This window comes from Streptomyces sp. NPDC038280 (assembly GCF_055600045.1).
On sequence record NZ_JBVJYZ010000001.1, the window covers coordinates 56,074 to 112,516 of the forward strand.

The 56,443-nt window shown below is 71.6% G+C and carries 50 protein-coding genes (1 of these 50 cut by a window edge); 20 read left to right on the top strand and 30 right to left on the bottom strand.

Going from position 1 to position 56,443, the window contains the following annotated elements:
• Together ACZ7J0_RS00270 and ACZ7J0_RS00275 are read right to left on the bottom strand one after the other, a co-directional pair.
• A protein-coding gene (locus tag ACZ7J0_RS00270) for an AMP-binding protein (RefSeq protein WP_470882725.1) crosses the window boundary here: on the bottom strand, positions 1-98 show its 5' portion. 1,528 nt of this gene lie to the left of the window's left edge; the window shows 98 of its 1,626 coding nt (coding positions 1-98); the start codon lies at positions 96-98; its stop codon lies beyond the left edge, outside the window.
• A 250-nt stretch (positions 99-348) separates the two neighbouring features.
• Positions 349-816 carry an ATP-binding protein gene (locus ACZ7J0_RS00275; protein ID WP_470882726.1) on the bottom strand — a complete coding sequence of 156 codons (468 nt, stop codon included), beginning with the start codon at positions 814-816 and terminating at the stop codon, positions 349-351.
• A 266-nt stretch (positions 817-1,082) separates the two neighbouring features.
• On the opposite strand from ACZ7J0_RS00275, the gene ACZ7J0_RS00280 reads away from it, so the two are divergent.
• Both ACZ7J0_RS00280 and ACZ7J0_RS00285 read left to right on the top strand, forming a co-directional pair.
• Positions 1,083-2,093: an alpha/beta hydrolase fold domain-containing protein gene (locus ACZ7J0_RS00280; protein ID WP_470882727.1), complete on the top strand. Its 1,011-nt coding sequence runs from the start codon at positions 1,083-1,085 to the stop codon at positions 2,091-2,093.
• 335 nt (positions 2,094-2,428) lie between these two features.
• Complete coding sequence (locus ACZ7J0_RS00285; RefSeq protein ID WP_470882728.1) at positions 2,429-3,133, top strand: phosphatase PAP2 family protein; 705 nt, start codon at positions 2,429-2,431, stop codon at positions 3,131-3,133.
• On the opposite strand, the gene ACZ7J0_RS00290 is transcribed toward ACZ7J0_RS00285, so the two are convergent.
• The 3 genes from ACZ7J0_RS00290 to ACZ7J0_RS00300 all read right to left on the bottom strand — a co-directional run bounded on the left by ACZ7J0_RS00290 (position 3,121) and on the right by ACZ7J0_RS00300 (position 6,847).
• On the bottom strand, positions 3,121-4,128 hold the full coding sequence (locus ACZ7J0_RS00290; protein WP_470882729.1) for a LacI family DNA-binding transcriptional regulator: 1,008 nt from the start codon (positions 4,126-4,128) through the stop codon (positions 3,121-3,123). The genes ACZ7J0_RS00285 and ACZ7J0_RS00290 overlap by 13 nt on opposite strands.
• 319 nt (positions 4,129-4,447) lie before the next feature.
• Positions 4,448-6,004, bottom strand: a complete 1,557-nt coding sequence (locus tag ACZ7J0_RS00295; protein WP_470882730.1) for a carboxylesterase/lipase family protein — start codon at positions 6,002-6,004, stop codon at positions 4,448-4,450.
• 123 nt (positions 6,005-6,127) lie between these two features.
• Positions 6,128-6,847 carry a phosphatase PAP2 family protein gene (locus ACZ7J0_RS00300; RefSeq protein WP_470882731.1) on the bottom strand — a complete coding sequence of 240 codons (720 nt, stop codon included), beginning with the start codon at positions 6,845-6,847 and terminating at the stop codon, positions 6,128-6,130.
• 469 nt (positions 6,848-7,316) lie between these two features.
• Between ACZ7J0_RS00300 and ACZ7J0_RS00305 the strand changes: the two genes are divergently transcribed.
• The 3 genes from ACZ7J0_RS00305 (at position 7,317) to ACZ7J0_RS00315 (ending at position 11,391) form a co-directional block, all read left to right on the top strand.
• Complete coding sequence (locus tag ACZ7J0_RS00305; protein WP_470882732.1) at positions 7,317-8,648, top strand: MFS transporter; 1,332 nt, start codon at positions 7,317-7,319, stop codon at positions 8,646-8,648.
• A 63-nt stretch (positions 8,649-8,711) separates the two neighbouring features.
• Positions 8,712-9,632: a 5'/3'-nucleotidase SurE gene (gene surE / locus ACZ7J0_RS00310; RefSeq protein ID WP_470882733.1), complete on the top strand. Its 921-nt coding sequence runs from the start codon at positions 8,712-8,714 to the stop codon at positions 9,630-9,632.
• Between the two features lie 148 nt (positions 9,633-9,780).
• A complete protein-coding gene (locus ACZ7J0_RS00315) occupies positions 9,781-11,391 on the top strand; it encodes a carboxylesterase/lipase family protein (protein WP_470882734.1) in 1,611 nt (536 codons plus the stop codon).
• 108 nt (positions 11,392-11,499) lie between these two features.
• On the opposite strand, the gene ACZ7J0_RS00320 is transcribed toward ACZ7J0_RS00315, so the two are convergent.
• Both ACZ7J0_RS00320 and ACZ7J0_RS00325 read right to left on the bottom strand, forming a co-directional pair.
• Positions 11,500-11,892: an STAS domain-containing protein gene (locus ACZ7J0_RS00320; protein ID WP_470882735.1), complete on the bottom strand. Its 393-nt coding sequence runs from the start codon at positions 11,890-11,892 to the stop codon at positions 11,500-11,502.
• 5 nt (positions 11,893-11,897) lie between these two features.
• Positions 11,898-13,388: a PP2C family protein-serine/threonine phosphatase gene (locus tag ACZ7J0_RS00325; protein WP_470882736.1), complete on the bottom strand. Its 1,491-nt coding sequence runs from the start codon at positions 13,386-13,388 to the stop codon at positions 11,898-11,900.
• Positions 13,389-13,585: 197 nt separating this feature from the next.
• Here ACZ7J0_RS00325 and ACZ7J0_RS00330 point away from each other — a divergent pair, with 197 nt between their 5' ends.
• Positions 13,586-13,927 (top strand): plasmid stabilization protein, encoded by a 342-nt coding sequence (locus ACZ7J0_RS00330; protein WP_470882737.1) that lies wholly within the window; start codon positions 13,586-13,588, stop codon positions 13,925-13,927.
• Between the two features lie 99 nt (positions 13,928-14,026).
• The gene (locus tag ACZ7J0_RS00335) at positions 14,027-14,272 is read left to right on the top strand and encodes a hypothetical protein (RefSeq protein ID WP_470882738.1); all 246 of its coding nucleotides are present in this window, start codon (positions 14,027-14,029) and stop codon (positions 14,270-14,272) included.
• 173 nt (positions 14,273-14,445) lie between these two features.
• Here the strand turns inward: ACZ7J0_RS00335 and ACZ7J0_RS00340 are convergent, their stop codons facing one another.
• The 3 genes from ACZ7J0_RS00340 to ACZ7J0_RS00350 all read right to left on the bottom strand — a co-directional run bounded on the left by ACZ7J0_RS00340 (position 14,446) and on the right by ACZ7J0_RS00350 (position 15,812).
• Positions 14,446-15,192 (bottom strand): ZIP family metal transporter, encoded by a 747-nt coding sequence (locus tag ACZ7J0_RS00340; protein WP_470882739.1) that lies wholly within the window; start codon positions 15,190-15,192, stop codon positions 14,446-14,448.
• 96 nt (positions 15,193-15,288) lie between these two features.
• Entirely contained in the window at positions 15,289-15,498 is a 210-nt protein-coding gene (locus tag ACZ7J0_RS00345; protein ID WP_470882740.1) for a hypothetical protein, read from the bottom strand.
• Positions 15,499-15,590: 92 nt separating this feature from the next.
• Positions 15,591-15,812: a hypothetical protein gene (locus tag ACZ7J0_RS00350; RefSeq protein WP_470882741.1), complete on the bottom strand. Its 222-nt coding sequence runs from the start codon at positions 15,810-15,812 to the stop codon at positions 15,591-15,593.
• A 237-nt stretch (positions 15,813-16,049) separates the two neighbouring features.
• On the opposite strand from ACZ7J0_RS00350, the gene ACZ7J0_RS00355 reads away from it, so the two are divergent.
• The 3 genes from ACZ7J0_RS00355 to ACZ7J0_RS00365 are packed head-to-tail and all read left to right on the top strand — an operon-like array spanning position 16,050 to position 18,943.
• Complete coding sequence (locus tag ACZ7J0_RS00355) at positions 16,050-17,090, top strand: YihY/virulence factor BrkB family protein (protein ID WP_470882742.1); 1,041 nt, start codon at positions 16,050-16,052, stop codon at positions 17,088-17,090.
• On the top strand, positions 17,080-17,754 hold the full coding sequence (locus ACZ7J0_RS00360; protein ID WP_470882743.1) for a phosphatase PAP2 family protein: 675 nt from the start codon (positions 17,080-17,082) through the stop codon (positions 17,752-17,754). Before ACZ7J0_RS00355 ends, ACZ7J0_RS00360 begins: the two co-directional genes overlap by 11 nt.
• A gap of 28 nt (positions 17,755-17,782) precedes the next feature.
• Positions 17,783-18,943: an aromatic acid exporter family protein gene (locus ACZ7J0_RS00365; protein WP_470882744.1), complete on the top strand. Its 1,161-nt coding sequence runs from the start codon at positions 17,783-17,785 to the stop codon at positions 18,941-18,943.
• A gap of 50 nt (positions 18,944-18,993) precedes the next feature.
• Here the strand turns inward: ACZ7J0_RS00365 and ACZ7J0_RS00370 are convergent, their stop codons facing one another.
• Complete coding sequence (locus ACZ7J0_RS00370; protein WP_470882745.1) at positions 18,994-19,578, bottom strand: TetR/AcrR family transcriptional regulator; 585 nt, start codon at positions 19,576-19,578, stop codon at positions 18,994-18,996.
• A gap of 404 nt (positions 19,579-19,982) precedes the next feature.
• Between ACZ7J0_RS00370 and ACZ7J0_RS00375 the strand changes: the two genes are divergently transcribed.
• Positions 19,983-22,046, top strand: a complete 2,064-nt coding sequence (locus ACZ7J0_RS00375; RefSeq protein ID WP_470882746.1) for a galactose-binding domain-containing protein — start codon at positions 19,983-19,985, stop codon at positions 22,044-22,046.
• Between the two features lie 170 nt (positions 22,047-22,216).
• Positions 22,217-22,858, top strand: coding sequence for a TetR/AcrR family transcriptional regulator (locus ACZ7J0_RS00380; protein WP_470882747.1), 642 nt, complete (start codon positions 22,217-22,219; stop codon positions 22,856-22,858).
• On the opposite strand, the gene ACZ7J0_RS00385 is transcribed toward ACZ7J0_RS00380, so the two are convergent.
• Entirely contained in the window at positions 22,845-23,699 is an 855-nt protein-coding gene (locus tag ACZ7J0_RS00385) for a DMT family transporter (RefSeq protein ID WP_470882748.1), read from the bottom strand. The genes ACZ7J0_RS00380 and ACZ7J0_RS00385 overlap by 14 nt on opposite strands.
• Positions 23,700-23,847: 148 nt before the next feature.
• Between ACZ7J0_RS00385 and ACZ7J0_RS00390 the strand changes: the two genes are divergently transcribed.
• Positions 23,848-24,909, top strand: coding sequence for an AI-2E family transporter (locus tag ACZ7J0_RS00390; RefSeq protein WP_470884059.1), 1,062 nt, complete (start codon positions 23,848-23,850; stop codon positions 24,907-24,909).
• Between the two features lie 156 nt (positions 24,910-25,065).
• Positions 25,066-27,894 (top strand): SpoIIE family protein phosphatase, encoded by a 2,829-nt coding sequence (locus tag ACZ7J0_RS00395; RefSeq protein ID WP_470882749.1) that lies wholly within the window; start codon positions 25,066-25,068, stop codon positions 27,892-27,894.
• Between the two features lie 101 nt (positions 27,895-27,995).
• Here ACZ7J0_RS00395 and glpK read toward each other — a convergent pair whose 3' ends face one another.
• The 4 genes from glpK to ACZ7J0_RS00415 all read right to left on the bottom strand — a co-directional run bounded on the left by glpK (position 27,996) and on the right by ACZ7J0_RS00415 (position 35,663).
• Positions 27,996-29,513, bottom strand: a complete 1,518-nt coding sequence (gene glpK / locus ACZ7J0_RS00400; RefSeq protein WP_470882750.1) for a glycerol kinase GlpK — start codon at positions 29,511-29,513, stop codon at positions 27,996-27,998.
• A 54-nt stretch (positions 29,514-29,567) separates the two neighbouring features.
• Positions 29,568-30,413, bottom strand: a complete 846-nt coding sequence (locus ACZ7J0_RS00405) for an MIP/aquaporin family protein (RefSeq protein WP_470882751.1) — start codon at positions 30,411-30,413, stop codon at positions 29,568-29,570.
• Between the two features lie 163 nt (positions 30,414-30,576).
• On the bottom strand, positions 30,577-31,845 hold the full coding sequence (locus ACZ7J0_RS00410; RefSeq protein ID WP_470882752.1) for a SpoIIE family protein phosphatase: 1,269 nt from the start codon (positions 31,843-31,845) through the stop codon (positions 30,577-30,579).
• 248 nt (positions 31,846-32,093) lie between these two features.
• Positions 32,094-35,663 carry an nSTAND1 domain-containing NTPase gene (locus ACZ7J0_RS00415; protein ID WP_470882753.1) on the bottom strand — a complete coding sequence of 1,190 codons (3,570 nt, stop codon included), beginning with the start codon at positions 35,661-35,663 and terminating at the stop codon, positions 32,094-32,096.
• Positions 35,664-35,956: 293 nt separating this feature from the next.
• Here ACZ7J0_RS00415 and ACZ7J0_RS00420 point away from each other — a divergent pair, with 293 nt between their 5' ends.
• Together ACZ7J0_RS00420 and ACZ7J0_RS00425 are read left to right on the top strand one after the other, a co-directional pair.
• The gene (locus ACZ7J0_RS00420) at positions 35,957-36,367 is read left to right on the top strand and encodes a CU044_2847 family protein (protein WP_470882754.1); all 411 of its coding nucleotides are present in this window, start codon (positions 35,957-35,959) and stop codon (positions 36,365-36,367) included.
• A gap of 70 nt (positions 36,368-36,437) precedes the next feature.
• Complete coding sequence (locus ACZ7J0_RS00425) at positions 36,438-37,100, top strand: hypothetical protein (protein WP_470882755.1); 663 nt, start codon at positions 36,438-36,440, stop codon at positions 37,098-37,100.
• A 211-nt stretch (positions 37,101-37,311) separates the two neighbouring features.
• On the opposite strand, the gene ACZ7J0_RS00430 is transcribed toward ACZ7J0_RS00425, so the two are convergent.
• Complete coding sequence (locus tag ACZ7J0_RS00430) at positions 37,312-38,277, bottom strand: pirin family protein (RefSeq protein WP_470882756.1); 966 nt, start codon at positions 38,275-38,277, stop codon at positions 37,312-37,314.
• Between the two features lie 123 nt (positions 38,278-38,400).
• Here ACZ7J0_RS00430 and ACZ7J0_RS00435 point away from each other — a divergent pair, with 123 nt between their 5' ends.
• Entirely contained in the window at positions 38,401-38,787 is a 387-nt protein-coding gene (locus tag ACZ7J0_RS00435; RefSeq protein WP_470882757.1) for a VOC family protein, read from the top strand.
• 36 nt (positions 38,788-38,823) lie between these two features.
• Here the strand turns inward: ACZ7J0_RS00435 and ACZ7J0_RS00440 are convergent, their stop codons facing one another.
• The 4 genes from ACZ7J0_RS00440 to ACZ7J0_RS00455 form a co-directional block, all read right to left on the bottom strand.
• Positions 38,824-40,932: a hypothetical protein gene (locus ACZ7J0_RS00440; protein WP_470882758.1), complete on the bottom strand. Its 2,109-nt coding sequence runs from the start codon at positions 40,930-40,932 to the stop codon at positions 38,824-38,826.
• 6 nt (positions 40,933-40,938) lie between these two features.
• Entirely contained in the window at positions 40,939-43,665 is a 2,727-nt protein-coding gene (locus ACZ7J0_RS00445; protein ID WP_470882759.1) for a hypothetical protein, read from the bottom strand.
• Between the two features lie 163 nt (positions 43,666-43,828).
• The gene (locus ACZ7J0_RS00450) at positions 43,829-44,491 is read right to left on the bottom strand and encodes an IclR family transcriptional regulator (RefSeq protein WP_470884063.1); all 663 of its coding nucleotides are present in this window, start codon (positions 44,489-44,491) and stop codon (positions 43,829-43,831) included.
• 351 nt (positions 44,492-44,842) lie between these two features.
• Entirely contained in the window at positions 44,843-45,676 is an 834-nt protein-coding gene (locus ACZ7J0_RS00455; RefSeq protein WP_470882760.1) for an HAD-IIA family hydrolase, read from the bottom strand.
• A 115-nt stretch (positions 45,677-45,791) separates the two neighbouring features.
• Between ACZ7J0_RS00455 and ACZ7J0_RS00460 the strand changes: the two genes are divergently transcribed.
• Positions 45,792-47,150, top strand: a complete 1,359-nt coding sequence (locus ACZ7J0_RS00460; protein ID WP_470882761.1) for a phosphoribosyltransferase family protein — start codon at positions 45,792-45,794, stop codon at positions 47,148-47,150.
• Between the two features lie 146 nt (positions 47,151-47,296).
• Here the strand turns inward: ACZ7J0_RS00460 and ACZ7J0_RS00465 are convergent, their stop codons facing one another.
• The 6 genes from ACZ7J0_RS00465 to ACZ7J0_RS00490 all read right to left on the bottom strand — a co-directional run bounded on the left by ACZ7J0_RS00465 (position 47,297) and on the right by ACZ7J0_RS00490 (position 51,708).
• Positions 47,297-47,980, bottom strand: a complete 684-nt coding sequence (locus ACZ7J0_RS00465; protein ID WP_470882762.1) for a hypothetical protein — start codon at positions 47,978-47,980, stop codon at positions 47,297-47,299.
• On the bottom strand, positions 47,977-48,870 hold the full coding sequence (locus tag ACZ7J0_RS00470) for a hypothetical protein (protein WP_470882763.1): 894 nt from the start codon (positions 48,868-48,870) through the stop codon (positions 47,977-47,979). Before ACZ7J0_RS00470 ends, ACZ7J0_RS00465 begins: the two co-directional genes overlap by 4 nt.
• A gap of 352 nt (positions 48,871-49,222) precedes the next feature.
• Complete coding sequence (locus tag ACZ7J0_RS00475) at positions 49,223-49,612, bottom strand: hypothetical protein (protein ID WP_470882764.1); 390 nt, start codon at positions 49,610-49,612, stop codon at positions 49,223-49,225.
• On the bottom strand, positions 49,599-50,024 hold the full coding sequence (locus tag ACZ7J0_RS00480; RefSeq protein WP_470882765.1) for a hypothetical protein: 426 nt from the start codon (positions 50,022-50,024) through the stop codon (positions 49,599-49,601). The genes ACZ7J0_RS00475 and ACZ7J0_RS00480 overlap by 14 nt, the downstream gene beginning before the upstream one ends.
• Entirely contained in the window at positions 50,024-51,253 is a 1,230-nt protein-coding gene (locus ACZ7J0_RS00485) for an NRAMP family divalent metal transporter (protein ID WP_470882766.1), read from the bottom strand. Before ACZ7J0_RS00485 ends, ACZ7J0_RS00480 begins: the two co-directional genes overlap by 1 nt.
• Positions 51,250-51,708: a hypothetical protein gene (locus tag ACZ7J0_RS00490; RefSeq protein ID WP_470882767.1), complete on the bottom strand. Its 459-nt coding sequence runs from the start codon at positions 51,706-51,708 to the stop codon at positions 51,250-51,252. The genes ACZ7J0_RS00485 and ACZ7J0_RS00490 overlap by 4 nt, the downstream gene beginning before the upstream one ends.
• Positions 51,709-52,058: 350 nt before the next feature.
• Here ACZ7J0_RS00490 and ACZ7J0_RS00495 point away from each other — a divergent pair, with 350 nt between their 5' ends.
• Positions 52,059-52,376: a hypothetical protein gene (locus ACZ7J0_RS00495; protein WP_470882768.1), complete on the top strand. Its 318-nt coding sequence runs from the start codon at positions 52,059-52,061 to the stop codon at positions 52,374-52,376.
• Positions 52,377-52,743: 367 nt separating this feature from the next.
• Here the strand turns inward: ACZ7J0_RS00495 and ACZ7J0_RS00500 are convergent, their stop codons facing one another.
• The gene (locus ACZ7J0_RS00500; protein WP_470882769.1) at positions 52,744-54,174 is read right to left on the bottom strand and encodes a dihydrolipoyl dehydrogenase family protein; all 1,431 of its coding nucleotides are present in this window, start codon (positions 54,172-54,174) and stop codon (positions 52,744-52,746) included.
• 114 nt (positions 54,175-54,288) lie between these two features.
• Here ACZ7J0_RS00500 and trxA point away from each other — a divergent pair, with 114 nt between their 5' ends.
• On the top strand, positions 54,289-54,657 hold the full coding sequence (gene trxA, locus ACZ7J0_RS00505; RefSeq protein WP_470882770.1) for a thioredoxin: 369 nt from the start codon (positions 54,289-54,291) through the stop codon (positions 54,655-54,657).
• Between the two features lie 131 nt (positions 54,658-54,788).
• Here trxA and ACZ7J0_RS00510 read toward each other — a convergent pair whose 3' ends face one another.
• Together ACZ7J0_RS00510 and ACZ7J0_RS00515 are read right to left on the bottom strand one after the other, a co-directional pair.
• Positions 54,789-55,973: a thiolase family protein gene (locus ACZ7J0_RS00510; protein ID WP_470882771.1), complete on the bottom strand. Its 1,185-nt coding sequence runs from the start codon at positions 55,971-55,973 to the stop codon at positions 54,789-54,791.
• Between the two features lie 177 nt (positions 55,974-56,150).
• Positions 56,151-56,423 carry a hypothetical protein gene (locus ACZ7J0_RS00515; RefSeq protein WP_470882772.1) on the bottom strand — a complete coding sequence of 91 codons (273 nt, stop codon included), beginning with the start codon at positions 56,421-56,423 and terminating at the stop codon, positions 56,151-56,153.
• Positions 56,424-56,443 lie beyond the last annotated feature (20 nt).

A 56,443-nucleotide genomic window follows, 5' to 3' on the forward strand; every position in this document is an offset into this window, starting at 1 on the left:
AACTCGGGGAGGTCGTAGTGCAGTTCGGGCCAGAGGCGGAGGGCGGGGAGCCGATCACGGCAGAACGTGTCCACATGGGCGGACGGGGAGAGCTCCATGGGGCGCACCAATCTCGGGGCAGCAGAGGGAGTGCCGCAAGTATTGCGCTTAATTGACGGGCGTCAAGATTTCTCGATGAAAATCTCTGTCGGCGGTACGTTGCCCGGAGACCGACCCATGGGGACCGTGAGGCGGGAGCAGGCTCGGCAGAGACGGATGTCGCCCAGGGGGAGTGAGCGGCGCGGAGGCGGGTTCACGAGGCGCGGGCGGGGGCGGGTTCACGAGGCGCGAGCAAGCTCGGGCGGAGCGTCAGGCTGCGGGAATGCGGACCCGGACGACCTTGCCGACGCCGTCACGGAACGCCGCGACCTCGCCCTGGACCTCGGCCACCAGAAGGCCGACGATCATGAGACCCCGGCCGCCTTCCGCCTCCATGTCGATCAGCGGCTCGCACCGCGGGAGGCTCGGCAGAAACGGATCACCATCGGCGACATCGAGCCGGAGCCACCCGCCGCCGAGCGTGAGCGTGGCGCGCAGCCGGTCGGTCACGGCTCCCGCGTGCCGCACGGCGTTGGAGACGAGTTCGCTCACGGCGAGGAGCAGGAGCTCCGACCGGTCGGGAGCGATGCGCCACGTTTCGAGGGCTGCACGGGCGGCCGCGCGCACCTTGGGAACCGTGGCGAGGGTCGGCTTCACCGCCCACTGGACCGAGCAACAGCCACGAGGCGGAGCGGGCGCGATCACGGGGGGACGCGAGGAGGAAACGGCGGTGAGCATGACGGGCTCCCGGCAGGAAGGGCGGCGACGCCGACACCACTCGTGTAACCGACTACAGATCAGCTGAGCTGTGAGCCTTGCGGTGACGTGTAGGGTGTCGCAAGATTTCGGTGTTACACGTGTAACAGCCTAAGCAGGCCTCTCGTCGAGCGCAAGGCATTTCGGACATAAGTTGCGACGGCCGGCACGCTCGCCGACATCCCGGCCTCAGGCCACCCACCCACGCCGATCAGCGATCAGACATCAGAGATCAGAAAGAGGCGGACATGACGCAATCACCACCCAAGGGCGCGGCCGACCAGGCGGCGGGGCCGGCCACCCGGCTCGACGCGGCCGGCCCGGAGACCGGGCTCGACGCGGCCGGGCTCGACGCCGGGTGGCCGCCGCCGCCGTTCCGCGCCCCCGTCCCGCCCGTGGTCGGCGAGGACGGCGTGCGCCGCTTCGACGCGCTGACCTACGCCAACACGCCCGGATACCGGCCGCGTCTTCTCGATGTGCACGTACCGGCGTCGACCGCCCCCGTACCGGCCGTCGTATGGATCCACGGCGGCGGATGGCTGGAGGGCGACCGGCGCTATCCCCCGCCGACCGTCCCGGTGGAGCTGCTTCACGGCACGGTCCTGCGCGCCGGTCTTGCCCTGGTGTGCATCGACTACCGCCACAGCCTGGAGGCGCCGTTCCCGGCGCAGCTGCACGACGTGAAGGCCGCCCTTCGGTACGTGCGGCGGTTCGCCGACGCCCTCGGCATCGACAAGGACCGGATCGGCGTCTGGGGCGAGTCGGCCGGCGGCCATCTCGCGGCCCTCGCGGGGCTCGTCCACGACGGCTCCGGCGGTACGGCGCTGGAAGGCGCCGAAGGAGTACGCGACGAGGACTCCGCCGTCCGGGCGGTCGTCGACTGGTACGGGGTCTCCGACCTCGGCCCGCTGCTCACGCAGACCCTGCCGCCCTCTCCGACGGGCGTCGAATACCCCGATCCGTTCACCGCCCTCCTCGGCGGCACGGACGAGCAGCTGCCCGAGCTGGCTCGCGTCGCCAGCCCCGTCACGTACGTGGGTCCCGCGACGCCCCCGCCGTTCCTCCTGATCCACGGAACGGCGGACGGCCTTGTGCCGTACAGCCAGAGCGAGACCCTGACCGAGGCACTCGAACGCGTCGGTGGCGAGGTCACCCTGCGCCCCGTGGACGGCGCGGACCACATCTTCCTCGGCGCCCCGGACGTGACGCCGATCGTCACCGAAAGCGTCGCCTTCCTGGCCCGCCACCTGGGCGTCTAGGCCCGGGCCCGGGGGCCCGGGGGGGGCGGCGCCGGGCCGGTTCGCGGCACCGGGTCCGGGGTGCCCGTGGGGGGCGGCGCCGGGCCGGGTTCGGTCCCGAGCCCGGCGCCGGACCCCGGCTCCAGCCCCCCGGCCGGGTCTCGGGACCCGGCTTCGCCGCGAGCCCGCGCCTCGGGCACCGGGCGCCGGCCCCGCGCCCGCCCCAGCCCGCTCACGCCCCGCCCCCGGCCCCCGCCCCGGCGTCCGGCGCCATGCCCGTCCCGCCCGTCCGTTCCTCCCCTCCCTGACATCCCACCCGCACCCACACCGCCTGCGCGAGAGGTAGCTGTTGCCCCATGACCGGCATTCCCGCCGCTGATCTCGACCTCCCGGCGGCGGCCCCGCGCCGCCGCTTCTCCCCCGTTCCCCCGCCGTCCGGCGTCCTCGCGCTCGGTACGGTCTTCCTCCTGGTCACCGCATCGGCGGCCGCCGTCGTGCTCGCCCGGCCCGAGCGACCCGTCGTCCAGGGTCCTGACGACGCGTGGCTCCGGTGGATGGGGGGACCGCACGACGGCCTCTACGGCGCCTTGGCCGCCGTGCTCGACTGGTTCGGCGGACCCCTCGGTGTGATCGTCCCCGTGGGACTGCTGGTCCACCTCGCCGTACGGAAGCGCTGGCCGTCGCTGCTCTACCTGCTCACCGCGTACCTCGTGGGCAACATGCTCGTCGTCCAGGGCCTCAAGTACCTGGTGGACCGGCCGCGCCCCGACAACCCTCTGGTCAGGGTGGACCACGGCTCGTTCCCCTCCGGCCACGCGGCCGGGACCGCCCTCCTCGTCGTGGTCGTCGGCGCGCTGCTGGTCCCGGCGGCCCGCAGACGGACGTGGTGGTGGGCCGGTGCGGTGTTCACCGCGGCGATGATGTGGAGCCGCACATGGCTCCACGCGCACTGGCTCAGCGACACGCTCGCCGGCGCGACCGTCGGCGCCGGTGCCGCGCTCGTCCTGTGGTGGGCCTTCGCCCCCCTACTGGCCCGGGAGCCCGGACCTCACGAGGACTGACGCTGGACCAGAACCGCCCCCATGCGCGGCACATCGGGGGGTGTGCCGTGCTCGACCAGCTCGTGCAGGGCGTCCGCGATGAACGCGGGGGTGGGCAGATCCAGTCGTACGGTCGTGAGCGGCGGCCGCTGCAGGGCCGAGAGCACGAGGTCGTCGGATCCGACGACCGCCACGTCCTCCGGTACGGACATGCCCCCGTTCTGAAGGGCGTGCAGCAGCAGCGCCGCGTACTCGTCGTTGTACGCGAACACCGCGTCAAGGCCCAGCTCCCGGGTCCGCCGGGCGACCTCGTCGGCCGATTCCTGGGTGTACGCCATGTCCAGCGGGGCGACGGTCGCGGTGCTCCGCGCCGCGACGCCCTGGGCCCCCGCGAGACGGGGACGCGCGAAGGTGTCCAGACCACGCTCCCTCGGCATGATCACGCCGAGGGTGTGCCGCCCGCGCGAGACGAGGTGTTCGGCGGCCAGGGCGCCGATGAGCGTCTGGTCGAAGGGCATGGTGTGGACGCCCTCCACCGGCTTGGAGCCGAAGGCGAGCACGCCCCGCACACCTGCCCGGCGCAGGACCTCGGCGGCCTGGGGCGTCAGGCTGTCACCGTCCAGGGCGACGACCGCGGCGGGGCGCAGTTCCGCCCAGGCGCGGGCCGCGCTGACCGCGTCGGGGAAGCGTCCGGCGTGCAAGACCGTGGTGTAGCCGCGCTGTTCGAGCTCGCCGTGCAGTCCGTCGACCCAGGCACTGACCAGACTGCCGACCGCCGAGACGGACGCCGGCATCAGCACGAGGTTGCTCCGGCCGGCGCGCAGGGAACGGGCGGCGGCGTGCGGGACGTAACCCAACTGGTCCGCCGCGGCGAGGACGCGCGCGCGTGTGGTGTCGCTGACCCGGTGCGCCTGGGTGTTGTTCAGGACGAAGGAGACGGTGGCTCGTGACACGCCCGCCAGGCGCGCCACATCCGCGCTGGTGACGGCTGCGGGCGTGGTCGGCTCCTTGGCCATGGCGTCCTTCCCGGGTCGGTACCGGTCGTCCGACCGGCCCTTCCCAGGTTACACGCGTCAGAAGGCGCGGCCCCGGGCACCAGGCTGCCCGGGGCCGATGGACGTCCGCTGCCGCGCGACAGCCCATCCCGTGAACTACACGTGTAACGCAGCCCTCCCACCGCCTGCGTCGAGGCCGGACAACGGGGCGGCCTCCGGCGCGTGCATTCCGCCCGTCCCGGACGCCACCGGCGGGTGGGCGGCGCTGGCGGGTGGGCGGCGCCGGCGGGACGGGGTCGGGCCCGCCCGGCGCCGGCACAGGTCCCGACACGACGCCGGCCTACTTCCCAGCCGCGGCCCCGGCATGCAGCCGTCGCGCGCACCCGGCGAGATCGTCCACGGGCCCGGTGACCGAGTCGAAGCGCATGGTGGTCCGGGTGTCCGCGCCGTACCGCTCCCACCTGGGCATGCCGGAGTGGTTGGGGTCCCCGGTCCGGACGAAGGAGATCCACGCCTGGTGCATCGCCCTCGCCAGCCCGTCCCGCGCGGCCGGGCCGAGCCCCTGGACGAGAGGGGCGTGCGTCCACTGGTCGAAGTTGTCGAAGACAAAGGGGAGCTCCAGGCAGTGGGCCGCGCCCAGCCTGCCCTCGTACGCGGCGGCCGGGAAGTCGAACTGGTACGCCCAGACGGGCCGGCCCAGCGCGGCCCTGGCCTCGGCCAGTTCCACGGCGGGCACCCGGAACAGCTCGTCCGTGATCAGATCCATGAGGACGTCCGCGGGCCGGGCTCCGGGGCGGGCGCGTTCGTACGCCGCGTACACGTCTCCGGCGTCGCCTCCGAAGGTGTCGGCGATCCTGTCGGTCACCTGCTGCTTCGTCGCAGCCATGGACCCCTCGTCCAGCGCGAAGCCGAAGGTGGCCTCCTCGCGCGTCCAGCCGATCAGGACGTCGATCTCGGCCCCGGCGCCCTGGAGGAGCGCCTCCGCGGGGTGACGGAACAGGGTGACATCGTCCCGCACGGGCAGGAAGGGGGTGGGCCAGTACCCCCATCGCATGATCCGGGCGAACAGCCCTCCCGCTGCCTCGATCAGCCGGGACCAGGGCAGCGCGCGCAGCTCGTCGACGCTCCGCACACCCGCGATCTCCAGGTACGCGTCCACCCTTTGCCGGTACTCGTCACGGGTCGGGATGTGCAGGCCGAGCGGTGGACTCTGGAGGATGGCACGCCGGAACAGGCCCTGGGCGTCGGGATGACCTGCCAGAGCAGCCGTAGACATGGCGCCTCCCGACTGACCGGCGACCGTGATGGCGTCCGGGTCGCCCCCGAAGTGCGCGATGTTGTCCCGTACCCAGCGCAGCGCGGCCAGTTGGTCGGTCAGCCAGAGGTTGGCGGTCTCTTCCCCGGCACTTCCCGCAGCGTCGGACTTCTCATCGAAGGACAGGTAACCGAGCGGCCCCGTGCGGTAGTTGAGGGTGACGACCACCATGTCGCCGTCCCGGGCGAACGTTTCGCCCGAGTAGATCGGCAGTGAGCCGGAGCCCGAGACGAAGCCGCCGCCGTGGATCCAGACCAGCACGGGCCGCCCCGCCCCGTCGGCAGCCGGCGTCCACACGTTGAGCGTCAGGCAGTCGTCGTCGAAGGGTGGGGATCCATGGCCGCCCAGGACGGGGTCGCCGCCCTCCAGGAACATCTGGGGGGAGCTGGGGCCGTACGCGGTCGCGTCCCGGGTGCCGCTCCAGTCGACGGGGGGCTGTGCGGGCCGCCATCGCAGCTCGCCCACCGGCGGCGCGGCGTAGGGCACGCCCTTGAACACGGCGACTCCGCCTTCGACGGCACCGCTCAGCCTGCCGGCCCGCAGCTCTACGACGGGTGGCGTCCGAACTTCCGCGTCAGCCATGAATGCCCTCCTGGGTCAACGGTCGGCGCTTGGGCGCACCGGCGCATGACGAGTAAGAATATTGCGTTGTTTTTTTGACCGTCAATAAAAAGCGAGACCTGGCCCGGCGGGGCGGCTGTCGGCTCATTCCCACAGGCGGTCGGCCGCCGCACGCACCGCCTCGTCCTCCAGCAAGCGGGAGAACGCCCACCAGAGCACCAGCACGACACCCGCACCGGCGGCGGCGCCGGCCACGGTGTCGCTCAGCCACTGCGCGTGGAGCCAGGTGCGGCTCCACGCCATCGCGACCTGCAGCGCGAGGGCGAACAACCACCACCAACGGCGCGCGACGGGGGGAAAGAGCACCACGCCGGCCGCGAGGACCAGGGTCGTCACCATGAAGACCTGGCCCGACGGGAAGGATCCGTCGTTCACCAGCACCCACGGCCGAGGGGGGCGCGGGCGGTCGACGAACTGCTTCACGGGGAGGACGACGACGATGTTCGTGACGACCGTCGCGGTGAACACGAACAGCGCCGATCTCCATCGCCCGTAGATGCCGAGGCACCCGGTCAGGGCGAGGGGAAGGATCAGCCCCAGCGGTCCGCCGAGAGTGTCGAGAACGCGAGCGAACCCGGTCGCCGCACCCGAGGGCGATCCGCTCATCAAGATCATCCAGCGATCGTCGACACTCTGGAAGAACGGCCGCCCGCCGCCGGTGGCGGCCAGGCCGATGGCCAGGAAGGCGGTCAGCAGCGCCGATCCGGCGATCAGCGCTCCGCGCGGCGGGGCGGCCGGGACGGGGTGACGGGGAGGGCGACCGGTCGGTGATGGCCGGTCGGTGACGGAAGACGATCTGGGCATGGAGCCCTTTCCAGTGACGTCAGGGAGTCCGACGCGCCTTACTCCGGGGCTCACCACGCAAACGTCCGCCGCGCGGCCGTGCGGGACGGGGCGGGGAGTACGTCGGCGAGCGAACGACGGCGGCGCGTCGTGGCGCGAGCCGTGAGGCGGCGAGCGTGGCGCATGCACCACCCCCGGCACAAGTGGTGACCGGCTGGTAGCAACACGTGTAACAAACGGATCGTCTCCCGGTGTCACGATTGCCGCGAAATTAGGGGCTACCCCTACCCAAGGCTGGACCGCGAGTGCTACACAGTGCCTGTTGCCGCCGCATGACACGTGTAACTCTCACGTGTGGCTCCACGGTCAGGTACGGAACGTCCGCGGCCACCCCTCCCCCACGCGGCTCACCCGACGTTCCCCCTGCTCCCCTTCCCCTTCGCCCCTTTCCGGCCTCGCCCCGCCTCCCGCCCGTCCCCGAGGAGTCGCCATGACCACCGATGAACTGATCCAGCCCAGCGCACCCGACGACGCGACGGATCCCCCGCGCCGCCACGGCCTGATGCTTCTGCTCCTGATCGCCAACTCGGCGATGCTCGCCGTGTACATGGGCGTGGGCGCTGTTCTGCTGCCCACCCAGATCGCCGCGATCGACCCCGCCAACAAGGTCGCCATCCTCGGCATCGTGGGCGGTGTGAGCTCGGTCTTCGCCACCGCGTTCAACCCGATCGCCGGCGCCCTGTCGGACCGTACCGGCCGCCGCAACCCGTGGATCCTCGGCGGCGCGTTCGCTTCGCTCGCCGGACTGGCGTTCCTGGGGAGCGTGCGGACCGCGCTGCTCGTGGGCATCGGCTGGTGCCTCGTGCAGGCGACCATGAACGTGTACCAGGCCGCGGTCACCGCCGTCGTGCCCGACCGGATACCGATGGCCCACCGCGGCCGCGCGTCCGCCGTGGTCGGTCTGGGGCTGCCGATCGGCGGCACGGCCGGCGTGATGATCGCGTCGAAGACGGCGGCCCACTTGACGACCGGCTATCTCGTGTTCGGAGCCGTGGTGGCGGGAGCGGCCGTTCTGCTCAGTGTCTTCTGCCGCGACACACCCGGTAGTTCGCTGCCCGACGACCTGACCGATGGTGACGCGTCCGGTCGTAAGGCGGACCCTTCGTCCGAGGCCGGGTCCCCGACGACGCCCGCGGCCGCTTCCCCGCCTGCCCGGCGCGCGCGGCTCGCCGCCTTCGTGTCCGCCCTCGCGGACCACGACTTCCGGTGGGCGTTCATCGGACGGGCCCTCATGGTGCTCGGCTACTTCTCCGTCGTCGGCTACCAGCTGTACATCCTCGACGATCACATCGCGCTGCCCGCGGGTCTCGCCCCGACCGAGGCCATGGCGATCCTCACGCCGGTGTCGATGGCCGCCATGGCCCTGTCCACCGTCGCCGGTGGCGTGCTGTCCGATCGCTGGAACCGGCGCAAGATCTTCGTCGCCATGTCGGCCGCACTCGCCGGCCTCGTGATGGCGGTCCCCGTGATCAGCCCCACCTGGACCGGCATGCTCGTCTTCAGCGCCCTCAACGGTCTCGCGTTCGGCTGCTTCATGGCCGTCGACACCGCGGTGGTCACTCTCGTCCTGCCCCGGGCGGAGGACGCCGCACGCGACATGGGCGTACTGAACATCGCCAACGCCGGACCGCAGATCGTCGCGCCGTTCGTCGCCTCCGCCATCGTGACCGCGCTGGGTGGATACACCCCGCTGTTCCTCCTGGGCGGCGCCCTGTCGCTCCTGGGGGCGCTCGCGATCCTCCCGATCCGCGGCGTCCGCTGACCACCCCTCCCCGGCCGTCCGGCCGACCGGATCATCCCGCCTCCCCCTTCGAAGGAGCACTCCGTGAGACGCAAGTACGTCCTGCCGCTGGTCGGCACGCCCGTGGCCGCACTGCTGCTGTGCACGCCCGCCCTTGCCGGTACGAGCACCGCGGCGGCGGATCCGCAGGACGCGCCGGCGGGTCCGCTGCGGATCCTGCTGACCAATGACGACGGCTACAACGCCCCGGGCATCCGGCTGATGTACCAGCGGCTCACCGCCGCGGGTCATGACGTCACCATCGTCGCCCCGCTCACCAATCAGAGCGGTAGCGGGACGAAGATGATGAGCGCGACCAGCGTCAAGGTCAGCCACCCCGAGCCGCGCGTCTGGGCGGTCGACGGCACCCCCGGCGACTCGGTCTCCTTCGGCCTCTCCGAGGTCTTCGCCGACAAGGCGCCCGACCTCGTCGTCTCGGGTACCAACTTCGGCCCCAACGTGGCCGCGCTGGCCACCCACTCGGGCACGGTCGGCGGCGCCGTGGCAGCCCTGGAGCACGGCGTTCCCGCGATCGCCGTGAGCACCGGCGGACTCACGGCCCCTGTGCTCGAACCCGTACTCAACGCCATGCGGCCGACCAATGACTTCACCGTCAAGCTCATCGACCGTCTCCGGTCGCGGGCGATGAACGGGCGGCTGTTGCCGCCGGGCGTGGGACTGAACCTCAACCATCCCGTGGTCGGTGCGGACGGTACGGGGCTCGCCCGCGGCGCCGCCGTCACGACGCAGGACCCGCAGCCGGTGCTCGCGGCGGACTACACGGACGCGGGCGACGGCACCTGGAAGGTGAACGTCACCGTGGTCTCCGAACCCGCCGTGAAGGGCGGAGACGTGGAGGCGGTCAGCGCCGACAAGGTGTCGGTCACGCCCATCACCCCGAACTGGAACACCGGCCCCGCCGATTTCGCCAGGACGGCGACGCTCCTCGCCGGACTCCGACCCTGAGTCATGTCCCTTGCCGCGCCTGCTCGTTCGGGCCGGTCTTCCTCGCCTCTCCTCAGGGGCTCGGAGGCCCGGGCGGGCGGCGCGGCCCTCCCCCGGCTCGCTCACCCTCATCAACGCCTGTCATGACTATGACCATGCTGGAGGACACGTGAAGAGATCGCGCACGGCCCGGCTCCTGGGGGCTCCGCTCCTGATGCTGGTGCTCGCCGCACTGGTCGCTCAGTTGTCGGCGGCCCCGCCGGCCCCGGCGGCTCCCCGGTCTCCACGTCCGGTGGCCGCCACGGACCAGGGCCTGCTCGCCGGGCAGATCCACGACGACGCCGAGGAGTTCCTGGGCATCCCCTACGCGCAGCCGCCGGTGGGCGACCTCCGCTTCCGCCCGCCGAGGCAGCCCGCACGGTGGAGCGGAACGCGGGACGCGACCCGACTGGCGCCCGCCTGCACGCAGTTCTCCCCGTTCGGCCTCCGGGACCCGGGGAACGCGAGCGAGGACTGCCTCTACCTCGATGTCCACCGCCCGCGCGGTGTCCGGCCGGGTGCCCGCCTGCCCGTACTCTTCTGGATGCACGGCGGCGCCTACAGCCAGGGCACGGGAACCCAGTTCGGCGGCCGTACGATGGCCGATCTGACCGACAGCGTGGTCGTGTCCGTCAACTACCGGCTCGGACAGCTGGGTTACCTCGCGATACCGGAGCTGACCAGGGAGAACGCGCTCGTCTCAGGTTCGTACGGCCTGATGGACCAGATCGCCGCGCTGCGCTGGACGCACGACAACATCGCGTCCTTCGGCGGTGACCCGGCCGCGCTCACCATCTGGGGCCAGTCCGCCGGCGGCGGCTCGGTCTGCGCGATGCTCGCGTCGCCGCGGGCGGCCCACCTCTTCTCGCGCGCCATCGTGCAGAGCGGGCCCTGCACCCCTCTGCTCGGCGCCCCCGCCCCCGACCGGGCCGCCGCAGAGGGCCGCGCCTTCGCGGCCGCGGCCGGCTGCCCGGATCCCGTCACGAGCGCCGACTGCCTTCGCAAGGCGCCGGCCGCCGACCTGATCACCGCCGCCCGTACGCATCCGACGTTGGGACCCGCCTTCGGCGACCGCCTCCTGCCCGTGCAACCGTCCGAGGCCATCGCCTCCGGGGCGTGGAACAAGGTGCCGATCCTGATCGGCAGCACACGCGCGGAGAGCAGGCTCTTCGTCGCGTTCACCCAGCCGTACCTCACGGCGGAGCAGTACGCCGACCAGGTCACCGCGACGTACGGGCAGGCGGCCTCACAGGTGCTGGACCGCTACCCCGTCTCGGGCCACCCCTCTCCCTTCCACGCGCTGTCCGCCGTCCTCACGGACTCCACCTTCGCCTGCCACACCCTCCGCTCCGCGAAGTCCTTCGCCTCGCAAGTGCCGACCTATGCCTACGAGTTCGACGACCCGGACTCTCCGACGCTGTACGGGGCGCAGGTCCCGGGAGTGGACATGACCAACGCCCACAGCGCCGAACTCTCCTATGTCCACGACTTCACCATGGCCGACCGACCCCTCTCCGCCGACCAGGTCGCGCTCGCCACGGAGATGAAGCGGCGCTGGGGAGTGTTCGCCCGTACCGGAGACCCGAACATCCCCGGCGAGACCCGCTGGCCGGGCACCACTCCCCGGCAGCACACCATCCTCACTCTGAAGCCCCACGGAACCCGGACCTCGACCTCGTTCGCGGCCGACCACCAGTGCGCCTTCTGGTCCGGCCTGGACTCCTCCGGCGACCGAGGGTGAACCCCCCGCCCTCACCGCATCGGGCTCACGGAAGTCCTCAGCCCTCATCTCCTGCCTGAGGCGGCGCTGAGTGAGGGCGGTCGGGCGGCCCGGCGTCTCCCCCCGCGCTCAGCTCCGCCGCAGCGGGTCCTCGCCCGTCGGTGCATCCTGATGCGCTGCCAGCGCGGCGGCCGCCGTGGGGTGGACGGGCAGGAAGGTGTCGACGCCGGTCATGGTGAGGACCCGGGCGAGCCGTTCGGGGATGGCGGCCAGGGTCAGCGATCCACCCGCCTCCCTGGCCGCGTGCCAGATGCCGATGAGGGCGCTGAGGCCGGCGGAGTCGCAGAAGGTGACGCCCGCCATGTCGAGGATCAGGTGGGTGTGCGGGCGTCGTTGCTCGATGAGCTCCAGGCTCTTGTCGCGCAGGGTCGGCGCGGTGTGCAGATCCAGCTGCCCCCTGACGGTGGCAAGGGTGAACGGTTCGTCGGTGGGCTGGGCGGTGAGATGGAGTTGCTCGGTCACGTCGCTCATCGTTCCTGGACGGGGCACTCGGATGCGGCGGTGGTGTGGGTCGTGGCGGCGACGACGGGGTCGGCCGCGGAGTCGGAGGTCGGTACGGACAGGGCCAGCAGGGCCACGTCGTCGCTCGCGCCGTCGGGCATGGAGGACAGCAGTTCGGCCGTCTCGTCCACCAGGGAGGTGGCGCTCAGGGGCGCGGTTCGCTCGTGGAGGAAGCCGACCAGGCCTTCGTCTCCGAGCATGGCCCCTTGGGCGGTACGGGCCTCCGTCAGGCCGTCGGTGTAGAGCAGGAGTCCGTCGCCTGGCGCCAGGCGGAAGGTCGTACTCGTGAAGTGCGCGTCGGGGAAGGCGCCGACGAGCATGCCGCCCTTGGGCCGTACCGACTTCACCCACAGCTCGTCGGTGTCCTGCTCGGGGTGCAGGTGGTAGGCCGGTGGGTGGCCGCCGGTGGCCAGCGTCACGGTGAAGCCGCCCGCCTCGCTCGGGGTGAGCAGGCCGAAGACGGCGGTGCAGAACCGGCTTCCGGCCATGACGTCGTTGAGCAGGACGGTGTTGAGCGCGCTCAGTACCGTGACCGGTTCGGGGTCGATCTGGGCGGCGGCGCGCAGGGTGTGACGGGTCAGCGCGGTGACGGTCGCGGCCTCGGCGCCCTTGCCGCACACGTCGCCCAGGAAGAACGCCCACCGGCCCTGTTCGACGGGGAAGACGTCGTAGAAGTCACCGCCCACGTCGTGCACGGACGCGGTGCGGTAGTGGCAGGCCAGCTCCAGGCCCGGCACCACCGGCAGCGCGGGCGGCAGCAGGGTGCGCTGGAGGGTCGAGGCGAAGGACGCGATGGCGGCCTTGTCCTTCTCGGCCTGCTCCCGCGCCGCGCGCTCGAGCTCGGCCCGCTCGTGTTCGATGAGGGCGTGGCGGCGCTCCGCGTGCCGCCGCTCCTGCTCGTGGCGCAGCGCGCGCAGCGCGGACAGTCGCAGCTCCAGCTCGTCCATCACGATCGCCGCGAGGTCGGACAGCGTGGCCGTGTCCTCCGCGGTGATGGATCGCGGCCTGGTGTCGAGGATGTTGACCGTGCCCAGGCGGTGGCCGTCCCGGGTGGTGATCGGCGCGGCCGCGTAGAAGCGCACCCCCATCGGACCGGTGACCAGAGGGTTCCCGCACGCGACCTCGTCGAGGAGAGTGTCGGGGATCACCAGCGCGTCGTCCCTGAGGACGGCCGAGCCGCACAGGCCCGGATCCCGGCCGATCTCGGCCACACCCTCCAGACCGTGAGCGGCCTTGAACCAGATCCGGTCGCTGTCCACGATCGTGACCGTCGCCACGGGGACGTCGAAGAGACGAGCGGCCAGCGAGGCGACCCGGTCGAAGGCGCCGTCGGGCGGGGTGTCGAGTACGTCATAGCGGCGCACGGCCGCGATGCGGTCGGCCTCCGCAGCCGCGTCCCCCACCAACTGCGGACGGGGCCTGGACTTCTGGTCCGGTACCGAAGCCTGCTGGGTCACCAGTCGCCACCTCCGTCGCGCCCCGGGCCGACGAAGACGGCACGAGACCGGCTCAGCCTAAACGGAACGCGCCCGTCCCGACCAATGTGATCGTCATGACGCGCACGACCGGGTGGCCGGACGTTTTGCCACCCGCTCCGAGGTAACCCGAATGGTGACGATCTGCCGAAAAGACAGCGAATCGAAGGAGATCGATCATGCCTGCAGGGTCCAGCTCCAAGCGGGAGCGGCAGTACGAGCACATCAAGGAGAGCGCTGAGGAACGCGGCGCGTCGACCGGCCGCGCCAAGGAGATGGCGGCCCGGACGGTCAACAAGCAGCGCGCGCAATCGGGCGAGGCCAAGTCCTCCAACAGCGGTTCCAGCAAGGGAAGGTCCTCCTCGCAGGGCGGCGGCGAGAAGTCCCGGAGCTCCGGCGGCGGAAAGTCCTCGGGTTCCGGACCGACGCGGGACCAGCTGTACGAGGAGGCGAAGAAGAAGGGCGTCGAGGGCCGGTCGACGATGAACAAGGACGAGCTCGCCAAGGCACTCGGCCACTGAGGCATTCCGGCGGACGGGCCGGCGCCGCGTTCGGCGGCGCCGGCCCGTCCCTGCTCGGCAGGCTCGCTTGGCAGGCGTCGCTCCGGGTAGAGGCGCTCCATGATCAAGCATCGCCGGGTCCGCGTTCTCCTCGTCCTCGTCATCTCCTGGGCCGTCCTGACGGGCGTGGAGCGCTGGGGCGGAAACGGAGCGGCATGGACAACCGCCGTCAGGAGCGGGCTGATATGGGCCTGTGTGGTCGCCGGCGCGTGGTGGTTCGCGGAATGGACGCAGTTCCCCCGGCGACGCGCGAGGACGAACAGGGGCAGCGACAGCGCGGTCGAGAGGGAAGCGACGCGGCGCTGACCCACGCGGCGGCCGCGGCGGCCCTTCCCGCCAGTCGACGCGGGCCGTGGACCCCCGGACCGTGCGCTCGGGCCCGGTGGACTCGGGCGCCCGTGGACTCAATGTCCCGGGACTCCGTGTCCTGGGATTCCGTGTCCTGGGATTCCGTGTCCTGGGATTCCGTGTCCTGGGGTTCAGTGGGAGAGGACGAACGCGGTCAGGAAGCCCAGCACGGTGGTGAGACCGGTCAACAGATGTGCCTTCTCGAAGGCTTCGGGAATCATCGTGTCGGCGATCATCGCCAGGATCGCACCGGCGGCCACCGCCGTGATCGCGGCCATCACCGTCCCGGACGCGTCCCCGAGCAGGGTGTAGCCGGCCAGCGCCGCCAGACCGCTCACCACCGCGATCGCGGCCCACAGGCCGAAGACGTACAGGCGGCCGCGGCCCGCCCGCTGCATCCCGGCGGCGCTCGCGAGCCCCTCGGGGACATTGCTGATGAAGACCGCCGCGACGGTGGCGACGCCCACATGGCCACCGCCGAGCAGGCTCGTCCCGATGACGACCGACTCGGGGACGCCGTCCAGGAGCGCGCCGAGGGCGATGGCGTTGCCCGAGCCGGGCTGCTCCTCCTCGGAGGGCTGATGCGCCCCGGACCGCTTGCGGTGCCGGGCACCGCGCCGCGCGAGCCAGGCGTTGGCGAGCGAGTACGCGCCCGCCCCGGCCACCGCGCCCGCGACCGCCGGTACGGCTCCGCCCTGCTCGTACGCCTCGGCCATCAGGTCGAAGGACACGGCCGAGATCAGTACTCCGCTGCCGAACGCCATGACGAGTGCGATCCATCGCGGGGGCACCCGGAGGAAGGATCCGGTCGCGGCCCCCAGGAGGAGCGCCGCTCCCGCGAACAGTCCCCACGCTCCCGCCGTCAACGCACCCGTCATGTCCGCCCCTTCCGCCCCTTCACCGTGATCGGTCGTACGGGGCGAGGCCTACCCCGGGACGCCGCGTTCACCGCGCCGGGCCGCGGGGCGGACCGTTCACGGCTTGTTGGCGATGGCACCGAGGTACTGGTTGAGGGATTCCAGCCGGGCGTCGAGGCTCTGGGCGCTCCGCGCCAGGTCCTGCAGTTCCTTCGTCGCGGCCAGGACGGCGAGCGCGATGGCCCGCGCGGAGGGATCGCCGACGTCCTGCAGGGACGCGCGTGCTTCCTCGAGAAGGACGGACGAAGTGGGAGCTTGCGAGTCCATGTCTGTCTCCAGTCGGTGGAGGAAGGGGCGGCGGGGCGGCCCGGGAAGGGCAGGCCGGCGGGGAGGCGGAGCGCCCGGACCGCCGGAGCGTCTCAGGCGGCGCGGCGCCGGTGCCTGCCGTGGGACGACGCCTCCGGAGCATCGGTGCGGAGCTCCTTGGGAGGCGGAGGGCCCGGCACGGCGTGCAGGTGCCTGCGGCGGGGAGCGGGGGCGGGGTCGCTTTCCGCCGGTTGCAGGACGCGTTCCTCGAAGCGGGCGAGCGCGAGGACGGCGCCCAGCAGAAGCGGCGGTATGAGCAGCGCTGTGAATACCACGGGAGGGTTCCTTAGGCCGGATGTCCTTCGGGAATGTCCTTCTGGGCCCTTCGGCAGAACGGCTTCTCCTTTCGCGCCTACCCCCTCATGCGAGGAGAAGTCCGGCTTTCCGGATCGCGCCCCCGCGAGGGCCTCTCCACGCGCCCCGCCACCTCCGGGTTCGGCCGGTCGCCCGGCGCTGTCCACCGAGCGGCCCGGGACCGGTTTCGTACGGGCGTGAGAGGACACCCGCCGGTCATGAACCAGACACCACGTCCTCCCGCCCGGGGCGACAACAAGGACGACGGGCGGCGCACGCCGGAGCCGGGGTCTCTCCCGGAGGTGGAGCGAAACGCACCGGACCAGCCCAGCGACATGCCGAAGAAGTCCTGGTGGGCGGTTCTGAAGCGGACCGTGCAGGAGTTCAAGGATGACGAGCTGGCCGACAAGGCGGCCGCTCTGACCTACTACAGCATCCTTTCCCTCTTTCCCGCCCTCCTGGTCCTGGTCTCGATCCTCGGGATCGCGGGGCAGTCCGCCACCGAGTCGGTCCTGGACAACCTGCAGAAACTCACTCCCGGCTCGGCGCGGGACATCGTGTCCGACGCCGTCCGCCAGCTGCAGGGCGGTGCCGGGGTCGGGTCCGTCCTCGCCGTCGTAGGTCTGATCGCCGCGGTGTGGTCCGCGTCGGGCTACATCGCCGCGTTCATCCGCGCCTCCAACGCCGTCTACGACATCCCCGAGGGCCGGCCCGTGTGGAAGGTCCTGCCGCTGCGGCTCGCCCTGACCGTCGGACTGATGATCATGGCGTGCGCCAGCGCCCTGATCGTCGTCTTCACCGGCTCCTTCGCCCGGCGGACGGGCGACGCCCTGGGCCTCGGGGACACCGCGGTGACGGTGTGGTCGATCGCGAAATGGCCGGTCCTGGTCCTCCTCGTCACGATCATGATCGCGCTGCTGTACTGGGCCTCGCCGAACACGAAGGGCCGCGGCTTCCGCTGGGTCACGCCGGGTAGCTTCCTCGCACTGGTGATCTGGATGATCGCCTCCGCGGGCTTCGCGCTCTACGTCGCGAACTTCGGCTCGTACAACAAGACCTACGGCACCCTCGCCGGCGTCATCGTCTTCCTCGTCTGGCTCTGGATCACCAACCTCGCCATCCTGCTCGGGCTGGAGTTCGATGCCGAGATGAGCCGGGAACGCGCCATCGTGGGCGGCCTGCCGCCCGACGAGGAGCCCTATGTCGAGCCCCGGGACACCCGCGAGTGGAGCGAGGAGGAGAAGCGACGTGCGGAGTGATCGCTCCGGGCTCCCGGGCGGTACCGGGCCCGGCCACGGGGATGCCGCGACGAGGAAGGCGGGTCCGCTGGAGCGCCTGTACGGCATCGACACCGCGCTGACCTGCGCGGCGGCCTCATGGAGCGGGACCCTTGCCCGCCGGGTGCTGCCCGCGGTCGAGGAGTCGGCCGAGCACACGAAACTGTGGTGGGGCGCCGCCGCGCTCCTGGCGGCCGGCGGCGGTCGGCGGGGGCGCCGGGCCGCGGCGGTGGGGATCGCGGGCATGTGGCTCGGGCAGGCCGTCGGCGGCGCCGCGAAGCACCTGTGGGACCGGCCGCGGCCGCCGAAGGAACTCATTCCCCATGCCGAGGTGAACGACCGGCCGGACAGCTCCTCCTTCCCCTCCGGGCACACGGTCGCCGCCGTGGCCTTCACCGCCTCGGTCGCGGTGGTGTGGCCGCTCGCGGGTGCGGCCTGCGCGGTGCCGGCCGTGGCGGTGTCGCTCCAGCGCGTCCACAGCGGAGCGCACTATCCCAGCGATGTCGCCGCCGGCGCCGTCATCGGACTGGCCGGCGCCGGCCTCGCGCACCGCGCGTCGGCCGTGGCCGCGGCTCGTGTGGCCGCCGCACGCGTGGTCGGCGGGAAGTGGGGCAGGCGCGTCGCAGCGACGATGCGTCCGAGGTGAGCGTTCCGGAGGTCATGCGTACATGCCGATGAGCAGGCCCGCTCGGCTGCGGCGGGCGAGGGCCGGGATCCGTGGGATCGGCGCGTACATCGGGAGGGGCGTCGCGTCCTCCGGCGCGGAGCGGGACGACCTGCTCCTTCAGGCGAAGACCGTGGTGGCGGCGATGGTCGCCTGGGTGCTTGCGCACCGCCTCCTGGCGCCGACGGTGACGACCTTCGCCCCCTTCACCACCATCGTCGCGCTGCAGGCGACGCTGTACCGGTCGGTTCGCGAATGCGTCCGGTACCTGGGCGCCATGCTGCTGGGTGCGACGCTCGCGGCCGTCCTGGCGGCGGCCGCCGGGATCCATGCCTGGTCCTTCGGGCTGCTCACGCTCGCCGCCGTGGGCGCCGGGCGCGTCAGGCACCGCGGTTCCGAGGGGCTTCAGGTCGCGGTCGTGGCGTTCTTCGCCTTTTCGGCCTTCTCCGCCGGTCACGGCCGGCTCGCCTACATCGGCCACCTGACCGGCTCGGTGACCCTGGGTGCTCTCTGCGGTCTGGCGGCGCACACGATCCTCGCCCCAGCCCGGCACGTACATCACCGGCAGCAGGCGGTCGACGGGCTCCACCTGCGCATGCGGGACGTCCTCACCGACCTCGCCCACGCCGTCGGGGACGGCGCCACGCCGAGCAGCGAGCGCGCCGGCCGGTGGCGCCGCGACTGCGAGGACCTGGTCGCCGAGGCGCAGGGGGTGCAGGCGGCGATCGGGGAGGAGTGGGAGAACAACCTCCTCCATCCGCGCAGCGACCGCCTCGCCGCCAGGGAGGCTCTCGGTCGCGCCCGTCGCGCGGGCAGGGCGGCCGGGCGCGGTCTCGTCCACCTCTGTTCGACGACGCGCAGCCTCTCCCACGCCGTGGACGGCGGTGACTTCGACCGTCTTCCCGATGACTTCCTCGCCGACTATGCGGCGCTTCTGCGTACCCTCGCAGCCGCCCTGGAGACGATCGGGCGGACCTCCGGGACCGATGGGACCGCTGTGGACGCGGTCCTGGAGGAGGGGCGGGCCCTGCACCGTGCTGTCGAGGACTCCATCGAGCGGACCCCTGCCGTACCGGCTCCGGTGCACACCCTGCGCGGCACGCTGCTCACCGATGCGGCCCGGCTGCTCCACGAGCTGCGGCAGTCCCTCCCGGAGCCCGCGCGCGCGTGAGGGCCCCGGAGCGGGCCGGATCGAGCAGCGCCGGGCCGCGACCGGCGGGCCTACTCGGGCCGCAGGGACCGCCAGATCCGGTCGGGCAGGATCCGCGCGGCCTGGGCCAGGTCGACGTCGTACGTACTGGACAGCCAGCGGCGGGCCGTCTCGGCCACCGGTCCGATCACCAGGGCCTCGATCAGTGGCACGGGGGTGGGCAGGATCTCGCCGGACTCCATCCGCGCCACGATGTCTCCCAGCATGTCGGCCTTGGCGGCGCGGATCCGGTCGGCGTGAGCCGCGAGAAAGCCGGAGTAGGCGGACGCGTGGATGAAGAGCGCGGCGTCGGGGCGCTCCTCGGTGAAGCGCAGGTAGGCCCTGACGAGCGCGGCGACGCCGGTGCGGGCGGTGCGGGTACGGGTCACGGCGGCGGTCAGTTCGTCGAACAGCTCCCCCATGCACCTGATGTAGAGGGCGGCGGCGAGACCGTCGAAGCTGCCGAAATGGTGGTAGAGACTGCCGAGGCTGACGCCACTGGCCTCGGTGACCGCGTTCACCGTGAACCCCTGCCGGCCGGAGGAGGCGTACACCTCGAGGGCGGCCGTCAGGAGGCGTTCGACGGTGGCCTCACCACGCTGTTGCTTAGGAGACACGACTCGGTCCCGTTGACGTCATGCGGGACACACTAGTGGACCGGAATTAGAGGGAATTACTAGAAGCCTGTCCCTTCTGCGGCACCTCTCCGGACGCCTGCCCCGGGCGGGCGTCCGGCCACGGCACGTCACGCCACCGGCGGCCGCCGCGAAGGTCTCCACCACCGGCCGGGCGGTGCCCGGAGACACGAGGGGCGGTGCCCAACCCCCTGACGCCACCCAGAGGTTTGGACGGGACGGACGATTCATCAGGTCATCTGTCCCGGACTATTGACTCCGATTGCAACAGTCACGATTCTCATCACCATCGTTCGAGGGGGACATGACAAACTCAGGAGTCATGTCTCCGGACGGTCCCGTTCCTCGACCGCGCCATCCGCTGACCGAAGACGTGAGTGATGACCATGACTCGACACCCCCACCGCAGGCCCGGGCGCAGCCCCGTCGCGCTGCTGTCGTTGCTCCTCGCCGTGCTGGCCACGGTGCTCGGTCCCGTGCCCAGTTCCTCGGCCGATCCCGGCTGGTGGAATCCGACCGCGCGGCCCGCGCCCGACTCCGGGATCAATGTCACGGGCGAGCCCTTCAAGGGGACCGACTCCCAGGGACAGGTACGGGGCTTCGTCGACGCGCACGACCATCTGATGTCCAACGAGGCCTTCGGCGGCAGGCTCATCTGCGGCAAGACGTTCTCCGAACAGGGAATCGCCGACGCCCTCAAGGACTGCCCCGAGCACTACCCCGACGGCTCGCTCGCGATCTTCGATTTCATCACCAAGGGCGGTGACGGCAAGCACGACCCCAACGGCTGGCCGACGTTCAAGGACTGGCCCGCCCATGACTCGCTGACCCACCAGCAGAACTACTACGCCTGGGTCGAACGGGCCTGGCGCGGCGGCCAGCGGGTGCTCGTCAACGACCTGGTCACCAACGGGGTGATCTGCTCGGTCTACTTCTTCAAGGACCGCAGCTGCGACGAGATGACCTCCATCCGGCTGCAGGCGCGCAAGACGTACGAGATGCAGGCCTTCATCGACACGATGTACGGCGGCCCGGGCAAGGGCTGGTTCAGGATCGTCACCGACTCCTCGCAGGCCCGCGATGTCATCCAGCAGGGCAAGCTGGCCGTGATCCTGGGGGTCGAGACCTCCGAGCCGTTCGGATGCAAGCAGATCCTCGACATCGCGCAGTGCGGCAAGGACGACATCGACCGCGGCCTGGACGAGCTGCACAAGCTGGGCGTGCGGAGCATGTTCCTGTGCCACAAGTTCGACAACGCCCTGTGCGGGGTCCGATTCGACGAGGGCACCCTCGGCACGGCGATCAACGTCGGCCAGTTCCTGTCGACCGGCACCTTCTGGAAGACGGAGAAGTGCGCCGGCCCGCAGCACGACAACCCCATCGGCCTCGCGCCGGCGGCCGAGGCGGAGAAGAAGCTCCCGCCGGGCGTGGGGGTCCCGTCGTACGCCGCGGACGCGCAGTGCAACACCCGCGGTCTCACCGAGCTCGGCGAGTACGCCGTGCGGGGCATGATGAAGCGCAAGATGATGCTGGAGATCGACCACATGGGCGTGAAGGCCGCCGGCCGGGCCCTCGACATCCTCGAGTCCGAGTCGTACCCCGGCGTGATCTCCTCGCACAGCTGGATGGACCTGAACTGGACCGAGCGGGTCTACCGCCTCGGCGGCTTCATCGCCCAGTACATGCACGGCGCCGAGGGGTTCACCGCGGAGGCGAGGCGTACGAAGGAGCTGCGCGAGAAGTACGACGTCGGCTACGGCTACGGCACCGACATGAACGGCGTCGGCGGCTGGCCCGGCCCGCGCGGCGCGGACACCCCCAACCCGGTGCGGTACCCCTTCCGCAGCGCCGACGGCAGTGCCGTCATCGACAAGCAGACCACGGGTGAGCGCACCTGGGACTTCAACACCGACGGCGCCGCGCACTACGGCATGGTCCCGGACTGGCTGGAGGACATCCGGCTCGTCGGCGGCAAGGAGGTCGTGGACGACCTCTTCCGGGGCGCCGAGTCCTACCTCGACACCTGGAAGGCCTCCGAGACCCACAAGGCCGGGGTGAACCTCGCCGCGGGCTCGTCCGCGTCGGCGGCATCGTCGGAGTGGAGCCTGTTCACGAGCTACGCGCCCGACCGGGCCGTCGACGGCAACCCGAACACCCGCTGGGCGAGCGACTGGAGCGACGACCAGTGGCTCCGGCTCGACCTCGGGGCCCCAGGCCTGGTCAAGCGGGTCACCCTCGACTGGGAGCGCGCCTACGGCAAGGCCTACCGCATCGAGCTCTCGAGCGACGGCACGAACTGGCAGACCGTATGGTCCACGACCTCCGGCGACGGCGGACTGGACACGGCGCAGTTCGCCGGGACGTCAGCCCGCTACGTACGCGTCCACGGGCTGGAACGCGGCACCACATGGGGGTACTCCCTCCGCGAGGTGGGCGTCTACAGCAGCTGACGGACGGCACCGAAGGCGTCTGCGGGGCCGGGGCGGGTCAGTTCTCCTGATCCGCCCCGGCCCCGGCCGCGTTCCCCGGACAATCCCTCCCGGGCACCTTCCCGGAACAGCCACCCCGGACAGCTTCCCGGGCGCGGCAGGCACAGGACCGAAGGACGGAAAGGAACCACATGGCACGCATGCCGTCGGCCGAACGGCGCCGGCAGCTGACCGAGGCCGCCATCCGCGCGATGACCCGCGACGGTGTCGCCAGGACGACGACCCGGTCCATCGCCGCCGAGGCGGGCGTCTCGCTGAGCGTCTTCCACTACTGCTTCGACTCCAAGCAGGCGCTGCTCGAGTCGGTCATGGCGACGATCACCGATCACGGCCTGGCGGTGGCGAGAGCGGCGATCCGGCCGAAAGCCACCCTGCGGGAGACCGTCCGGGCGGCGTTCCAGGCCTACTTGGACCATGTGGCCGCGCATCCCGGTGAGCACATGCTGACCTACGAGCTGACGCAGTACGCGCTGCGCCGGCCGGGGTCGGAGCACCTCGCGCGCCGGCAGTATGAGTTGTACTCCACCACTTTCGGCGAACTCATCGAGCAGCTCCGGCACAGCATGAAGCTCGACTTCAGCGTGCCCGTCGCCGTACTGGCCCGCTATCTGGCGGCGATGACGGACGGGGTGACGCTGAACCTCCTCGTCATCGGGGACGACACGGCCACGGCGCACATCCTCGACATGATCGCCGACCATGTCACCAGTCTCGTCCTCGACGGGGCGACAGCGCCGGCCTCGCCGTACTCCCCGACCGCTACGACGCGCTGACCCCGCTGCGCGCCAGCGCGAACACCCCGAAGACGATCAGGCCGACCCCCGCCAACTGGGGCAGCAGCCACCACCCCGCCCGTACGTGTTCCTCGTACAGCAGGACGCCCAGGGTCAGGCTGACCGTCGCGTCACCGAGGGTCAGCGCCGGCTGCGAGGCGACCAGCGGTCCGCCCTGCATGGCGTGCTCGAGCAGCAGGAGGGCGCCGATGCCGGTCGCGCAGAAGGCGTACGTCTGCCAGCTCGTCAGGAAGGCGCTCAGGCCCCCCTCGTCCAGGATGTGCATGGAGGTCTTCATCAGGGCAGCCGTCAGCGCGTAACAGATCGCGGTGCCGGCCCCGAGACACCCGGCGCGGCCGCGACCCGCGGGCCGGCGCAGTCCGGCCACCGCCAGTGCCACCACCGCGGCGCCGCCCACCGCGAGTGTCGGAAGCCAGCGGTCCAGAGGCACGTGCGTACGGTTCCCGACGGGCGAGGCGGCCGCGAGAGCCACCCCGAGACCCGCCACCACCCCCGCCACGGCGAGCCACAGCGCCCCGGGCAGCCGCTCGCGCGCGAGCAGGGAAGCGATCAGCAGGGCGAGCGGCAGCTCCAGGACGAACAGCGGCTGAACGAGCGCCAGGGGGCCGGTCGCCAGGGCCGCCGCCTGTCCGACACCGGCGGCGATCACCGCGAGGATGCCCCCCAGCCACAGTGGGCGCTTCAGCAGATCGAGGATCAGGCCCGGCCGGAACGAGTCGGACTGGCGGACGGTGAGGGCAGCGCGGCGCTGCAGCACCGTGGCGAGCGCGTTGCTGAAGGCGGCGAACAACGAGAACAGGACCGGCAGGACAACGCTCATTCCCCGATACTCGACCGCCCGGACGGACGTCCGCGCGACGACACGGCCCGCGCCGGGGCTTCGCCCGGCGTTCGCCCGTCCGGACCCCGGTCGGGCGAATGCCATGCCTCGGGCGTGGCCTCCGGCCCACGGTGGTATGTCGATGGCCATGAAGCCAGGCACACCGCCGCCGGTGTCTCCCTTCCTTCGCACGGCCGCCGCCTACGCATGGCGCCTGCTGGCCGTCGGTGCGGTCGTGTACGCCGTCTTCGCCGTGCTCGGGCGCTTCCACGAGATCGGCGTCGCCGTGTTCCTCGGTCTGGTGATCACCGCGCTGCTGCGTCCGGTCGCCGACCTCGTCGCGCGGGGGCTGCCCCGCGCGGTGGCGGTGGCCCTCACCCTCCTCGTCGGCATCGCACTCGTCCTCGGCATTCTCGCGCTCGTCGGTGAGGCGGTGGCCGATGAGCGGACGACGCTGGTGAACGAGTTCCGGGACGGCGTGGACCGCATCGAGCACTGGCTGGAACGGCCTCCGTTCCGGCTGAACCCCCAGGCACTCTCCGACGTCCAGGGCAAGATCGAGCAGTTCCTGTCGAGCCACCGCTCCACGCTCATCAGCACGGCGCTGAGCGGTGCGCACCGGCTGGTGGCGGTGCTCACCACCCTGGCCCTGGCACTGTTCAGTTCGGTGTTCTTCATCCACTCGGGCGACCGGCAGTGGGCCTGGTTCCAGGAGCAGTTGCCGCGGTCCGTGCGCGGGCGCGTGCGGATCGGCGGCCGTGCGGCCTGGCGGACCTTCACCGGCTACACGCACGGCATCGTGGTGGTTGCGGCGACGAACGCGGTTCTCGTCGGCCTCGCGCTCTGGCTCCTCGGGGTCCCTCTGGCGGTCCCGCTGGCGCTGCTGGAATTCCTGGCCGCCTTCGTCCCGCTGATCGGATCGCCGATCGCGCTCGCGGTGGCGGCCGTCGTCGCGCTCGCGTCGAAGGGTCCGCTGGTGGCGGCCATTGTGATCGCCCTGATCGTGGTCATCGGGCAGATCGAGGGACATCTGTTGCACCCGCTCGTCATGAGCTGGGCCGTTCGGCTGCACCCCCTGGTGGTGGCGATCTCGGTGATCGGCGGGGCGATCGCGGCGGGCATCGTGGGGGCCGTGGTGGCCGTGCCGCTGGTGTCGGTGGTCTGGTCGGTCCGCACGGCGCTGCGGGAGGCACGTGAGACGGCGGCCTGACCCGGCCGCCCGCCCCCCGGGGCGCGACGGGTGTCGTCGTCCGGGTCGTCCGGGCGACGGCCGACACCGCTGGACGGCCCACGCCGCCCTGTTCTCGCCGTCCACGCCGTCCAGGGCCTACCGCTCTTGGGAAGGTGGGCGCGGTAGAAAGTGGCCATGAAGGAAGAGGGGCGTTTCCGCCCGAAGAGCCGGTTGAGGCGCCAGTCCGTACGCCCTTCGCACGCTCACGACGGGCCCGCGGGAGGACGCCGCGGCGCCGGATCGGGACTGCGTTCCCTGCTGAACCTCCACAGCGCCGCCGGACAGGTGTTCGCTCTTCAGGTCGTCATCGTGCTGCTCCTGGTCGCGGCCGGTGTGACGGCACTGGTCGTCCAGGCCAATCGTGGCAGCGAACGCGAGGCCGAGCGGCTCTCGCTCACGGCGGCCGAGACGTTCGCGAACGCCCCGGGGACGGTCGAGGCGCTGAAGAGCCGGGATCCGACGGCCGTGCTGCAGCCGCGCGCCGAAGCGGCCTGGAAGAGGGCGGGCGTCGACTTCATCCTCGTCATGGACACGCAGGGGATTCGGCTGACCTATCCCGATCCGAAGGAGATCGGGAAGAAGTTCGTCGGCACCATCGCCCCGGCGCTGAGAGGCGGAACCGTCGTCGAGCACGCCGGCGGGCCGCCGCTGCCCGCGGGCGTGGGTACGGCCGTCCAGGCGGTGGTCCCGGTGACCGGCGCCGACGGCTCGGTCGTCGGTCTGGTGTCCGCCGGGATCACCGTGGAGAACGTCGGCGACCTCGTCGAACGGCAGCTGCCGCTGATCCTCGGCACTGGCGCGGCCGCGCTGGCACTGTTCACCACGGGGACCGCGCTGGTCTCCAGGCGGCTCCGGCGGCAGACGCGCGGACTGGGCCCGGAGGAGATGACGCGGATGTACGAGCACCACGACGCGGTGCTGCACGCGGTACGGGAAGGCGTGCTGATCACCGACGGCGGCGGGCGGGTGGTGCTGGCCAACGACGAGGCGCGACGGCTGCTCGGCCTGCCCGAGGACCCGGGGCACAGGCGCGTGGAGGAACTGGGGCTGGACGGGGAAACGGCACGGCTACTGGCGTCGGGCGGGCCGGTCACGGATGCCGTCCACCTGGCCGGGGACCGGCTGCTGGCAGTGAACAAACGGCCCACCGCGCCCTTCGGCGGGCAGGCGGGCAGCGTGGTCACCCTGCGGGACACCACGGAGCTGACGGCGGTGACCGGCCGTGCGGAGGTCGCACGGCAGCGGCTGAACCTCCTGTACGACGCGGGGATGCGGATCGGGACCACGCTGGACGTGACGCGCACCGCCGAGGAACTGGCGGAGGTGTCCGTCCCCCGCTTCGCCGATGTCGTCACGGTGGAGCTGCTGGACCCGGTCCTGCATGGCGAGGAGCCGCAGGAGGCGAGCACCGAGATGCGGCGCGCCGCGTCCGTCGGACGGGAAGGGGAGCATCCCCTCTACCCCGTCGGGGAACTGATCCGGTTCGTGCCCGCTCATCCGGTCGCCGCCGCGGTGATCGGCGGCCGGGCCGTTCTGGAGACGGACCTGAGCACCTCCGACGGCTGGCGGGCGCAGGATCCCGAGCGTGCCCGGCGGGTCCTGGACCAGGGCGTCCACTCCCTCCTCGTGGTCCCGATGCGGGCGCGCGGCATGCTCCTCGGAGTGGCGAACTTCTGGCGGGCGAACGCCTCCGCGCCCTTCGAGGAGGACGACACGTCCTTCGCCGAGGAGCTGGCCGCCCGGGCGGCGGTCGCGATCGACAACGCCCGCCGCTACACCCGCGAACACGCCATGGCCGTCACCCTGCAGCGCAGCCTCCTGCCCCGGGGCCTGCCCGAGCAGAACGCCCTCGAACTGGCCTACCGCTACCTGCCGGCCCGGGAAGGCGTGGGCGGCGACTGGTTCGATGTCATCCCGCTCTCCGGCGCCCGTGTGGCGCTGGTGGTCGGTGACGTCGTCGGCCACGGCCTGCACGCCGCGGCGACCATGGGCCGGCTCCGCACCGCGGTGCACAACTTCTCCACCCTGGACCTGCCTCCCGACGAGCTGCTGACCCGTCTTGACGAACTGGTGGCCCACATCGACGCCGACGAGGCCGCCGATCAGGAGCAGGACGGGCAGGAGATCACCGGCGCCACCTGTCTGTACGCCATCTACGACCCGGTCTCCGGACGGGTCGCCGCCGCCACCGCCGGCCACCTCGGGCCGGCGCTCGTCCACCCCGACGGAACCGTGACCTTCCCGGCCCTGCCGGTTTGCCCGCCCCTGGGCCTCGGTGCCGGCTTGCCCTTCGAAACCGCTGAGCTCGTCCTGCCCGAGGGCTCCCGACTGGTGCTCTACACCGACGGTCTGGTCGAGGACCGCGCCCGCGATCTGGACACCGGCACGGAGGCCCTGCGCGAGGCCTTGGCCGTCGGTGGCCGGACCGCGGAAGAGACCTGCGCGGCGGTGATCGAGGCCGTGCTGCCCGCCCGCCCCAGCGATGACATCGCGCTGCTGGTGGCCGGGACCCGGCGGCTCGACCCCTCGAAGGTCGCCGAATGGGATGTGCCGCGCGACCCGGCGGCGGTGGGCCGCGTCCGCGGCGCCTGCGCCCGCCGCCTGGCGGAGTGGGGGCTGGAGGAGATCGGCTTCGCCGCCGAACTCGTCCTCAGCGAGCTGATCACCAACGCCATCCGCTACGGCGCCGAGCCCATCACCGTCCGGCTGCTGCACGACGGCGCCCTGATCTGCGAGGTCTCCGACGGCAGCAGCACCTCACCCCGTCTCCGCCGGGCCAAGACCACCGATGAGGGCGGCCGCGGCCTGTTCCTCGTGGCCCAGTACGCCGAACGCTGGGGCACCCGTTACACCCCCACCGGCAAGGTCATCTGGACCGAACAATCCCTGCGCGGCGGAGCCGTCGAACCCGCCGGGAACCTGGGCGACATCCTGCTGGACCAATGGAACGACGAAGCCCTCTGACCGTGTTGCCCCGGGCGGGCGAGCCGTCGCCCGGCAGTGCCGAGGACACCGGCGGCCGCGCCGCGGCTCCCACCACGGCGCTGCCCCGGTCGGGCGCGGGCCTATTCGACCTTGGCCCAGTCGAGTGTGCGCTCCACGGCCCGCTTCCAGTCCGCGTACCCCTGCGCCCGCTGGTCCTCGGACCACTGGGGCTCCCAGCGCTTGGACTCCTGCCAGTGGGTGCGCAGTTCGTCCGTGTCGCGCCAGAAGCCGGTGGCCAGACCGGCCGCGTAGGCGGCGCCCAGCGCGGTCGTCTCGGCGACGACGGGCCGGCTGACCGGTACGCCGAGGACATCGGCCTGGATCTGCATGCACAGATCGTTCGCCGTCACACCGCCGTCGACCTTGAGCACGTCCAGGTGGACCCCGGAGTCCTGCTCCATGGCCTCCACCACGTCGCGGCTCTGGTAGCAGATGGCCTCCAGAGTGGCCCGCGCCAGGTGTCCGTTGTCGTTGTACCGGGCGAGGCCGACGATCGCGCCGCGGGCGTCGGAGCGCCAGTACGGGGCGAACAGACCTGAGAAGGCCGGGACGAAGTACATGCCGCCGTTGTCGTTCACCGTGCGGGCCAGCGTCTCGCTCTCGGCCGCGGTCTTGATGATCTTCATCTGGTCGCGCAGCCACTGCACCGCGGAGCCGGTGACCGCGATGGAACCCTCCAGGGCGTAGATCGCCGGGCTGTCGCCGAACTGGTACGCCACCGTGGTCAGCAGGCCGTGTTCGGAGCGGACCAGTTCGGTACCGGTGTTCAGGACCAGGAAGTTGCCGGTGCCGTAGGTGTTCTTGGCCTCGCCGGGCGCGTAGCAGACCTGTCCGACGGTTGCCGCCTGCTGGTCGCCGAGGACGCCGGTGATGGGGATGGCGGCCCGCAGCGGCCGTGAGCTGCGGGTCACGCCGAACGCCTCCCGGTGGGAGGACGGGTTGATGGTGGGCAGCATCGACCGCGGGATGTTGAAGAAGCCCAGCAACTCGTCGTCCCAGTCGAGGGTTTCGAGGTTCATCAGCATGGTGCGGCTGGCGTTGGTCACGTCGGTGGCGTGGATGCCGCCGTCGGGTCCGCCCGTGAGGTTCCACAGAACCCACGCGTCGGTGTTGCCGAACAAGGCGTGGCCCCGCTCCGCCGCCTCGCGGACGCCGTCGACGTTCTCCAGGATCCACTGGACCTTGCCGGCGGAGAAGTACGTCGCCGGCGGCAGCCCCGCCTTGCGGCGGATCACGTCGCCCTGGCCCGATCGCTCCAGGGCGGCCGCGATCGAGTCGGTGCGGGTGTCCTGCCAGACGATGGCGTTGTAGTACGGGCGTCCGTTGCGGGGGTCCCAGACGACGGTCGTCTCCCGCTGGTTGGTGATGCCGATCGCCGCCAGGTCCTCCGGCGACAGGTTCCCGTGCCGGAGGGCGTTCTGGATCACCGAGTTGGTGCGTTCCCAGATCTCCACCGGGTCGTGTTCGACCCAACCCGACCGCGGGAGAATCTGGGCGTGCTCCAGCTGGTGTCGCGCCACCTCGTTGCCGGCGTGGTCGAAAATCATGAAACGGCTGCTCGTGGTTCCCTGGTCCACCGCGCCGACGAAGTCCGCCATGGCATTCCGCCTCTTCTGTGGGAAGGACTGGGTGACGGCCTCACAGGAGGCCGCTCACCCCTCGGGGGTGGGAACGCGACCGGGCGGCTCCGGTTCCGCGGTCGGCAGGAACCTGCCGACGAAGACCTTGTACACGAAGGCTCCGAGCAGACCGCCGATGAGCGGCCCGACGATCGGGACCCAGAAGTAGAGGTTCCCGTACTGGTCTCGCCACGCTCCGCCGTAGCCGGTGAGGAAACTCGCCAGCCTGGGACCGAAGTCGCGCGCGGGGTTGATGGCGTAGCCGGCGTCGGTACCCCAGGCCATGCCGATCGCCACGACGACCAGGCCGATGATGAACGGGGCCAGATTGGCGCCGGGGGGCGTGTTCAGCAGGTCGGTGATCGCCATGATGAGCAGCAGCAGGATCGCCGTGCCGATGACCTGGTCCCGAAACGCGCCCCACTCGTGAACCGGCAGGTTCGGATTGCCGTTGGCCGGCAGCGTGGAGAACACGCCCTGCGTCTTGATGGTGTGCCCGGGGTCCGCCTTCGCCAGCGCCTCGGTGTAGTTCCACCGCACCAGCAGGGCCGCCACGAAGGCACCCGCCGTCTGGGCCAGCGCGTAGGGCGCCACCCTGCTCCAGGGGAAACCCTTGAACACGGCCAGGGCCAGCGTCACCGCGGGATTGAGGTGGGCACCACTCAGCCGTGCCGCCACGTAGACGCCGAGAGTGACGCCGAGGCCCCATGCCCAGGCGATGCTGTCGTGGTTTCCGAGGCCGCCCGGGGGGTCCGTGAGGGCACCGCCCGCCACCACTTGGGCGACCACGCCGCAACCGAAGAGGATGAGAACCATGGTGCCGAGGAATTCGGCCGACAGCTCTCCTACCAGCCCCAGCTTTTTGAGCCGCTCAGCCATGTGAGCCTGCTTCCTGCCGGCTCTCGACCGGCCCGTCGCTCGGCCCCCCGAGTGATCCACGATCAGCGTAGGCGGGCTCGCGGTGCTCCGCGCGCGAAGCACCTCCACTCGGGTGTCGACCAAGTCAGCGACCCCCTTGACCTCCAGGACCCGCCGGACGGTCCTAGAGACGGACGACGACCAGCGCGATGTCGTCTCGGGCGCCTCCGGCGACACCGAGGCGCTCGAGGAGGGCGTCGGCCAGGCGCTCGGGGCTGAGGTGGCGCAGGGCGGTCAGGGCGGCGGTGAGCCGGTTCAGGCTGGTGTCGATGTCCTCGTCGCGGTGTTCGATCAGGCCGTCGGTGTAGAGGACGAGGGTGTCGCCGCGGCCGTACGCGGCGCCGGCCTGGGGGCGGGGTACGTGCTCCGGCCGGGCACCGAGGGGCGGGTCCGTGGCCTGGTCCAGTAGTGCGAAGGTGCCGTCGGCATGCGTGAGGACGGGCGGGGGGTGACCGGCGCTGGAGTAGACGATCAGTTTCGAGCGGGTGTCGACCAGTACCGTGACCGCGGTCGCGGCCAGGGCGTCCTGCACCGACCGGGCGTAAAGGCCGAGTACTTCCAGCGCCTGGGCCGGTCCGGCGACCGCGCGGCTGGCCGCGGAGAGAGCGCTGCGAAGCATGCCCATGACGGTTGCGGCTTCGAGTCCATGGCCGACGACGTCGCCGACGGCGATGGTGAACCGGTCGTCCGCCAGGTCGACGGCGTCGTACCAGTCCCCGCATACGTTCAGTGAGCCGATGGCGGGCAGGTAGCGCACGGCGACGTCCGGGTGGTGGGCCAGGTCCGGGGTGTGCAGCATCGCTTCCTGCAGCGTGATGGCGACCTGCCGTTCACGGGCGTGCGCGGCGCGCAGTTCCTCGTTGAGACGTTGCAGTTCGCGGGCGCGGGCATACAGCTCGCTCTCCATCGACGCTTCCCGTCCCGGGTGAGGCTGCGCGGGCTGGTGGCTGCGGGCGCGGACGAAACTGGTGACGTCCTCGACCCGGTGAATGATCCACGCCACGTGGCCGTCCTCGTCGAGGACGGGGGAGTTGACCGGGGACCACCAGCGTTCCTCGAAGGCTCCGGGCTGGCCGACGAGAGGAATGTCGTACTTCTGCACGGCCATGGTGTCCGGCTCGCGGGCGGCCAGAACACGCTGCAGCGATGCGGAGAGATTGCGGACGCCGTCCGCGTGGGGGTCGGCGGGGTTGTCCGGAAAGGCGTCGAACAGGTACTGACCCAACAGGTCGTCGCGGGTGCGGCCGGTCGCCTGACAGTACGACTCGTTCACGCCCACGATCACGAGCGCCGGGTTCAGCACCAGATAGGGACTTGGGGTGGCGGCGAACAACGCCGCGTAGTCGACTTCCCCCGGGACCGCCTGCCCTCCTCCGGCTGCAGAAATGCCCACCCCTTCAATCTACGAGCTCGTGGACGGCTGTGCCCTTCGGGAGCCGGCTGTCCAGGCGGATGCGACCGGGCACGGGCCGGTGATGAGGGCGAGGGCCTCGATCACCCGGGCCGCCCCGCCCCAGGGCGGGTCGGTTCTCGGCGATGACCATGCCCTCCGGAGTGCGCCGGCCGTCCCGTCCCGTCCTGCGCTGCCACACGGGTCAGTCCGTCTTTGCGACCCGCGGCCGGACGGCGACAGCCGGCCAGTCAGTCGCAGGGATCCCCGGTGGCCGCACCGTCAGGGGTCAGTTCCTTCACGGTGCCCGACTCCACGGACGTCGCCAAGGCGGTGCACAGGTGGGCCGCGGCCTTGCCGGGGTCGGTGGAATACGCGTCGGCCGACCGGTGGACGAGCCTCTGCTCGGGGAGCCTTCCCTCCTGTCTGCCCACGACGCCGATCGCGCCTTCGGTGAACAACGCCAGGCGGGCCTCGCGGCCGTCACCCACGGCCTGCACGGATCGCCATCCCGAGGAGAGGCGCAGGGCGGACTTCCGCGGTTGGTCCCGCGCGCCCACGCGCCAGACCCAGACCCTCGTCGACGTCTTCTCGTCGAGGTCGTCCATGACCTTTTCCAGAGCGTCCATATGGGACGGGTCGATCGGGGGCACTTGGGGCCACTGCTCTCCCAGGTTGTCCATCCCCGTGGCGTACAGATTCCTCCCGGTCCCGTCGAGGGTGATGCGGGCGGAGCCGACCGAGTCGCTGAGGCCGCGGAGCCTCGCGACGACGGCCCCCGTGGCTACGTCCCAGACAGAGAGCTCCGTTCCCCATGTGTCGGCCGAGGGGGAGAGTGTGGCGGCGACACGCGTTCCGTCGCCCGAGACAGCGACGGCGCCGTTGACGGCGTACTGCGCCAGGACCGTTGCCTTCGCTTCCGCGTGGGCGTTGGCCTCCGCACGGGTGAGCTCGATCCTCCGGAGCTCATGACGGACGTAGGGTTGCTTGCCGCCCTCCCCCGTCGTCAGTACCAGCGCCGACTCTCCGCCCGGTGCCAGCCAGAAGCCGGTCACGGACCTGAGACCCATGTAGCTCTTCCAGTGCAGGGTCGTCGTGGTGAGGAGCCGGCCGGTGGCGAGGTCGCGCCGCTGCAACTCCCACGTGTCATTGGCTGTCTTGAGCAACAGCCCGATCACCTTGGCGGACGGATCGATGCTCATGGCGTCCACAGTGGCTACGCGCCCCACGCCGTTCACCGGGACAGCGACCGTGGGGCGGCCCGAGTCCGTGTCGAACACCGTCAGGCACGTGCTCTGCACCACCGCGTAGCGATCGGGTGGCCTGCACGCGTTCCCCTTGAAGTTCTCGTTGACGGCGGGGCTCATCGGGGTGATGAACGCCGCGTGCCGTCCGCTCGCGTCGATGACCGGCCGCTGTCCCTGCATCGCCGGGTCGAACAGGTCGAGCGAGCGCCGTTTCGCACTGTGGCCGTCCGCCGCGATGCGCCACACCGCGGGTTTGAGATCCGGGGCCGTCAGGACGAGCGTCCTGCCGTCCGCGCTGAACGGGTTGTGGACGGACATCACACCGTCGCCGCTCCCGGAGCCGCCCACCGGGCCTTTGGTACTGGGGTCGGGCAGCAGCAGATCCGCGGAGTGCAGATCGCCGTAGCTCCTCTGCACCCGGGCGCTGGTCTCCTTGGTCACCGCCGTGGCACGGGCTCGCAGCGCGAGTTGCGCCGCGCCGTACGCGTCGTTGTATTCCAGCTTCGCGGCGCCTTGGGCAAGGGAGTGGGCCGCGGAGTGCGTCAGCTTCTCCTGCTGGTCGCTCCAGATGAGCGTGCCTGTCACGGCGAGCGCGGTGACCACGGCCGCGGCCCGCAGACCCAGTGCGCGGTGCCGGCGTCGGCTCACGGCGAGATAGCGGCGCTCTTCCTGACCGATCTCCTCGGGGTGCGTACGCATCCACCGGCGTGCCTCGCGTGCGTCGGAGAGCGGCAGCAGTCGTCGCTTCGGGCAGCCCTCGCTGTGCCACGCCTCGATCCGACGGCGCAGGCCGTCCTGCCAGATGCGGAAGTCGCGGTCGCGCAGCGCGAGTTGGTGGAGCCGTTCCCAGCGGGTGATCAGGGAGTCGTGCGCGAGTTCCACACCGAGCCGTGCCTGCTCGCCGTCCGACCCCTCCGCCGTCCCGGCGTCGGCGGCGGACCGTGGTACGTCGGCCAACTCCCGGACGACGACCACCCGGGATGTGGCCAAGCGGCCGGCCAGGGCCCAGGTGTCGTCCCCGAACTCCGCGCGGGCAGCGGAGCGCCGGGTGAAGGCCATCCGGTCCGGCAGAGGATGCACGAGCTGGGTCAACAGCCGGGACGCCAGGGCCTGTTCGCCGCTGTCGAGCCCCCTCCAGATGTGTTCGGCATGATCCGCGAGAGCGTTCTGAACGCCGCCCACGTCGTCGTAGGTCTCGTGGGTCAGCAGGCCGTTCCGCTGGCGTTCCCACAGCTGGGACAAGGTGAACTGGACGAGCGGAAGGCGCCCTGGGGCGTGTCCGACCTCGTCCATGATGCGGTTGACCAGGCCCTCCTCGTACCTCACCGTACGCAGCTTCCGGAGTGGTCCGAGAACGGCCTGGCGCAGTTCGGTGTCGTCGAGTTCACCGACGGTCTGCAGCCGTTCGCCGTCCGCCAGGAAGCCGAACAGGGGCCGCTTGAGGGCGCTGCCGAGGAAGTCGGCGCGCAGCGCGCACAGCAGCCGCACCCGGGAGTCGGTCCATGCGCCGGAATCACGGCCGCCCTCGCCCGCGCCGGATGCCGGAACGGCCGTCCGCAGCACGGCGGCGAAGTCGTCCGCGTCCTGGTCGGAGGCGGCGAAGACCTCCTCGAGTTGGTCGACGAAGATCAGCAGCCGCTCGGCGCCCCGGGCGTCGAGTACGGCTCCGGTGATCTCCCGTAGCCCATCCCGCGTGATGTGGGCGGCCAGCTCGGTCACCAGGTCGAGACGCCGGATGGTGTCCGATGCGTCGGTCGCGGCAGCGGCGGGCGCGGTCCGCTCCGGTGCGAGTGCGCGAACGAGCGCGAACGCGAGGGAGCGCAACGGCGTACGCGCCTCGGAGGGACGCATGGGTACGACCAGGGTGCCGGGCTCCGCGCGCAGCCGGGGGAGCACGCCTGCCCGGACGAGCGAGGACTTTCCGACACCGGAGGGCCCGATCACGGTGACGACCGGCGCGGCCCGGCTGCGCCGGACGATCTGCTCGGAGAGCCCGTCCCGCCCGAAGAAGACGTCCGCTTCCGATTCGGAGAACGGGCGCAGTCCCGGGAAGGGCGAGGGCGGCTGCGCCATGGCCCGCAGTTGGGGCCACCCCTCGAACAGGCCGGCCGTCGGCACCATGTAGGCGCTGCGGATGCCCGAGCCTCGCCAGGCGGTCACCACCATGCCGACGGCGGCCGCGCGCTCCGGGTCCCAGACCGGGACGCCGGAGAACCCTTTCCGGATGTCGAACTGGCTGGTGTCGTCCACATCGATCTGGACCCAGCCGCGCGCTTGCCGACCCCTCAGCCGCCCGATGCTCCACACCCCGCTGTCGGACAGCTCGGGAAATCCCAGCACCACCGCACCGAGATCAAAGGTCTCCGGGGCGTCGATCAGCGCCGCCACGGTGGCCGCGGACGGGGGCGGGGCCGCGAGATGGAGCCCGGCGATGTCCTCGGGGGCCGTTCCACCGGGCGGCACCCAGTGCTCGACCTCGGCGGTCAGCCGTACGCCCGGGGCCACCAGCGGAAAGTCCACCGTCACCGGCTCCGAGGGACGGGAGGAACTCTCGCCGTCCCTCCCGAGCGCCATGCTGACGACGTGAGCACAGGTCAGCAGGCGGTTCGGGGCGGCAAGGAAGGCTCCCCCCACCGGCCGCCCGTTCGGGCCCCATACCCGCGCGACCGCGGCACCCAGGGGACTGACGGCGGCCGGCACGGCGGCCCCCGCGGAACCGGTCGTCACACTGTCTGACTCACGGGCCACCGGTGTTGGGCCTCCCCCTGCGCTCTGCGACCCCGCAATTCTGATAAGCATGGCAGAACACCCCTTGTTCTGCAGGGGAGTTGCACTCTGCTTCCCACTGGACGGAAGGGTTCCGGAACATGCCCGAACTGATCGAGATGCACTTGGCCGAGGGTGGCACGGTCTGGGTGGAGGTTCAGGATGACCTTCCCTCGATCGAGCGCGTGGGCAGGGGCGACGACGCCCTGCGCTCAAGCGCGCGCACGCTGCAGGACGCCCTGTCCCGCGTGCGCCCGGCTGTCGACGCGGTCGTGGACCAACTGCGTTCCGCGGCGGCCCCTCCGGACGAGGTGAACGTCCAGTTCGGAATCAAGATCACCGCAGAAGCGGGAGCGGTGATCGCCAAGGCGGCCACGGAGGCCAACTTCACCGTCTCGGCCACCTGGTTGACCGGGCGAAGCGTGGGCGCAGGAGGCGGTTCGACCGCCGCGAACGGCGAGGGAGCACCGCTTCCGACCGCGGCGTCGCCACAGGACGCACGGAGCGCCTGAAACGGGGCGATCAGGGTCCCCTCGACGGCGCGTTGATCACGTGTGGATCATCGCCGCATAGGGTGTGTTCATGTCACGTACACGTACCACTGTTCTCGCCGCCCTCCTCGGTCTTGTCACTCTCACGTCCTGCTCCTCCAGCGACGCGCAGAACGCGGCAGACCAGGGACCGCTTGGCGATGCCGTCAAGCCGATCACGAAAAACCTCAGCCAGGGCGAGATCTCCCAGGCGTTGCCGGGCATCGGAGAGATACTCCCCGGCTGGGAGCCGTACCGCGGCAAGTCGGCGACCGAGGGCCAGTACTGCACCGAGTCGAAGGACACGAAGGACGAGTCCGCGCCCAGGGGCTGGGTGCGGGGCGGTGACGCCGATTACCTCTACCAGGGCTCCACGGACAACATGATGGAAGTCCGGATCTGCCTGTTCGACACCCCGGAGAACGCCCAGAGCACGTACACGGTGTGGAAGGGGAGCGAGAAGAACAAGGAGCAGCGCCCCAAGAAGGAGATCGGCGACGAGGCGACGTTCGTCGTGAATCCCGGGCTGAGCGAGGACTCGGTCTCCGCCTTCAGCCGCTCCGGCAGAGTCAACATCAAGGTGAAGATCCAGGGCACCGGTGGCGACACGACCCCTGCCCAGGACATGCTCACCGCCACGCTCAAGCGCCTCCAGCAGGTCCAGGACGGCGAGCGCGCCACGGCAACCGCCCACGACGAGGCGTCGAAGAGCTAGAAGCGCCGGCCCGGGCCGTGTCCGGCGCCCTCCGGGCCGAGGCGACCGGTGTCGGCCCGGGGGGCCACTGACGGTACGGCTTCCCGCCGCAGGGCTCACCACATTCCGTCGGCATGCGGCGGCTGAGGCCCCGGACGGTACGCGATGATCCAGGTCCGCGTGTGTCCGGGGGCCTGCGGGCAGGGCACTTCCAGCCGGCCACCCCCGCGGGTCAGCGCACCCGGCCCCGTGGTTTCAGCGCCACCGGCGGGAGTTCGGGGGCGGGGAGCCGGCCCCCGTCGTAGCCGTGGACCTCGCCAAAGCGGGTGGAGTTCATCCAGTCGTCCCGGGCCTGTTCGATCTCCTCGTGGGAGCGTCCGATGAAGTTCCACCACATGACGATCTCCTCCTCGAACGGCTCACCCCCGAGCAGCATCAGGCCCGCGTCCGACTCGGCGCGCAGGGGCAGTTCGGTGCGGCCGCAGCCGAGGTAGAGCATGGAGCCGGGGAGCAGGGGGACGGAGTCGACATGAGCCTCGCCCGACATGGCGAGGACGGCGTACTCGAAGTCGGGGTCCAGGGGGAGGCTGGTCTCCGTGCCGCTGGTGAGGGCGAGGTCGGCGCCGAGCAGGGGCGTGTAGGTGGAGCCGGGTGAGCGCGCGCCGTCGAGTTCGCCCAGGATCACGGTCGCCGTGAGGCCGCCCGCGGTCACGCGCGGGAGGTCCGCGTGGTGCTGGAAGTGGGGTTCGACGTGGCGGTGGGCGTCGGGCAGGGCGACCCAGAGCTGGGCGCCGTGCAGGAAGCGGGCGTGCGGACGGGGGCTCTCCTCGGAGTGGGAGATGGCCCGGCCCGAGGTCATCAGCCCGAGCTCGCGCGGGCGCACGGTCTGGAGGCTGCCCGTGCTGTCGCGGTGCAGTACCTCGCCGTCGTGCAGCCAGCTGACGGTCTGCAGCCCCATGTGCGGGTGCGGCGGGACCTGCATACCGGGCTCGTCGGCGATGTCATCAGGACCGTAGTGGTCGACGAAGGCCCAGGCACCGACCATGCGGCGCCCGAGGTTGGGCAGCAGACGGCGCACTTCGGTCGACTCGCCGAGCTGGACGTGACGCGGGCTGAGGAGCTCGCGCACCGGCTCGGCCGCGACGAAGCCGCGGCCGCCGCAGACGGAGAGCGCGGCCTGGCGATCTAGATTGCTCATGATGCTCAACCTATTCCGGTCCGGGTGCCGGGAGGCGGGGTACCCGCATGGAAATCCTAGTGGAATGTTCAACGGCATGGCGTGTCGCGGAGGCCCGTGACGCCGGCGGCTAGGGTGCCTCGCATGGTGCACGTACTGAGCAGCAGGATCCTGCTCCGTCCCACCGATCCCGAGCGCTCGCGCGCCTTCTACGGCGAGGCGCTGGGCCTCGCCGTCTACCGGGAGTTCGGCACGGGGCCCGAGCGCGGCACGGTCTACTTCCTCGGCGGCGGTTTCCTCGAGGTGTCCGGGCGCGCCGACGCGCCTGCGGCGCCCGGGCTCCGGCTGTGGCTCCAGGTCGCGGACGTGCGCTCCGCCCATGCGGAGCTGGAGCGGCGGGGCGTCGAGGTGGTGCGTCCGCCGACGGTCGAGCCGTGGGGGCTCGTCGAGATGTGGGTCCTCGATCCGGACGGGGTGCGGATCGCCCTGGTGGAGGTCCCGGAGGAGCACCCGCTGCGCTACCGCCCCTGACCCTCCCGACCCCGGAGTGCGCTTCGGCGGCGGTCCTCAGGGGCGGAAGGTGAGGTCCTTGCCTCCCTTCAGGAGCGGGCCGTCGTTGGACTCGGTCCACTCCTTGTGGCCGATGAGGTCCTGAAGGCATATGTCGTCCGCCGTGGCGATGGCCGCACCGGGCTGGGCGGCCGAGGTGTATTTCCGGTTGGCGGCGATGTTGTGGTGGACCGTGGACCGTACCGCCTCGATGGTCAGCTCCAGGCGCGGGGCGTCCGGGAACTCCCCCTGGAGCGCGAACACCCCACCCCCTTTGGCGAATTGCGGCGTGCCCACAGGCGCGCGGTGTTCGTTGAATCCTGCCGCGTTGCCCGTGATGGCGCAGGACGCGTCGATGCGGACGGTGACCTTGGTGACCTCGAAGACCTCCCGGAGGATCGCGGTCCACATGTCGGGAACCGGTCCCATGTTGCCCTCGGTGTCGGCGAAGTAGACGATGCCGCCGCCGGGGCGGTCGCTGGTGACGTTGGAATCGGCGGCGGGCGTGGAGGCGGTGCGGCCGGCGGCGCGGCCGATCCTCGTGGCCGTCAGGGTGAGGCCCGCGTTGCGGGCGGCGATGCCCCCGCCGCCCGGTTTGGCCTTGCGTTTCTCGCCCGGCCGGGGCGGGGCCTCCGCGCCTCGTGAGGTGTTCGCGCTGATCGTGCAGCCGTCGATCACCCCGGCCGACCCCATGGTGAGCCGGAGGCCTCCGCCCATGCTGCCGGCGGTGTTGCCGGAGATCTCGGTGCCGGTGAGCCGCACCGGGGAGAGCACGGACGCGTACAGCCCGCCGCCGTCGTCGGCGCAGACGTTTCCCGTGAGGCGGGACTCCTTCACCGTCACCGCCTTGGCCCTCGCGTCCGTGATCTCCTGCTCCTGCCAGGCGTCCCAGCGGCCGAGGCGGAGCGCCGAGGCGGAGAGGGCGTAGAAGGCGTGCATGAGGGCGTCGTCGAGGCGGAGGTTGACGAGGTCGAGCAGGATCCGCTTGGCGTTGGTCAGCACCGGGTTGGGATGGAACGGATCGGCGAGCCAGCGCACGTAGTCGACGAGATCCCCGGGAGTGAGGCCGATGATCGTCCCGGGTGAGAGAACGGCGGCGCGGGCAGCCGCGCCCTTGTCGACGAGGAAGCGGATCAGATCGAGTTCATTGAGATCGCGGGTGAGCTTGCCGGGGAGCGCGACCTCACAGCCGATGCCGCCGCCGTCCAGCCTGCCCCGGCTGCCGGAACGGTTCCGGTCGATCCAACAGCCGTCCAGCGTCGGCCAGCCATAGCCGACGACCGCCATTCCGCCGCCGCGTCCCTGTGCGCTGTTCCCCCGGATCAGGCACTTGCGTACGGTCGGGCTCGCCCAGACGGTGGCCAGGCCGCCGCCGAAGGCCTGGCCCGCCAGCCAGTTGGCCGTGGTCCCGGCCGGTACGCGGGCGTCGAAGCGGCGCTCGACGTCGGCGAGCAGGGCCGACCGGTCCAGGGGCGGCAGTACGAGCCCGGGCCGGATCAGCGCGATCAAAGGGTTGGCCAGCGCGATGACGAAGTTGACCGCCTTGACCGCCGCGGGCGAGACGATATCGCCGATCAGATCGACGACATGGCTGCGCAGTGCCTTCCGTGACGCTTCGGGCCACGCCGGAAACGGCGCGGATTCCGTGGTGTTGCCGAGGATCGCGCACCGCTCGATGAGGACGTCGTCCGCGTCGACCACGGCGATTCCACCGCCGGCTCCCAGCGCGGGGTCCTGGGGCTTGTGGACGGAGTGCCCGCCGGTGATCCGCAAACCACGGACGACCACCGGGCCGAAGCCCGCGCGGTCCCTGATCCCGGCCCCGATGCGCAGGACCCGGTGGTGCGCCCCCTTCTTCGGGGTGATCGCGGGCAGTTTGGTGAGGTCGAAGCGCGGGGCCGTGGGGTCGGCCGACGGATTCGAGACGAGATGCTCACTGGTCAGGGTGAGTGGCTTGTCCAGGACGAGCTCGTCCTCCGCGTAGGTGGCGTTGTCCAGGACGATGACGGTGTCTCCGCGTCCGGCCACTCGCAGGGCGTCCCCGATGGTCCGCGCCGGTTTGTCCCTGCTGTCGAACTGCCCTGATCGGACGCCCTTCTTGGCGTGCACATAGCGCGTCGTCACCATGCCGGCCTACAGCTGCTGACCGGTCTTGGGGTCGTACGTGACCTCGACGGCGACGACCTGGTCGGTGGGCAGGACTTCGAGCCACTGGTCGAACACCTGGTACGGCTCGGCCGGCCGGAACCCTCCGCCGAGCGGGTCGAAGCCCGTCTCGAAGACCTTCTCGGTCTTCAGGACGTTGGCGATGCTGGTGTTGGTCTCCTGTAGTTCCTTGGCGAGCAGCTCCAGCACCTGCCCGATGGTCTTGTTCCGGTACTCCTCCGGATCACCGGGCTGCCAGGTGTACGGCTTGTCGAGCGCGGCCTCGCCCTCCACGCCGGCCTTGGTGAGCCAGCCGAGCGCCTCGAGCTCATGGCCCGGCATGATTGGGAGAACCGCTTTCACCCAGGCCGAGTTCAGGAACTCGTTGCGCCGCTCGTCGCCGTCGTTCTGCACCAGCCAGCCCAGTGAACTGCCCATCGGTGCCGGGCGGGACTCGTCGGTCACCAGATAGTCGACCCGCCACTCCTTGGGCACCTGGGGCGCGGGCTCCCCTTCAGGCGGTGGCGGGGGCACCTTGGCGTCGGGCGGGTTGTGGGAGGAGGTCCGCGAGTACTGCGTGAGAACGGTCTCTCCGGCCAGCGGGTCGGCCGGGTCGCCCTCCCATTGGGCCCGCGGTACGGGATAGCGGCCGAGCGAGTCCCCCTGGGCGGGGGCGGAGACGTCGTCCGGACGCCAGAAGTCCGGTGCGACGAAGTACAGCATCTGGTCGACGTCGAAGATCCGCCGGATCAGCTCGGACTCCAGATGAGCGTCCTTGGCGTCGAAGAGCTGGAGCCTGTCGACGAGGCCGGCGAACACGGACTGCCGCTCCTCCTTGCGCAGATCGTCCGAGGGCCTGGTCCGCACCTTGCTCAGCTGGTTCACCCGCTCCCGCACGGCGTTGGCGTACGCCTTGCGCTGGAGGGCCGCGACCTCCTTCTCGTAGAGCGCCAGAGCTTCCTTGTAGGCATCCTCCCCCGGGTGCTTCGCGGGCGGCTCCCAGCGCAGGGAGAGGGTGAAGGTGATGGGCGGCGAGCCGCCGAAGTGCACGTTGTCGGCCCTGACCTGGAACCTTCCGGTTTCCGGCTTGGTGATGACGTACTTCACCAGGAACTTGGCGTCGGCGCCCGACCCCGTCTTCGCCGAGATCAACTGGACCAGCTCCGGGTTGGTGTTCAGTGTGTAGCCGGGGGCGGGGGGAATCGAGCCGTAGTCGAAGTTGGCGACGATGTACTCGTCCTCCTCGCCGCGCCACATCCGGTCGAAGTCGCCCTGGCGCTTCCAGTCGGCGTCGTTGTGCGGGGCGTTGGTGCTGTCCTGGTGTTCGACGATGGGGAACGTGTTGGTGAAGCTCGTCAGGATGGGCGCCAGTGGCTCGGGCGGCTCTGGCTTCTTGACGGAGGTCAGGTCGGGCGCGGGGACGACATCGACGAGCTCACCGAGTCCCAGCGTCCGGCCCGGCGCGTTGACGAAGACCTGCCAGCTCATCCGGGTTCCGATGTGCTGCACCTGGACGCCGACCTTGCGCATCTTGCGCCGCAGCTCGTAGTTGACCAGCTGGTCGGAGGTGTTCTGGACGACATAGCGCCTGCTGGAGGTGTCGGTCGTCTCCGTCACCGTCTTGAACGTGGTCTTGAAGTTGCGCCGGATCTCGCTGGAGACCTTGCTGCTCTGCGTCCGGGTGTGCTTGTGGGTCGCCTCGGACGACTTGCTGGTGGTGTTCTTGCTGCTGAAGCTGGCACTCGCGTCGGCGTGGTAGATACCGGCGAAGCTCGCCCCGGCGCCGGCGCTCGCACCCAGCGTGGTGTCGTTGGCGTTGGACTCCTTGACCGCGTCGGCCACATCCGTCTGGTCGGTCAGGCTCTCCTCCACCTTGCGGGTGCTCTCCTCGGACTGCTCGGCGGTCTTCTCGACCAGCGTCCGCCGTGTCGTCGACTCGATCACCTCCACCATGCCGCCCGGGCTGATCCACAGATGACCGGCCGGGGCGCCGAGGAACGTGTCGAACTCGAAGAAGTACTGCCGGAAGAGGTTCACCAGCCCGACCGGGGACAGGATGCCCTCGGTCGGAGGGTCCTGGCCCGCGAACCGCGCCAGGGTGTCGTCGTGAAGACCGCGCGCCGCCGCGCCGGCGAACCGCGCCCGGTCGAGCTCCGCCCCGACAGCGGCGGACAGCCGGCCCGCGCCCGAGTAGCCGAGCCAGCCGGGCAGGGGCTGATAGACGCCGAAGATCTCGCTGGCGTACGGCAGGGTGCCGGTGAACTCGGTCACGGGCCGCCCCGAGGGGCTGGTGGCACCGGAAGCCGGGGCGGGAAGCGTCTGTACGCTCCCGACGGGCCCGCCCTGGGCCTTGGCGAACGGAGTGACGGACCACTGCTGTCCGACCGTCTTCGTGACCAGGAACAGTTCACGCTCCGTCTGGCCCGGCGGAGCGACGAAGGAGAGGGTCTGGGTGCCCGAGCCGCTGACCGAACGGCCCACGTACTGACGGCTGATGCCTGCCTCGGACTCGACGAAGGTCCCTTCCAGGGCCGGGACACCGGGGAACTCCTCCGGGTCGCGCACGTCCACATCGGCCGGGAGCGCGAGGGCGACGCGCTGGGCGGCATGGAGATCGCCCGGACTGCCGGGCTGAACGGTGTACGACCAGACGTGGTACGAGGAGAACGGGGCCGGCAGCGGTGCTCTGCCGGCGAACTTGACGATCAGCGTCACGGGTCTGCCTCCTCGGATCACGCCCGGAAGCACGGGCGTTCGGCGACGTGAGCGGGATGCGCGAACGTGAGCGGATGCGATCCCAGGTACCAGCGTGATCGTCCGGACGCGCGGTGTCGCGCGGCGGTCCGCTGAGCGGAACGGGCGCCGGAGCCGGCGTGGTTCAGCGCAGGCCCGCGCTGATGGCCCTGCCCGCTCCCGCCACCGCTTCCGCGAGGCGGGGCAGGCGGTACGCGGCGTCGACGATCACGCAGAGCGCCGCGACCGGTTCTCCACCGCGGTTGCGCAGCGGAACGGCCGCACAGCACACTCCGGCGAGGATCTCCTCCCGGTCGAAGGCGATCCCCCGGTCGCGGATCGTCGCCGCCTCGCTCGCCCACCCGGCAGGCAGTGGTCCGAACGGCTGCCCCGGACGCGCCTCCGCCAACAGCACCTTTCCGGCGGCCGTGTTCCACGGCCAGCTCTCGCTCGGCCGGAGCGACACCAGCCCCCCGAACGCGCCGGGAACTCCGGTGACCGCCATGGTCCGGCCCTCCCGGAGCACACAGATTCCCACAGCCGCTCCGGTGGACCGCGCCAGCGCGTGCACGGGACTTCTCGCCGCGGCGAGAAGTCCCGTGTGCGGCTCCCATCCGCGTCCCAGCCGGAACGCCCGTGAACCCACCCGATACCGGGCCCGGTTGCGCTCCACCACACCCAACTCGACCAGTTGCTCCAGCAGGCGGTACGCGGTCGTCTTGGGCAGGCCCGTACGTGCCGCGACGTCGGTCAGCCCCGATTCCTCCACCGTCTGCAAGGTGTCCAGCAGCGCGAACGCCCCTTCCAGTACCCCCCGTCCGGCCTGATGCGCGCCCGGGTTCGTGCCCGGATCCGCGACCGGCGGTGAGGCGTGGGGTGGGGCGTGCGACGGCGGAGAGGGCGGTCGTGCGAATGCGGATGCCGCATTCGTGAGCTCGCGCACCGAGTCCATAGATGAAATCCCCCCATATCCATGCCTCGATTAAAGGGGGTTGATCGACCGCCGGACAATTGGCGCCGGGGTGTTCGGGGAGGGCGCTCGGTGGCGTGCTCTTTCTTGCGTACGCGCCGCATGCGTCAGGTGAGGGCCCCGAGCGGGAATCGCCCGTCGTGATTCGGGTAAATGGGCCGGCCGGCCGATCCGGGTGACGGCAACCCGCTACTCCTGCCCCTCCAGCAGCCCGGGCAGGTCGGCGATGGAGTCGAGGACGTGGTGGGGCGCGCCGGTGGCCGCCCGGTGCGTCTCGGGGAGGTACTTGCCCGTCTTCACGAGCACTCCCGTGATGCCGACGCGCTGAGCCGCCAGTACATCGGACTCGATGTCGTCGCCGACCATCAGTGTCTCCGCGGCTGTGACTCCGAGGTGTGACAGAGCACTGGCGAAGAAGGCCTTCGCCGGCTTGCCGGTGATCTCCGCCTCGGTGCGGGCCGCCTTCTCCAGGCCCAGGAGAAAGGCCCCGGTGTCCAGGTCGAGGCCGGCGTCGGTGCGCCAGTAGAGATTGCGGTGCATGGCGACGATCCTGGCGCCGCGCTGCACGTGGTGGAAGGCCCGGTTGAGGGCCTGGTAACTGAACGCGTCCCCCGCGCCGCCGAAGACGACCACGTCCGGTGGTGCCCCGGGATCGTCCCCGTCTCCCTCCCCCGCGGCGGCCCCGTCGATCAGCGTCACGCCGGTGAGGTCCTCGTGGACGTCCCCGGTGTTCACCAGCAGGCAGCGGGCGCCGGGGTGGTTCTCGCGCAGGTACGCGGCGGTGACGGCCGGCGCCGTGAGGACGTCCTCGACGCCGACCGGAAAGCCCGCCGCGGCCAGCTTCTCGGCGATGGCGGCACGGGTGCGCGAGGTGTTGTTGGTGACCAGGGCCAGCGGGAATCCCGCGGACCGCAGCCGTTCCATGGCCGCCACGGCGCCGGGCAGCGGCTTCCACGACACCGTGAGGACACCGTCGATGTCGATCAGTACGGCCCGGATGCGACCACTCGTGCGACCACTCATGGACCGACCGTCCCCGACTTGCGGGCACGCCGCAAATGGGGTTGCGTCGAAGGAGGTGTGGACGTGGATTCCGTCTCCCGGATTCCCTCTCCCCTGGGTTTGGGGGTGCACCACGGTGCTGTTCACCGATCGCACAGAAGCCGGCCGACGCCTGGCCGAGGAGCTACGGCATCTGGAACCGGATCGTCCCGTCGTCCTGGGCCTGCCCCGGGGCGGGGTGCCGGTGGCGTTCCAGGTCGCGCGGGCGCTCGGGGCACCCCTCGATGTGATCGTGGTGCGCAAACTCGGCGTTCCCTACCACCGTGAACTGGCCTTCGGCGCCATCGGTGAGGGTGGCGTACGGGTCATCACCGACGACATCGTCCGCCGAAGCCGGGCCGCGCCCGAGGAGCTCGCGGCGGTCGAGGAGGCGGAGGAGGCGGAGCTCGTACGCCGGGCCCGGCGCTTCCGCGACGAGCGGCCGCGGGTCGCGCTCACCGGGCGCACGGTGATCGTGGTCGACGACGGGATCGCGACCGGCGCGACGGCGGCGGCCGCGTGCCAGGTGGTACGGGCGCAGGGCGCGGCCCGGGTGGTTCTGGCCGTTCCCGTGGCGCCCCCGGACGCGGTGACCCGGTTGAGCGAAGTGGCGGACGAGGTGGTGTGCCTGTCGTCGCCGGCCGCGTTCCGGGCTGTCGGCGAGTGGTACCAGGACTTCGCGCAGACCCCCGACGAGGACGTGGTGGACCTGCTGGCCCGGGCGGCGCACGAGGACGCGGCCACGGACGCGGCGAGTACGGGCACGGGCGCGGGCACGGGCACAGCTACCGGTGCGGCGCCGGCCCGCCCCTTCGCCGAGGCCGTCGCCGAGGCGGTCGTGGTGGAGGCGGGCGGAGTCCGGCTGGCCGGGGACCTCACGCTGCCGATCGGCGCCGGGCCGGTCGTCATGTTCGCCCACGGGTCGGGCAGCAGCCGGCACAGCCCCCGGAACCGCTCGGTCGCGACGGCCCTGAACCGGGCCGGTCTCGGCACCCTCCTCTTCGACCTGCTCACGCCCTCCGAGGAAGCGGAGCGGGCCAATGTCTTCGCCATCGAGACGCTGGCCGAAAGACTCGCGGACGCCACGCGCTGGCTGCGCAGCCGCGCGTCGGTCCCGGTCGGCTACTTCGGAGCCAGTACGGGCGCTGCGGCGGCGCTGCGGGCCGCCGCCTCGCCCGACCTCGACATCGGCGCCGTGGTCTCGCGCGGCGGCCGCCCCGACCTCGCCGGCCCGCATCTGTCGGACGTACGGGCGCCCACGCTGCTCATCGTGGGCGGCGACGACACGAGGGTCCTCGACCTGAACCGCCAGGCACAGCGGCAACTGACGTGCGAGAACCGTCTCGATGTGGTCCCGGGCGCCACGCACCTCTTCGAGGAGCCGGGGGCGCTGGACGCGGTGGCGGAACTGGCGAGGGGTTGGTTCGGCGAGCACCTGACGGCTCAGGAGGGGTGAGACACCGCACGCTCAGGAGGGCTGTCACCACAGGGTGACAAGCGGGCGGGGACAGTGCCCGGACGGCCGCCCCTGCACGCGGCGCGGCGGGTGCAGGCACTCGCGCCCGCCCGCCCGCGTCGGACGGGCGGACGGGCAGCCGGGCGTCAGGTCCACCCGCTGCCCCGCGGCGCCGTGGGCTGGTAGTCGGGTGGCGGCGGAACGGCGGGGGCCGGCTCATGGAGCAGCGGGATCGCCGAGCGCAGCCGGAGGATGCCGGGGAGGTTCAGCCTTCCCTTCCGTTCCGCCAGGACGATCCGCTGGACGGAGAGCGTGCCCTCGATCGCGCACTCTCCGCTGCGTACGGCGACCAGGTGGGCGTCCCGGACGACGGCCACGAGCCCGGAGATCCGGTAGACCATGGTGAGGACGACGTCGAGGGTGCCGATCTTGGCGGCGTCGACGAACACGTCGACGTGCGGCCGGTGGCTGGAGGTGATCCTGTGCGTCGCCATCGCGACCACTTCCTGGCTGCCCGGCGTGTCGCGGGTGCGGCGCGCGGCCGCGGTGAGGGCGGCGTGCCTGCGCCATCCGCCGGCCGCGAGATCGAGGAGGTCCAGGCCGAGGAAGCCGTCGAGCACGGCGGCAAGTTCCTCTTCGACGGCCCGGTCGGCGGCGGGTGTCAGACCGCGCAGTCCGTCGGCCAGCACCCCGGTCACGCCCTGGGCACGGAGGGGACCGACGAGAGCGCCGGTGGAGTCCGGACCGTCCTCGCCGAACAGGAAGGCGCGTACGGTGACGGGCTCCGCGGGGGGCTGGGTGACGGGCTGTGCCGCTGGAATCGTGGTCATCGATCCACCTCGTCGATGGTCTGGTCCCCCGGGTCCGCGTGTGGTTCGAGCCGTACGCTGCGGGTCGCCCCGGCTCCGGGCTCGGTCTGCTCGGTCTGCTCGGTCACATCGGCGGACGCGGCGCCGGAACGCAGCGCCGTGCGGACGTGGCTCCGGACCCAGCGGGGGCCGCGGTGCCAGCGGCTCATGAAGGCGAACGCGCCTGCGGCGAGGAGCAGTACGCCGCCGAGGCCGGCCGGACCGACGACCCAGGCGACGGGAGTCGACGACTCCCCGCCAGTACCTCCACCGTCCGTTCCGCCACCGTCCGTGCCGCCATCATCGGTACCCCCGTCAGTCCCCCCGTCCGTACCCCCGTCCGTACCGCCGTCGGTGCCGCCGTCCGTACCGCCGTCGGTGCCGGTCCCCTGCGTCACCGTGAAGTCGGCCTCGGCCCCCACACCGGGGTCGTCCACGCACTGGGCCCGTACGGGGTGCGGCCCGACGGACGCGTCGGCGGGAACCGTGAACCGAACGGAGAAGGAGTAGTCCTCCAGGACGTCGGCGGTACCCAGCGCGTCTTCCTCCCACAGGAGCTCCGCACTCTCGCAGTTGAATCCGGAACCAGTCGCCTCGACAGTCTCCTCGGCGGGGCCCTCGGTGGGATCGAGCGTCAGCGCCCTCTCCGTCGGGGGCGGCGTCACCACCGTGAAGGTCGCCGAGCCGGAGGCGCGGGCCTCTCCCCCGGGTCCGTAGCAGGTCGCCACCACGGGGTGGTCTTCCTCGGTGGCGTCCTCGGGGACCTCGAAACTCGCGTCGAAGTGCCCGTTCGCGTCGACCGTTCCCCGGGTGCCGATCTGGCCCCCGTCCCAGGTGAGGTCGACCTTGACCTCGCGCGTGGTTTCCCCCACCGCGGTGCGGAGGCGACAGCCCCCGAATCCCTCGCCGCTGACGTCGACCGACGTCAGCGGCGGGCCCTCGCTGGGGCTGAGAGTGATTCCCTGCTTCCGAAACGCCCCCGCGTCCGCGGCCGCGCCAACGCCCGCCGTTGCGTGCCCGCCCGCCCATGCTCCCGAGAAGGCAGTCGGTCCCACCGCGACCGCAATGCTCACCAGCACTGCTGTCAGCCATCGGAGAACCACTCGCGCGGCAGAAGACATGAGGCAGGGGTTGAGGAGAGAAAGGCGGGCGCGTCGCGCCGGTCACCATCCCCATTCTCCTCCGCCCGGCGTGGATCCGCTCGCGTGCCGGGAGTTGCGCACGTCAGAGGGACTTGGCCCAGTCGTCGTGGGCGCGGGCGAGCGGGGTCAGGTCCTCCCCGCGGACGGTGAGCCGTACCGTTCCCGCTTCTCCCAGCCGCTCGGGACGTTGATGGGCCGCGACCCTCTCCCACGGCACCCAGCGGGCGCGCCGGGCGGCGCGGCGCGCCAGCCACGTCAGGGGCAGGGGGCCGTCGACGGGCCGGTGGTCGTACGCGTACAGCCGGCCGCGCCCACGGGTGGCCACCACCAGTCCTTCGACCCGCAGGACGGTGCCGACCGCGCCGGATCCCGACGGCGCCCGGCGCTCGACTAGGCGCACGTCGCCGACGTGGCCGATCTCCTGGCCGGAGGAGTCGAGGACGCGCGCGCCCATGAGGTCAGCCAGCCGCATGACCGGACCCCGGGAGTCGGCCGATGACGTTCTCTCGCATCCAGTCCTCCAACGCGTGGACACCCGACCCGGCCTCGGGAAGGGAGACGGTCAATACGGCTCCGATGCCCGTGACATGACCCATGTCGAGGCGCGCCGCGCCCTCCTCGTGGCCCGTGTTCAGCCGCCGCTGGACGGAGGTGAGCCACCGCGCCGTCATCCCGCCCAGCCGGGGCGCGAGAGCCGCCGGTCCCACCAGCACGGCCGTCACATAGGGGCGACCGTGCTCGTCGTGCTCCAGCTCCAGGTCGTCGACCTTGCACACCGGCCTCTCGTCCTGGTCGACGACCTGACGGTCGAGCAGGTGGAAACGGGCGCTGTAAGCGCGGCCGAGGCGGCGACGGGACCGCTCGGGATCTTCGTGACGGGGCATCAGAGTCCTGCCTTCGTGGCGATCATCAGGGGAATGGCCGCGGCGGCGGCGACCAGCACGACGACCAGATAGACGCCGCCCATGACGTTGGCGAGGCGGCCGTTGACGGCCTCGCCCATGTATTCGGGGTCGTTGGCGACGACGAGGATCGGCAGGTACGTCAACGGCAGGGCGACCGCCGCGAAGACCAGCGAGTACTCGGTCACCTTGATCGGGTCCACGCCGGTGAGGATCAGCATCATCCCGCCGATGAGGGACACGATGACGACGGCGTGGAACCGCGAGGCGGTGCGTGGCGCCGCTGTCTTCCCCCACGTCCAGCCGAAGTACTGGGCGACGGTGTAGCCGGAGGACAGCGCCGTCTCCAGGGCGGCTCCGAAGGTGGCGGCGAAGACACCGAGCAGCACGAGGGCGACGCCGGCCTTCCCCAGGGAGTACGCCACCGGCAGGACGACCTGGGACAGGTGCTCGACCGCCACTCCCGCCGGGTGCAGCAGCAGCGCCGCCGCGGTCATGATGGCCAGGGCGAGCAGGCCGCCGAGGGGAAACCCTATGAACGCGTTCATCCGTGCGGTGATGAGGTCCTTGCGGCCCCAGCGCTCCTCGATGCCGCCGGAGGAGAAGAAGAACACCTCGTACGGTGTCATGGCGCTGGCGAAGAGCGCGATGCCGTAATAGAAGTACGTCGGCAGCCCCTCTCCACCGGGCACCTCGGGGTGGGTGACCCGGTCGATGACGCCGCCCCACTCCGGGTCGAGCTGGATGACGGCGACCACGAAGACGATCAGGGCGAGTCCGGCCAGGCCGAAGACCCGTTCCATGGTCTCGAACCTGGTCCGCCAGACCACCAGCCACACGAGGAGACCGACGGCCGGCACCCAGAGCAGGTAGTCGACGGAGCTCATCAGCTCGACGGCCAGGGCGACGCCGGCCAGTTCCGCGGCGAGCGTCAGCACGGTCACCAGCAGCGAGCCGACCAGGTTCGCCAGGGCGACGCGGGGACCGAGCCGTTCACGCACCAGGTCGAAGGTCGGGCGGCCGGCCACCGCGGCGACCCGGCCGGCCATCTCCGCGTACACGCAGATGCCGACCACGCCGACGAGGAGCACCCAGACGAGCGAGAAGCCGAAGCGCGCGCCGACCAGGGAGGAGGCGACGAGGTCTCCGATGTCGACGAAGCCGCCGATGGCGGTCAGGATGCCGAGCGTGACGGCGAGCAGGCGCTTCACGACGACAGCTCCTTCTCGAGCGCGTCCAGCCGCCCGGCCACCGCGGGCAGCGCCGCGGCCTCGTCGGGCAATTGGCGCACCTCTCCGCGGCGGGCGGCGATCCGGACGTCGGCCAGGGCGTCGGCGGCGTCGTCGAGAGCCTTGCCGAGCCGGTCCCTGATGGCGTCGCTGTGCTCGCTGGGCGGCTGCCGGGACTCGAAGGTGCTCTGGGTGGCCAGCAGATCGGTCTCCGCCTCGCCGAGGAGCGTGGAGACGTACGGCCCACTGACCTTGCCCCGGCCCGCCGCCTGGACGCCGATGAGGGCGGTGTTCACGACGGAGGCGGCGGCCTCCGCGGTGTTGGCGGCCTTGCGCCGGTAGTCGTCGTCGGTGCGGGACGGTCCCGCACAGCCCGCCGCGAGTGCCAGGGCGACGAGTCCGGCGACCGCACCCGCCCGGCGCCCCGAGGTCCTCATCGGCCCCTGACCACGAAGTAGAGCCCCACGGCCAACAGCACCGCCAACTGGCCCCATGCCGCAAGCAGCACCAGTCCTTGGTCCATGCGTCACCTCACTCTCACCGTGTGGGCGATCGCGTACCCGCTTTGGGGGCAGGGACGCACGCACATCGTCGGCGCGCCCCGGGAAGGGTGCGCTGTCGCTTCGGCCGTACGACGTCCGCCCCATCGACCGCCGGAGTGAAATGACCGAATTGCTGCACTCTACGGCGTGTCGTTGGGGATTGATACCTGCCGGGTGCTACGTCGGCGCCCTTTTCGCAGATTCCGCCCGCCGCGGTCCGGGGGGCGTGAAGGGAGCATGTGGTGATGCGTACTCGGATAGGCTCTGTGGCCGCGCTCGTGGTGACCGTGTGCGGGATCGCCGCGCCCTCGGCCGCGGCCGCCCCGGTGAGCGACCAGGACGCGATGGTCGTGAAGGCCGTACACCAGGGGAACCTCGCTGAGATCGCCGCCGGGCACGACGCGGGGACGGTGAAGGCCGGCAGCGGCGGGCAGCTGGCCGAGATCACCAACGACCCGCTCACCATCGCCGGGGCGGTGAGCCTCGCCGCCGGCGGGATCCTCGCGGGCTTCGGCACCGTGTGGCTGATCCGCAGTCGGCGCCGGTCCACCCAGGACCGTTGACGCGGGGCCCGGCGGTCGCCGGGCGCTCGCGGCCACGGCGGCGGCCTCGGCGCCATGGGCGTGGGGCTGGGCGATGGTGACGGGCCCGAAGCCTTCGGTGGACGCGGGTGTGGTGCCGCCGGCCTCGGTGGCCACCGTCGCGCCGGGCGCGCGGCCCGCCACCTCACCGCCCTGGGAGGTCAGGGGCCCGAACGGCTTGCGTGTCCCGCTCGTTCCGTCGCCGCCACCGCCGACGGCGCGCCGGCGCTGCCCGGGGACGCGCGCCGCGGCGGGTGGTGGGCGATCGGGGCGCCGGCCGGAGCCGCCCGGGGCACCGTCCTCCTCGCCGGACATGCCGACACCCCCGAGGGGCCCTGTCCTCCCTCCCTCAGCCTCGGTACGTCTCCAGGAGCCGCAGCCACACTTCGCTCATCGTCGGGAACGCCGGTACGGCGTGCCAGAGCCGCTCGAGGGGGACCTCGCCCGCCACCGCGATCGTGGCCGCGTGGAGGAGTTCGCCGACGGCCGGCCCGACGAAGGTGGCGCCGAGGACGACCTCCCGGTCCAGGTCGACGACCATGCGGGCGTGGCCCCGGTAGCCGTGGGCGTAGAGGCCCGCGCCCGAGACGGCGCCGAGGTCGTAGTCGACCGCGCGTACGCGGTGGCCCGCGGATTCGGCGGCGGCGAGGGTGAGGCCGACCGAGGCGGCCTCCGGGTCGGTGAAGACGACCTGGGGCACGGCGGCGTGGTCGGCGGTGGCCGCGTGGGCACCCCAGCGGCCGGTGTCCAGCGCGCCCTTGCCCGTGGCGCGGGCGGCGATCGCCCCGCCGGCGACGCGGGCCTGGTACTTGCCCTGGTGGGTCATGAGCGCGCGGTGGTTGACGTCTCCCACGGCGTAGAGCCAGTCGCTGCCCTCCACCAGACAGCTGTCGTCGACGCGGATCCAGGAGCCCGGTTCGAGCCCGACGGTTTCCAGACCGATGTCGTCCGTGCGCGGTGCGCGGCCCGTGGCGAACAGGACCTCGTCGGCCTCGACGTGGTCCCCGCCGTCCAGGACGACGGTGACGGGTCCGGTGCCGCCGTCACGGACGACGGCGGCGACGGCGGTGTGCCGGCGGACGTCTGCGCCGGCCTCGGTGAGGGCGTCGGCGATGTGCTCGCCGACGAACGGTTCCATCCGGGGCAGCAGCCCCCCGCCCCGTACCAGCACGGTGACCCGCGAGCCCAGGGCCTGCCACGCCGTCGCCATCTCCACGGCGACCACTCCCCCGCCGACGACGGCGAGCCGGCCGGGGACGTGCGCGGAGCTGGTGGCCTCACGGCTGGTCCAGGGCTTCGCGCCGGTCAGGCCGGGCAGCTCGGGCAGGGCGGCGCGGGTGCCGGTGCACACGGCGACGGCGTGGCGGGCGGTGAGGACATGGTGCTCGCCCTCGGGGCCGGCGACGGTGACCCGGCGCGTCCCGTCGAGACGGCCGTGGCCCCGGTAGAGGCGGGCGCCGACGGATTCCATCCAGTCGGCCTGGCCGTCGTCCTTCCAGTGGGAGGCGTTCCAGTCGCGGTGCGCGAGGACGGCGGCGGCGTCCAGCGGGCCCTGGACGTCCTGGCGCAGCCCGGGGACCTTGCGGGCGTCGGCCCGCGCGAGGGCCGGGCGCAGCAGCGCCTTGCTCGGAACGCACGCCCAGTACGAGCATTCACCGCCGACCAGTTCGCTCTCCACGACGGCCACCTCGAGGCCCGCCGCGCGTGCCCGGTCCGCCACGTTCTCGCCCGTGGGCCCCGCGCCCAGCACCACTACGTCGTACTCCACCGCTCGCGTCATACCGCACAGTGTGGTGCGAGGTGTGCGCCCTGGCCACATGGGCAGCGGAATAGCGCGGGCCCGTGCGCCGTTGTGGGGGCACGAGTCGGACGACGACCGGAAGAGGTAGGAAGCATGAGCACTGTCGAGCTCACCAAGGACAACTTCGATCAGATCGTGAGCGAGAACGAGTTCGTTCTGATCGACTTCTGGGCTTCCTGGTGTGGTCCGTGCCGTCAGTTCGCCCCCGTCTACGAGCAGGCGTCCGAGCGTCACGACGATCTGGTCTTCGCCAAGGTCGACACCGAGGCGGAGCAGGAACTGGCCGCCGCCTTCGAGATCCGCTCGATTCCCACACTGATGATCGTCCGCGACAACATCGCGGTGTTCGCCCAGCCCGGGGCCCTGCCGGAGGCAGCCCTGGAGGATGTCATCGGGCAAGCCCGCAAGCTCGACATGGACGAGGTGCGCAAGTCCGTCGAGGCGGCCAAGCAGCAGGGCTGACACCCGTCTGGGCCGGATGAAGGGCGCGTTGCCCCTCGGGGGCACGCGCCCTTCCGCGTCAGCGCGTCCGTACTCGGCGTTCCCGTGGCCCCGGCCGTACGCAGCGTTCCCGCGGTCGGCCCGCCGAGTGCTCAGCGCTCCAGGACGAGCGCCAGTCCCTGACCGACGCCGATGCACAGCGCCGCCAGGCCCGTGCCCGAGCCCGCCGCCGCCAACTGGTGGGCGACCGAACCGGCCAGCCGCGCGCCCGACGCCCCCAGAGGGTGTCCGATGGCGATGGCGCCGCCGCGCGGGTTGACGAGGGCCGGGTCCAGCTCCGGCCACTCGGCGAGGCAGCCCAAGGACTGTGCGGCGAAGGCCTCGTTGAGCTCGAAGGTGGTCAGGTCCTCGAAGGTCCGGCCCGCCTTGGCGAGCGCGCGCCGGACCGCCTCCACCGGACCGAGGCCGAAGAGCTGCGGCTCGATTCCGGTGACGGCCGAGGCCCGGATCCGGGCGAGCGGCTCGCGTCCGCACTCCCGCAGCCCCTCCTCGTCGACCAACAGCAGCGCGGCGGCGCCGTCGTTGAGCGGCGACGCGTTGCCCGCGGTCACCGTCCCGTCCGTACGGAACGACGGCTTCAGCCGGCCCAGGGCATCCAGGGAGGTGTTGTCGCGGATGCACTCGTCGCGGGCGAGGTCGACACCGTCGTAGGGCACGACCTCGTCCTCGTACAGTCCCTTCGCCCACGCCTCCGCGGCCTTCTGGTGGCTGGCGAGCGCGAACGCGTCCTGCTGCTCGCGGGTGATCGTGTGCTTGTCGGCGACCAGTTCGGCGCCCTCGCCGAGGGCGACGGTCCATTCGGCGGGCATCCGCGGGTTGGTCATGCGCCAGCCGAGCGTCGTCGAGTGGAGCTGCTGATGGCCGGCCGGGAAGGCGCGTTCCGGCTTCTGCATCACCCAGGGGGCGCGGGACATCGATTCGACACCGCCCGCGATCGCGACCGTGGCGTCGCCGAGCGCGATGGCGCGGGCGGCCTGGATGACGGCTTCGAGGCCGGAGCCGCAGAGCCGGTTGACAGTGACGCCGGGCACCGAGGCGGGCAGACCGGCGAGCAGGACGGCCATGCGGGCCACGTCCCGGTTGTCCTCGCCGGCGCCGTTGGCGTCGCCGAAGTACACGTCGTCGATCCTGGCCGGGTCGAGCGCGGGCGCGCGGTCGACGAGCGCCTTGACGACGTGCGCGGCCAGGTCGTCCGGGCGGACGGAGGAGAGCGCCCCGCCGAACTTGCCGATCGGGGTGCGGACGGCGTCGACGATGTACACGTCGCGGATGCTCATCGAAATCTCTCCCACAGGCCGCCGGGCGTTCGCCAGGTGAAATATCATTCAGGAATTGCGTCGCCCGAGTCTGCGTCGGGTGACGCCCCCTGTCAACGCCCTCGCGCGGAAGTGAGTGGCTCTTGCACGCAACGGCCTCGTCGCCGCGCGCCCGACGGTCACGGGCCGCCGTGGCGCTCAGCGGTCACGGCCCTCCCGCGCCACCAGAGCGGTGAGCCCGTAGTCCAGCTCGGCGCCGTCCACGAGCAGCGCTTCCACGGTACGTGTCTCGGGGTCGATGTCGGCCACCAGACCGTGCCCCGCGTAACGGGGATAGCCCGAGGCGCCCCTCTCGCCCGTGGCCTCGACGACCGCCGAGCGAATGGCACTGTCGCGGACGGACGCGTCGCCCCGGTCGTCCACGTGCTCGGGTACCAGCAGGATCTCGAAGCGTTTCGGAACTGTGCTCATGGACGCGACGCTAAGCCGAG

Coding starts and splice junctions, on each gene's coding strand:
- ACZ7J0_RS00280 (WP_470882727.1), top strand. CDS start 1,083: ATGACGCAATCACCACCCAAGGGCGCGGCCGACCAGGCGGCGGGGCCG.
- ACZ7J0_RS00430 (WP_470882756.1), bottom strand. CDS start 38,277: ATGAGCAATCTAGATCGCCAGGCCGCGCTCTCCGTCTGCGGCGGCCGC.
- ACZ7J0_RS00420 (WP_470882754.1), top strand. CDS start 35,957: ATGCCCGAACTGATCGAGATGCACTTGGCCGAGGGTGGCACGGTCTGG.
- ACZ7J0_RS00495 (WP_470882768.1), top strand. CDS start 52,059: ATGCGTACTCGGATAGGCTCTGTGGCCGCGCTCGTGGTGACCGTGTGC.
- ACZ7J0_RS00365 (WP_470882744.1), top strand. CDS start 17,783: ATGAGCAGGCCCGCTCGGCTGCGGCGGGCGAGGGCCGGGATCCGTGGG.
- ACZ7J0_RS00405 (WP_470882751.1), bottom strand. CDS start 30,413: ATGGCTGAGCGGCTCAAAAAGCTGGGGCTGGTAGGAGAGCTGTCGGCC.
- ACZ7J0_RS00500 (WP_470882769.1), bottom strand. CDS start 54,174: ATGACGCGAGCGGTGGAGTACGACGTAGTGGTGCTGGGCGCGGGGCCC.
- ACZ7J0_RS00515 (WP_470882772.1), bottom strand. CDS start 56,423: ATGAGCACAGTTCCGAAACGCTTCGAGATCCTGCTGGTACCCGAGCAC.
- ACZ7J0_RS00490 (WP_470882767.1), bottom strand. CDS start 51,708: ATGAGGACCTCGGGGCGCCGGGCGGGTGCGGTCGCCGGACTCGTCGCC.
- ACZ7J0_RS00330 (WP_470882737.1), top strand. CDS start 13,586: ATGCCTGCAGGGTCCAGCTCCAAGCGGGAGCGGCAGTACGAGCACATC.
- ACZ7J0_RS00375 (WP_470882746.1), top strand. CDS start 19,983: ATGACTCGACACCCCCACCGCAGGCCCGGGCGCAGCCCCGTCGCGCTG.
- ACZ7J0_RS00290 (WP_470882729.1), bottom strand. CDS start 4,128: ATGGCCAAGGAGCCGACCACGCCCGCAGCCGTCACCAGCGCGGATGTG.
- ACZ7J0_RS00435 (WP_470882757.1), top strand. CDS start 38,401: ATGGTGCACGTACTGAGCAGCAGGATCCTGCTCCGTCCCACCGATCCC.
- ACZ7J0_RS00335 (WP_470882738.1), top strand. CDS start 14,027: ATGATCAAGCATCGCCGGGTCCGCGTTCTCCTCGTCCTCGTCATCTCC.
- ACZ7J0_RS00340 (WP_470882739.1), bottom strand. CDS start 15,192: ATGACGGGTGCGTTGACGGCGGGAGCGTGGGGACTGTTCGCGGGAGCG.
- ACZ7J0_RS00300 (WP_470882731.1), bottom strand. CDS start 6,847: ATGCCCAGATCGTCTTCCGTCACCGACCGGCCATCACCGACCGGTCGC.
- trxA (WP_470882770.1), top strand. CDS start 54,289: ATGAGCACTGTCGAGCTCACCAAGGACAACTTCGATCAGATCGTGAGC.
- glpK (WP_470882750.1), bottom strand. CDS start 29,513: ATGGCGGACTTCGTCGGCGCGGTGGACCAGGGAACCACGAGCAGCCGT.
- ACZ7J0_RS00295 (WP_470882730.1), bottom strand. CDS start 6,004: ATGGCTGACGCGGAAGTTCGGACGCCACCCGTCGTAGAGCTGCGGGCC.
- ACZ7J0_RS00275 (WP_470882726.1), bottom strand. CDS start 816: ATGCTCACCGCCGTTTCCTCCTCGCGTCCCCCCGTGATCGCGCCCGCT.
- ACZ7J0_RS00285 (WP_470882728.1), top strand. CDS start 2,429: ATGACCGGCATTCCCGCCGCTGATCTCGACCTCCCGGCGGCGGCCCCG.
- ACZ7J0_RS00455 (WP_470882760.1), bottom strand. CDS start 45,676: ATGAGTGGTCGCACGAGTGGTCGCATCCGGGCCGTACTGATCGACATC.
- ACZ7J0_RS00415 (WP_470882753.1), bottom strand. CDS start 35,663: ATGGCGCTCGGGAGGGACGGCGAGAGTTCCTCCCGTCCCTCGGAGCCG.
- ACZ7J0_RS00480 (WP_470882765.1), bottom strand. CDS start 50,024: ATGCCCCGTCACGAAGATCCCGAGCGGTCCCGTCGCCGCCTCGGCCGC.
- ACZ7J0_RS00385 (WP_470882748.1), bottom strand. CDS start 23,699: ATGAGCGTTGTCCTGCCGGTCCTGTTCTCGTTGTTCGCCGCCTTCAGC.
- ACZ7J0_RS00390 (WP_470884059.1), top strand. CDS start 23,848: ATGAAGCCAGGCACACCGCCGCCGGTGTCTCCCTTCCTTCGCACGGCC.
- ACZ7J0_RS00380 (WP_470882747.1), top strand. CDS start 22,217: ATGGCACGCATGCCGTCGGCCGAACGGCGCCGGCAGCTGACCGAGGCC.
- ACZ7J0_RS00345 (WP_470882740.1), bottom strand. CDS start 15,498: ATGGACTCGCAAGCTCCCACTTCGTCCGTCCTTCTCGAGGAAGCACGC.
- ACZ7J0_RS00305 (WP_470882732.1), top strand. CDS start 7,317: ATGACCACCGATGAACTGATCCAGCCCAGCGCACCCGACGACGCGACG.
- ACZ7J0_RS00395 (WP_470882749.1), top strand. CDS start 25,066: ATGAAGGAAGAGGGGCGTTTCCGCCCGAAGAGCCGGTTGAGGCGCCAG.
- ACZ7J0_RS00440 (WP_470882758.1), bottom strand. CDS start 40,932: ATGGTGACGACGCGCTATGTGCACGCCAAGAAGGGCGTCCGATCAGGG.
- ACZ7J0_RS00355 (WP_470882742.1), top strand. CDS start 16,050: ATGAACCAGACACCACGTCCTCCCGCCCGGGGCGACAACAAGGACGAC.
- ACZ7J0_RS00475 (WP_470882764.1), bottom strand. CDS start 49,612: ATGCGGCTGGCTGACCTCATGGGCGCGCGCGTCCTCGACTCCTCCGGC.
- ACZ7J0_RS00425 (WP_470882755.1), top strand. CDS start 36,438: ATGTCACGTACACGTACCACTGTTCTCGCCGCCCTCCTCGGTCTTGTC.
- ACZ7J0_RS00465 (WP_470882762.1), bottom strand. CDS start 47,980: ATGACCACGATTCCAGCGGCACAGCCCGTCACCCAGCCCCCCGCGGAG.
- ACZ7J0_RS00510 (WP_470882771.1), bottom strand. CDS start 55,973: ATGAGCATCCGCGACGTGTACATCGTCGACGCCGTCCGCACCCCGATC.